The following is a 57,671-nucleotide window of genomic DNA, read 5'->3' as shown; positions in this document are numbered from 1 at the left end:
ATTTTGCCATAATGGAAACACTAAGTTATCAGGACTTAAGCCTTGTAATAAAGTTTGGTGTCCAGTTTGGTTTATGGGGAATGAGTGTAATGTTCCTGGGTACAGAAAAGCACCACGCAAAATATCTGCCTCAAATAGGGTCATTGGAGTTGCCAGGGTGTTTTGCAATGAGCGAAACGCACCATGGCAGTAACGTAAAGGGACTGCAAACCACTGCAACTTACAATCACGCTAACCGGACTTTTACCATAAACACAGCGCAAAAATACGATCGTAAAGAATACATAGGCAACGCCGCTGTGCATGGTGAAGCTGCAACGGTTTTTGCTAAGCTTGTTATAAACGGAACTGACTACGGTGTAAATGCGTTTATTGTACCGATAAGAGATAAACAAAAGCAGACTTTACCAGGAATAACTATAGAAGATTGCGGGCATAAAATGGGCTTAAACGGTGTAGATAATGGTATTATAACTTTTAATAACGTTGTAATACCGTACGACAACATGCTCGACAAATTTGCATCGGTAAACGAGAACGGAGAATTTGAAAGCCCAATTCCGAGTGATAACAGAAGATTTTTTACCATGCTGGGAACGCTGGTTGGCGGACGGATAGGTATCCCCAGGTCTGCGCTTGCTGCAGCAAAGGCCGGACTTACCACTACAATTAAATACAGCGACAACCGCAGGCAATTTGGCCCCGATAGCGGACAGGAAGTGCCTATATTAAACTACAGGATGCATCAACTGCGCCTAATGCCCTATTTAGCAAAGTCTTACGCGCTCACGTTTGCATTGCAGTATTTAACTAAACGTTTTATAAACCGTACTGAGGCTGATATGCAGGAAATAGAAGCCCTTGCTGCCGGGCTGAAAGCGTACACTACATGGAATGTACGCGATACGCTGCAGGAATGCCGCGAAGCTACAGGAGGTAAAGGCTATTTAAGTGAAAACCGGATTGACGATCTTAAAAATGACACCGAAATATATACAACTTTTGAAGGTGACAACACAGTATTGATGCAGCTTACCGCCAAAAACAGATTAGGTGAGTACCGAAAAGAATTTGGCGAGATTAGCGTAGGCACTATTTTTAACTATGTTGTTGAGCAGGCAAAAACCGGAATCACTGAAAAAAATCCTTTTGCTACCCGTAATACAGACGAAAGTCACTTAAAAGATGCCAATTTTCATCTGCAAGCCTTTAAATACCGGGAGAGGGAATTGGTTTCATCTGCCGCCAGGAGGTTTAAAAAACTTATAGATGACGGGCTTGAACCCTTTGACGCGGCAAATATAATGCATCCTCATATGCTACAAATTGCCGACTCTTACCTGGACAGGGTTGTACTGGAGCAATTTTTAGCGAAGCTGGAAACAGTAAAAGATCCTGCAATTAAAGACACGCTTACAAACCTTTACTACCTTTTTGCGCTCCACAAACTAGATGAACACAAGGCTTGGTATTTAGAGCAAGGCTATATGGAAGGAGTTAAAACGAAAGCCATCCGTAAGCTGGTAAGCCAACTTTGCTGGGAAATACGCCAGGATGCGGTGCCACTAACCGAAGCATTTGATATACCTGAAAACTGTCTGGGTGCCATAGCAACATTTAAAGCAGCACAGGCATAGAGATTATGTATTTATATATTTAAATTTTTTAATGTAATTTTGTACTGTCATATTTAAGATTACATTTAATGAAAGATATAAAAATAAGCGTACTGGATCAGTCTCAGGTAGGTAGAAACAGTACAGCAGCAAAAGCCCTGGAAGATTCGGGAAAACTGGTTGCACTTGCCGATACACTGGGCTTTGAAAGGTATTGGGTAAGTGAACACCATAACTTTAAGCTGGTAGCCGGTACTTCGCCAGAGGTGCTTATACCCTATTTAGCATCAAAGTCTAAAAATATACGTATAGGCAGCGGAGGTATTATGCTGCCAAACCATAGCGCCTTAAAAGTGAGTGAAAACTTTGGTTTACTCAGTACCCTCTACCCCGGGCGTATAGATTTAGGCATTGGGCGCGCGCCGGGTGGAGACAGGCTTTCGGCACAACTGCTTAATCCCTCAAACAGTTTTAGCGAAAAAGAGCTGTACGAGCAGTTAACAGATGTACGGGCCTGGCTAAGGGGAGAAGAAATGCCGGACACCCTACACGATAAAGTTAAAGCCTACCCTATTCCGGAAATTATGCCTGAGCTATGGATGTTAACCAGTAGCGGCGGAAGCGCACAGTTTGCGGCTCACTTTGGTATGGCGCTCTCCTTTGCCCACTTTATTAACCCGGTTGGAGGGCCGGAAGTTGTTGCAGTGTATAGGGATAGCTTTAGGCCAAGTAAGGAATGGGCAGAGCCAAAAGCCATAGTAAGTATTTTTGCTTTTTGTAATGAAGACGAGCAAAAAGTAGCCGACTGGGTAACTGAATTTGATTATAGGATGTTACACATAGAAATGGGTGCTACTGGGGATTTGCCTTCGTTTGAAGAAATAAAAGCCATGGATTACAGTGTACATCAGCGGTCTCGCATCGCCTGGAACAGAAACCGCTTCATTGCAGGTACGCCGGATGTGGTAAAAGAAAAAATAGCCAAACTGGCAGCAGACTATGCGGTAGATGAAATCATGATAGCAACCTGGGCCGAAAACTTTGAAGACAGAAAACATTCTTATGAGCTTATAGCTGATATGTTTTAAATAGAAAATCCCTCGGAATGTAAATTCTGAGGGATTTTTCTTTATATAAATTTAAAACTTTGTTCTTAGTTCTTCAATTTCTTCTTCCGTGGCATCCTGGTAAAGGTAAAACACACGTGTAATTTGTGTACCAAGCCTGTTCTTATAATCGTCTACCAGCCACTCGCGGTAATTTTTTGTAGTCTTACTAAGGAGTTTTGCATACTGCTTAACACGGTATTCAATATCCGGTTCTAGCTCGCGCGCCAGTTTGCGGGCCTCGCTAATTGTCTCTGCATTTTCAACACACATAAACGCGTGTTGGCGTATTGATTTATCTATTACTACCTTAGGTTTTTCCTTGCGCTCCATAGAAAGCTTAAACTCAGCATCTACATCAAAAGCTATATCTTTAGATTTTGCAAAACGTACTCTTACATCCTCAGGCATAGCATACACATGATAGCTTTCTATCTCCTCATCTGTACGGATATTATCTAAAAACTGCTCCGGATTTTTAAATATATACTGCCAGTCTACAGGATCGCTCCATAAACCAAAACGTTGGGCATTATTACCAAGGTCTATAACGGTAAATGTATCTTTCCCGGGAAGGCTACGACTACCGCGGCCTATCATCTGGAAATATAATGTTAAGGAACGTGTAGCCCTGTTCAGAATAATTGTTTCTACAGTAGGCTCATCAAAACCGGTAGTAAGAATAGATACAGAGGTTAAAATAGCATCAGGTGTAGTTTTAAACCAGTGTAATATATCGCGTCGCTCCTGCTCCGGTGTGCGGTTATCCAAATGCCTTATGGGTAATCCCGCAGCCCTGAACGTTTCATACACGTATAACGAAGTATTAATACCGTTATTAAAAATCAGGGTCTTTTTTCCTTGCGAACGTTGCAAATACGCCTGTAAAAGCATATCCTGCATTATCCCACGCGAATATAACTCGTCAGAAGATGCTACAGTATAATCTCCGTTAATACCCAGTTTAAGCGAAGTCAACTCTACGTCGTATCCGTACATTACGGCACGAGCAAGATACCCTTTGTTTATTAACGATTGTATGGGCTCTCCCACTATCAGCTCGTTATAGGTTTCATACATGGGTAGCTCAATGTTAGAGCTTAACGGTGTTGCGGTAACACCTAAGAACAGTGAATTCTTAAAATAGGTAAATAACTTCCTGAAGCTGTTATAATGCGCTTCGTCTACAATAACAAGCCCCACATAATCCATGTGGAACTTTTTATCCTTAAGGCGGTTATTAAGCGTTTCTACCATGGCTACGTAACACGAAAACTCATTGTCTTCGGGTAACTCTTTTACGCCACTGTCTATTACGGTATTTTTAACCCCAAAACTGTTCAGCATCATAGATGTTTGCTTACTTAGCTCTATGCGGTGTGTAAGCACAAGTACTTTACGATTGTATTTTTCAATAAATCTTCGTGCTATTTCCGAAAAAATTACCGTTTTACCACCGCCGGTAGGCAGCTGGTAGAGCAAATGATAATCGTTTGGTTTGCCATCAAACTTTTCAAAAATGGCATCAATATCACGCTCCTGGTAATTATATAGTTGTTTTTTTTCCTCTTCCTGGCTGGTTTGCATGCTCCTGTTTAATAAACCGCAAAAGTAGGCATTTAAACACATTATTTCGTTTAGTAAATCCTAAAAAAAATAATTATTTATTTTACCTGTGTTGTTCGTACTTATTACCCGTCCAAATAGCCGCTATGGCACTTCTTTTTTTCTCTGTAAGCGGCGAAAGGCTGCCTGCATCTATCATCTCGTCCAGTTGCAGCGAGGTACGTACCCCCACCACTGCCGTAGTAACTGCGGGATGATCTGCTACATATCTTATGGCAGTTTCTGCCGGAGTCTTCCCTACAGGAGCTAACTTTATAACCTTACGTTGTATATTTCTTACTTCTGTTTCTTTTAAGCTAAGATATGACGCAGCAGGTTTGCCTGCCAAAAGTCCAGACGCCAGCGTACCCCTGGCTAAAACGCCAATTTTATGATCCTCTAAAAGTTGAAGTACCTCTTCTTCAGGCCTACGGTCCAGCAAACTATACTGCGTCATTACCGAAACTATGTTAGAATACGAAACATAGCTTCTTATAACATTTGGCCTGATGGATGAAATACCATAATCCCTTATCTTACCCATATGTTTAAGGCGTTCAAAAGCCTCTATTATTTCGTCCTGCGGGTCGTCCAGCGTACCTCCATGAAGTTGATAAAGATCTATGTAATCGGTATTTAAACGTCTAAGGCTGTGGTCTACTGCTTCCAGAATGTACTCCTTAGTAGGAATCCAGTCCCAGCCAGATCCGTCTGTGCGCCACCTGTTTCCTACTTTTGTAGCCAATAGTATATTCTTCCTGTTGTTGCCCAGTGCCTTACCCAGTAGTATTTCATTCCCTCCCTTGTTATATAAATCCGCTGTATCAAACAAGGTTACTCCTTTGTCTATAGCACTGCCTATAAGATAATCGTTCTCTATTCCGTATTCCTCCAAAGACATACACCCGAACGAAGTAACGCTTACCTTAAATCCATTTTTTAAAAACTTATATTGCATGATTGTGTGTTGTTTTGCAAAAATAAGCTTCCTAAAAGGATTGAGAATACCTAGAAAAGGTTAAAAAAAGTCAATTTAACCATTAGTATAATTATTTCACATTTATCGTTAACACACTGCAGCGTTTTAATATTAAATCCTTAAGGATACCAAAACATTAACACGACAATTTACTAAGGAAAAAAATAAAATATTTACTCTCAATTTTTATTTTTCATTCAGTAATGCTTCGAGCTTATTTCTCTCCGCATCGTTTAAAGAAGGTGCAATACTAATAATCAACTCCTTATATCCGGGCTTCTTTATAAGTTTTCTTAAGTTGTCTTTTGCAAACTTTACAAATTGCCATTTATGGTGCGTTAGTGCATTAGCCAGATCCTGCCACACTATAGGATCAGCTTTACCGATATAAAGAAGGTTAGCAAGCGCATTTTGCCTGATATCGCTATCAAACTTCGGAGATGCGTAGTGAATAAGTTCTCCGTAAAAATCGTCTTTTTTTTCAGGATGGTAGTCCTTGCAGGAATAGGCAAGAGTAAGCCACAACAACCTCAAATTCATATCATTGAATCCGTACCATTTTTTAGTTTCATCCAACAGGGCAACCTGGTTTTTCGGAAACTTTTTAAAGAGCACATTTAGGGCTATTTCGCGGGTTATGTAAGATTCATCGCTTAAAAGGCTATGATAGCTTTCATAAAAACTCTCCGGCATTGTGGTAACTGTACGCGCCACACTTTGTCTTACTCTAATATTATTGCTTGCCAATGCCAGTTTTATTAATTCTTCTTTTTCCGCAAATGGCACTTTAACAATCTGAAACAGTATCTCCTCCTTTAAAGGATAGTACGCCTCCTCTGACTGCATTATTTGTAAAAAACGTTCTTTTTTTTTAGCAAACGGCTTATCTGCCATTGCACCAAGCTCAAGATACTCGTTAATGAATGCATTTTTAGATAAAATACCCATAACCTCCTGAATGGGAAACACAGCACTTTCTAACCAACGCTGTTTAAATGCATCGGTATCGCATTGTGGCGCCGCCAATTTAATTTCTGCTAAGAATTGGTCTGTATTTACATTTTTAAAAGCATATTTTTCAAGATATGATTTTATTGCAGCTTTAAAAGCCTCCTCTCCTATTTCCTGAGATAAGGCATGCAGCGCCCATGCACCCTTTTGATAAAACGTGAGGGTGCTCGCTTTTTCATTTAATACCGGTATGGTATCTGTTTTAGACGCTTGCTGAAGCCTTTCTGCCATTTGATACAACTCGTTATTGAAATAATTGTAACCAAATAATCTGCGCTCTACAAGCATAGCGTAATAGGTGGCAAAACCTTCCTGCAGCCAGTGGTGTTTACCGCTTTCTTCGGTAATAAGATCGCCAAACCACTGGTGGGCAAGCTCATGTGCATTAACGTTAAGATAAGTACGGTCGTTAAAACCAATTTCATCTACAACGTAATCCTGGGCAAAAATAGTTGCTGTAGTGTTCTCCATACCCGCATATAAAAAATCTACAGCAGGTACCTGTTTGTAAACACCCCAAGGGTACGGCACGCCAGTCTCTTTTTCTAAAAACTCAAAAGCGTCACTGGTATAACGGTAGGTAGGTAGAAACTTAGCCGTGTCCTTTTCTCTAAGATATAGCTCAATAGGTGTTCCGCCGAAAGACTGCATATTCCATCTGTGGAATTTGCCTATAGACAACATTGCCAAGTAGCTGCTCATAGGTTTATCCATTTTGTAGCTCCAGGTTTTTAAGTTTCCGTTTGTTATAGTGTCAGCTAATGCCCCGTTAGATAAAATCGTGTACGCTTTATCGTATGTTGCAGTTATATTAAACACTAACTTTTCATTAACGTCATCAAAACTGGGCAACCAATGACTGGTGTACTTACCCTGTCCTTGTGTCCATATCTGTTGGTCGTCGCCATCCTGAACAAAATAGAGGGTTTGTCTCGGATTGGCGTTATATGTTATTTCCAGTTTATTCTTTCCTCTTTTAAATCCTTTATAAATTTTTAGAAGTTTGGGTGTAGCCACCCATCCGGTCTTCTTTTTGCCGTTTACCCTTACTGTCTCAAAATTTATATTTTGTGCATCTATGTATATAGTATCGGGCTTATGCCCTTCAACTTCAAAAGTGTAGTGAACCGAGCCACTGATACCCTTTTTATCATAATCAAAGTTAAGGCGGGCATTTAGTGATTTAAAGTCGACGTTTTTTGGATTTTGGGCAAAAGCTGAAAAAGAAAGCCCCAGGTAAAGGGCGTATATAAAGGTTTTCATTGTCCATGTTTTTTACAAAGCTACACAAATATGCTATAATAAAAGCCTAAATGTTTTTGCGAACATAACGTTAAAACAAGCGCTTTAAGTATTGTAAATTTGTACTTTTAATAGCCAAAACCGCACAGGAATTTCATGAAGCAGACACATACAAAACTACGATATATAAAATGGCTGTATACCGCTGTACTACTGCTGTCTATGCAGGCTGCGTTACAAGCCCAGTTGTTACCATCTGCCGGAGGAACCGAAGCAGATAAGGCAACTACCGAAAATCCCGTTTATCCGCCTGATTCATTAAACCGCAGAGACCCCCGGGGTACCGTTAATGGCTTTATTCAGGCTGTTGCCGACCAAAATTACATACGAGCAAGCCGCTATCTTAATCTTAAAAGAAATTGGCGCAGTAACAGACAGCGAACCAGGATTGTAACCAAATTCCAGAAATTGCTGGACCAGGGTGGCGACATGATTCCGTCATCGCTTATAAGCGATAAAAACGAAGGACGCGCTGACGATGAACTGGCTGCAGGACAGGATCTTGTGGGCACCGTCACTGCAAATGGAAAAGAAATCAAACTATATGTGGAAAATCGTGGCGGAGATACCGAAGAAAATCCACCATTATGGCAATTTTCTGCGGAAACCGTTGCTGCTATTTCTGCAACCGGCACAGACGAATCCTCGTTATTGGATATTGTACTTTCAGATAATTTAAAAGAGCGCACTCTTGGAGGTGTACCGCTTGGGCACTGGCTGGCCATGGTAGTACTTATTGTGCTGTCTTACATAGCATCCTGGTTATTAGTAGCATTAATGGGGCTTGTAATGCGTGGGATTTGGAAGAAAGCACGTAACCCTGAAAAGTGGCTGATAATTCAGGCTCTGGGCTTACCGCTTAGATTGTATATCTCCGTATTACTATTTGTTGAAGCCTCACAACAGGTAGGGATTTCCATAATTATACGTCAGCGTTTTAGCACCATAACCGTTACCATAGGCATAGCAGCAATACTAATCCTACTGTGGCGCCTTACCGATATTGTGAGCGATTTCACTAAAAACCGCATGACCATACGCAAGCGTATATCAGCTATTTCGGTGATTTTGTTTATACGCCGTATGGCTAAAATAGCCATTATCGTAATCGGTATAATAGCACTACTAGGTGCAATAGGATTTGATGTTACAACATGGATAGCGGCACTGGGTATAGGCGGTTTGGCCTTAGCACTGGGTGCGCAAAAAACAATGGAAAACTTTGTAGGCAGTGTAAGCCTTATTGCTGACCAAACCATTCGTGTAGGTGATTTTTGCCGCGTAGGCGATATCAAAGGTACTGTTGAATCCATCGGTATGCGAAGCACAAGGCTGCGTACACCCCAGCGTACTGTGGTAACGATACCAAACGGACAATTTGCCAGTACTAATGTAGAAAACTATGCGCACCGAGACCGCTACCTGTTTAATCCTACGCTGGAACTTCGTATGGAAACAACACCGGATCAGTTACGCTACCTTTTGGTTGAGATCAGGAGTATGCTGTATGCACACCCAAGTGTAAATAACGATCCTGCAAAAGTAAGATTTGTAGGCATGAGTGCCAGCGGTCACAAAATTGAAATCTTCGCATACTTAGAGGCTATAAGCTTCGATGCTTCTCAGGAAGTACAGGAAGATGTACTACTGAGAATACTAGATATTGTTGCTAAAAGCGGTAGCGACTTTGCCTACCCAAGCCAAACACTGTATATGGCGCAGGATAAAGGTGTAGACCAAGAAAAAACGGATAAGGCGAAGGAAACCGTAAAAAAATGGCGCGAAGCTAGCGAGTTGAAACTACCATTTTTCAGACAGGAGCACATCGACGAACTGGACGGGACAATTAATTACCCGCCGGAAGGCAGTGTGGGAAAGCAAAATGATGAAACTAAAACAGACGGATAGTTGCCGTAAATAATAACTAATTTTACTTAAATTATATAACGTGTTCGGACTTTTTAAAAAGGCAAAAAATAACATTAGTGTAAACAGTATTACCGTTCCTAACTTGGGCTGGCACCTAGCCGATCAACGTAGCAGCATAGTTGTTTATTTAAACGAAACCGAATCTGCTTCGTTATCTGTGAACTATTTTGCCAAGCAACCGGATTTACCCACTGCAAAAGACATTGAGTTTTTAAAATCCTATTACCGGGAACTTATATATCCAAATAACGGTGGACTTATAGAAACTGATTGTGTAACCTTAAATGGGATTACTGCGGTTAAAGCAATTTTCAAAATCAGACAGCCCGCAGGCATGGCCTATGTAGCATCTGTTACCATCCCCTTTCGGGATTTTAGCTTTGTTGTAAAACTACAGGCTATTGAAACTGGTGTAACCGGTATACGTGATGCGGTTGTAGCGGAAAAACTACTGCAAAGAAATGAAATATCTATTGGAGAACATGGATTCCTAAACTGGTTTTCAGATCCATATGACAAAAACATAACAAACGGCGTACTCATGAACCAATCAGAACAACAGCAATACGACGCCGAATTCCCCAGTCATCCGCTTACTATTATAAGGCAGGGAATCAATAAAATAGTGAGTGAAATACAATTTACCAGCGAAGTATTAAACAGCGCGCCTTTTCAGAAGTAAGAGCTGCTTTAGTAAAAAAATAAAACGGGACAGTATTTTTACTGTCCCGTTTTTATGGTATGACCTTAGTAAATAGTCTTTACTATTAACCAAGGATTTCTTTAACTTTTTTACCGATTTCAGCAGGCGAATCAACAACGTGGATTCCGTTTTCCCTCATGATGCGTTTTTTAGCCTCAGCTGTATCATCAGCACCACCTACAATAGCACCAGCGTGACCCATTGTACGTCCTTTAGGAGCAGTTTCACCAGCTATAAAACCAATTACCGGCTTACGGTTACCATCAGCTTTAATCCAGCGCGCTGCATCAGCTTCAAGTTGTCCACCGATTTCACCTATCATAATGATAGCTTCAGTTTCGGGGTCGTTCATAAGAAGTTCTACAGCTTCTTTAGTTGTGGTACCAATAATTGGGTCACCACCAATACCAATAGCTGTAGTAATACCAAGACCTTGTTTAACAACCTGGTCAGCAGCTTCATAAGTAAGTGTACCTGATTTAGAAACAATACCCACTTTACCTTTCTTAAACACGAAGCCTGGCATAATACCTACTTTAGCCTCGCCCGGGGTAATTACGCCCGGACAGTTAGGGCCTATCAGGCGGCAGTCTTTTCCTTTAATGTAATCATAAGCCTTAATCATATCTGCAACAGGAATACCTTCAGTAATTGCTATGATTACCTTAATACCCGCTTCAGCAGCTTCCATAATTGCATCAGCAGCAAAGGCCGGCGGAACGAATATGATAGTGGTATCTGCACCTGCCACGTCTACTGCATCTTTAACGGTATTAAAAACAGGTTTGTCAAGATGGGTTGTACCACCTTTACCTGGTGTAACACCACCTACAACGTTAGTACCATATTCAATCATTTGGGTAGCGTGGAAAGTACCCTCGCTTCCTGTAAAGCCCTGTACAATTATTTTGGAATCTTTGTTAACTAGAACACTCATGATATAATGATTATTGTTTTTTCTTAATTTGCGATACAAAAATAGCTTTTTAACTAATACGCTTCACGCTTTTTTTCTATTTTATATATCAATTTTGCAAGAATTTATTGTAACACCCGCGGTTTGAAAAGATCAGCTGATTTGGTTCGTAATTATATAACCGCGATACAACTTATTATCTTTTAGTTCCCAAATTGAAATACCGTGAGAAACCTCTTTTTCAATATTTAGATCATCTGCAGATTCCAGATAGTTTATATATTTAGCAGCAACCTTGTTTTCGCCTTCAGCTACTAAATGAGTAACCCGAAATCTTAAGGTAGTATTATTCCTGCTAACCACTTCCATAAACTTTACTATTTCAGCAGTATCCATCTCTACATAACCTCTTTGACTGTGCCATTCAATAATGGCCTGAGGATGCAGAAAATTTTTAAGATTTTCCGGAGTAAGCAGGTTTTCGTAGTAGTCTTTTATAAATTGTTTTACATCCATTCTGAGGGGAAAGTAATTTTACTTATTCAATTTTTCTAATATTTCAGGGATACGTTTTACGTAAGCCATCTGCTTCAGCTTTTCGCGCGATTCTTCCGCTGGCGAACCAAAGTATACCTTACCACCTTCCAGGGATTTGCCCACACCGGTTTGAGCCTGTATAACAGCTTTTGCGCCTATGGTAATAGCACTGGTAACACCTACCTGGCCCCACATGGTTACCTCGTCTTCCACAACTACACAACCGGCAATACCGGTTTGCGAAGCTATCAAGCATTTTTTACCAATAATAGTGTCGTGCCCTATGTGTACCTGGTTATCAATTTTAGTCCCGGCACCAATAGTAGTATCGCCGGTAACGCCCTTATCTATGGTGCAAAGCGCGCCTATGCCCACATTATCTTCAATTACAACACGGCCACAAGAAATAAGCTGGTCGAACCCTTCAGGGCGCTTTTTATAGTAAAATGCATCGCCACCAAGTACGGTACCAGCATGTATAATAACATTGTCGCCGATTACCGTGTTGTCATAAATAGCTACATTACTGTGGATAAGACAATTTTTTCCTATTGATACATTATTTCCCACAAAAGTATTAGGCTGAATAACTGTGCCTTCGCCTACTGTTGCCGATGACGAAATAGTAGCCGTTGCAGGCTGAAATGGCCTAAAATGCATGCTCAACTTATTAAAATCCCTAAATGGGTCGTCTGAAATAAGTAACGCTTTACCTTCCGGGCAGTCTACTTTTTTATTTATAAGCACAATGGTGGCGGCAGACTGTAACGCTTTATCATAATACTTAGGGTGGTCTACAAAAACAATGTCACCTGGTTCCACAACATGAATTTCATTCATTCCGTGAACCGGGAAATTATCGTCACCTACGTACTCGCTGCCTATTATTGCTGCAATGCTTTTTAAAGCCTGAACATTTGGAAATTTCATACTATTAAAGGAAAAAACCCTTACGGGCTGATTGATGATATATGAAAGGAAAAAAAGAGCCGGTGTAAACCCGGCTCTTAGTATGTAAATTATTCTTTTACACGCTCCACGTAAGCACCTGTAGCTGTATCGATTTTAATTTTATCACCTTCGTTAATAAAAAGCGGTACGTTAACACTTGCACCAGTTTCTACTTTAGCAGGTTTAGTAGCGTTTGTAGCTGTATTACCTTTTACTCCCGGCTCTGCATAAGTAACTTCAAGTACTACAGACGCAGGCATATCTACAGATAGTGGCGCTTCAGTCTCTGCATTGATGATTACCATAACATTTTCGCCCTCTTTAAGAAGACCCGGAGCATCAAGAATGTCTTTATTAAGTGTAATTTGCTCGTACGATTCAGCGTTCATAAAGTGAAAATCATCACCCTCTGCATACAGGAACTGAAACTTGTGTGTTTCCACCCTTACGTCGTCTATTTTATGACCTGCAGAAAAAGTGTTATCAAGTACTTTACCAGTAGTAAGGCTTTTGAGTTTTGTACGAACAAAAGCTGGTCCTTTACCCGGTTTTACGTGAAGGAATTCTATGATTTTGTAAATGTCGTGGTTAAATTTAATACATAGACCGTTACGTATATCTGATGTAGTTGCCATTTCTTAAGTGTTATATTTGTTTATTAATGCATTTGTTGTTAACCGCTACAGGCTACCAGTATAGCCTTTCATAATACCACGCGAAGAATTACGTACAGCCATAATAATTTCGTCGCGCTCCGGAGTAGCCTCCATCTCTGCTTCTATCATTTCTATAGCCTGAGTGGTATTGTAGTTTTTTTGGTACAGGAAACGGTAAATATTCTGTATTTCAGTGATTTTTTCAGGAGTAAACCCTCGCCTTCTTAAACCTACAGAGTTAATACCCACATACGAAAGCGGCTCGCGTGCAGCTTTTACATAAGGAGGCACATCTTTACGAACTAACGATCCGCCTGTTACAAAGGCGTGATTGCCAATGGTGCAAAACTGGTGTACGGCGGTAAGACCGGCAAGTACCACGTAATCGCCTACCGTAATGTGTCCGGCAAGGTTAGTATTATTACTAAATATGCAGTAGTTACCCACCATACAGTCGTGGGCAATGTGCGAATAGGCCATGATAAGGCAGTTGTTACCTACAACGGTTTTCATCCTGTCAGATGTGCCGCGGTTTATGGTTACACACTCACGTATGGTAGTGTTATCTCCAATTTCGGCTGTGGTGTCTTCACCCTGATATTTTAAATCCTGAGGAGGCGCAGAAATTACAGCTCCGGGAAATATGTTACAGTTCTTACCTATGCGGGCGCCTTCCATTATGGTAACGTTAGAGCCTATCCAGGTACCCTCGCCAATAACCACGTTATTATGAATGGTTGTAAAAGGTTCTATAACCACATTTTTGGCTATTTTGGCACCCGGGTGCACGTATGCTAAAGGTTGATTCATACCTTGTTATTCGTTAGTTTGATGATGATGATTTAGCTATCTGTGCCATAAGCTCTGCTTCGGCAACAAGTTTACCGTTAGCATAAGCATTAGCCTGCATGTGGCATATACCGCGGCGTATAGGCGATAAAAGATCGCACTTAAACACAAGGGTATCACCCGGAAGTACTTTTTGTTTAAATCTTACATTATCAATTTTCATAAAGTAAGTAAGATAATTTTCAGGATCAGGTACAGTACTTAAAATAAGGATACCACCTGTTTGCGCCATAGCTTCTACAATTAGTACACCAGGCATTACCGGTGCTCCCGGGAAATGTCCTACGAAGAAATTTTCATTCATAGTAACATTCTTAAGCCCCACCACATGGGTATCACTCATCTCTATGATTTTATCTACCAAAAGAAACGGCGGACGGTGAGGTAGCATAGCCATAATCTTATGGATATCCATAAGTGGCTCTTTGTTAAGATCGTACACAGGCACTTGATTGCGCTGCTCTATCTTAATAATCTTTGAAAGTTTCTTTGCAAACTGTGTGTTTACAAAATGCCCTGGTTTATTGGCTATGATTTTACCTTTAATCCTTGTACCGGTTAGGGCAAGATCGCCAATAACATCCAGCAGTTTATGGCGTGCAGCCTCATTTGGGTAATGAAGGGTAAGGTTATCTAAAATACCATTTGGCTTTACAGCTATACTGTCTTTACCAAAAGCCACCTTAAGGCGCTCCATGGTTTCTTCAGAAATTTCTTTATCTACATAAACAATCGCGTTGTTAAGATCGCCGCCTTTAATAAGGCCGTGCTCTAATAACGTTTCAAGTTCATGCAGGAAACTAAATGTACGGGCATCAGCTATTTCAGCTTTAAAATCGCTCATGCTTTTAAGCGTGGCATTTTGTGTACCCAGTACCTTAGTACCAAAGTCTACCATGGTTGTTACCTGATAGTCATCGGCAGGCATAACTATAATTTCGCTGCCTGTATTTTCATCGGTATAAGAAATAACTTCCTTTACCACATATATTTTACGCTCGGCATCCTGCTCTACCACACCTACGGTTTCTATGGCTTCTACAAAAAACTTAGAAGACCCATCCATAATAGGCGGCTCACTGGCGTCTAGCTCTATAATTACGTTGTCTACATCACAACCCACAAACGCTGCAAGTACGTGTTCAGAGGTTTGTATTTTTACCCCTTTCTTTTCAAGGTTGGTACCGCGCTGGGTATTTACTACATAACTGGCATCAGCTTCTATTACAGGCTGGCCTTCTAAATCTACCCTTACAAAAGTGTACCCATTGTTAATGGGGGCAGGTTTAAAGGTCATGGTAACTTCTTTACCTGTATGCAGGCCCACTCCCTTTAATGAAATCTCACTTTTGATTGTGGTTTGTTTAACCATTATATATCGTTTTTAGTTTACTCTTTGATTGTTTTTTTCAGGTCGTTAATCTCGCCAACAATTTTTGGAAGATTACGGAAATGCACGTAAGACTTATTAAAATCAGTGTATCCCATGGCAGGAGAGCCTTGTATAGCCTCGCCGTCAGGTATATTTCGCCCTACACCACTCTGTGCCTGTATGCGTACACCATTACCTATAGTTAAATGACCCACTATACCTACCTGCCCGCCAATAATACAGTTTTTACCTATTTTGGTAGACCCTGCAATACCGGTTTGAGAAGCTATAACAGTGTTTTCGCCAATAACTACATTGTGTGCTATTTGTATCTGGTTGTCTAGCTTTACACCTTTTTTAATAACAGTACTACCAAGAGTAGCCCTGTCTATGGTTGTGCAAGCCCCTACATCTACATTATCTTCCAGGATAACGTTTCCTATCTGTGGCACTTTACTGTACACACCTTCTTCATTAGGTGCATAACCAAAACCATCTGACCCTATTATAGAACCTGAGTGAATGGTACAGCCATTGCCTATTTGTGTTTCGCTATATACACGCACACCGGCAAACAGTATACTGTTATCGCCTATGGTTACGTTATCGCCTACAAATGTATTAGGGTATATTTTAACGTTGTTACCTATTTTTACATTTTTACCAATGTAGCAAAATGCTCCCAGGTAAAGGTTTTCTCCGTATGTAACGTTGTCAGATATAAACGAAGGCTGTTCTATACCGCTCTTCATTAATTTTACCTGATTATAATATTCTAAAAGTTTAGAAAATGATTTATACGCGTCGTCTACCTTTATAAGCGTGGTAGTTATAGGCGCATCGGGCTCAAAGCTCCTGTTTACGATGGTAATCGAAGCCTGAGTGGTATATATATAAGGTGTATATTTAGGATTAGCCAAAAATGTAATGGATCCTTCGGTACCTTCTTCTATCTTGGCAAGGGTATGCACTTCTGCCTGTGGGTTTCCCACCACGTCTCCTTCGAGCACCCCTGCTATTTGTTCCGCTGTAAATTTCATCCCGACAAAAATAAAAAATTTAATTAAATAGAAGCTTCATCTAATAGCTGTTTTGGGAAACAGACATAATACTTGGTTACCGGCTTAGATAATGCCTTTAAATTCAGTTGGTCACTGGCTTCAATAACATCTTCTACAGTACGGTCTTTATGTAATATATGTATAGGCTCTCCCTCTTTATTGTAGGCCTGATTTTTTACCTTACCTTCAAAAACAAAATATTTTGCTTCTTTATCAGATATTCCAAGCATTCTTGTAGCGCGCTCCCTTAAGGCGTTTACCTCTTCCCTACTCGCTTTTTCAGACTGTAGTCTTATCTTTGGCAAATCGCGGTTTATAATCATTTTACAGAGTTCCCTTAGCACAAAATCATCATGAAACTGCCATGCCTTTATGGCACCCACAACATCAAAATCGTCCAGATAAGAAAACTTTTTTAAAACGTCCGGAGTAAAATCCTCTTTATTTATAGTATTCTTAATAAAAAACAACAGCGGTTCGCTGGCAGACAACACTACTCCGCTATGGGTAAGCTCCCTGGCGCGTTTTAGTATCTTGGTTAATATGAGCTCTGCAGCCACACTGGTTTTATGCAAATAGGCCTGCCAATACATAAGCCGGCGCGCCACAATAAACTTTTCTACACTGTAAATACCTTTTTCCTCTATAACCAGTTTATCGTTTTCTACGTTAAACATTTGTATAAGGCGCTCACTATTAATATTTCCTTCGGCTACACCACTGTAAAAGCTATCACGTTTAAGATAGTCCATACGATCCATATCCAGCTGGCTGGAAATGAGTTGCAGCATAAACTTACGGTGGTATTCTCCTCTGAATATTTTAATAGCAAGCGTAAGTTTACCATTAAAAGCCTCATTAAGGCTATCCATAAACATTATAGAAATATCTTCATGGCTTACACCTTCTACAATACTGTGCTCCATGGCATGGCTAAACGGCCCATGCCCTATATCGTGAAGCAAAATAGCAATGCAAAGCGCGTTTTCTTCATCGTCGCTTATCTCTACCCCTTTAAAACGCAGCACGCCTACGGTACGCTGCATTAAGTGCATACAGCCTAAGGCATGATGAAAACGTGTATGGTGTGCACCGGGGTATACAAGGTACGAAAGACCCATTTGAGAAATACGCCTTAACCTCTGAAAATAAGGATGCTGTATAAGGTCGTATAACAAAGGATTGGTTATAGAGATAAATCCGTAAATAGGATCGTTAAGTATCTTTAGCTTATTGATTTTGCTCACGCAGATAAAAAATTTTAACAAAGATATTAAACTGTTGTCTATCTGCCAACTTTCGGGTTTGTTTAACAGCTCCGTAAGATATTTAACTTCAATTATTAATACCCGTTAAACACAAGTTAAGCCAACAGCATCTACAAATAAATCAATATTTTTTCGTAACTTTAGTAAATAAATCATTTTTGCTTATGAAAGCAAACCTTTACATATCAGTCTGTTTGCTTTTGGGTGTAGCAGCGTATGCCCAAAATGACAACGTTATAGAGCGGGCAGATAACACCCCTCCTGCAGTTACGATAGCAGATGTTGAACAAAACGCGAAGGAAGCGGCGGAAAAAAACAACGATTACTATAATCCTGCCCCGACCGCAAAATCCGAAAAGCAATCAGCATCCGTACAAAAAAGTGAAAAAGAAAAAAATGCAACTACCGTGGTGGTAACCAACACTACAGTTAACGCTTCAACGAAGCCTGAAAAACAATAATAACGTTATTTTTTGTTACTTAGGTTATTGAAGGAAAGGTCTGTGAAAAGTAATTTTTGCAGGCCTTTTGTTTTAAAGAGCGTATAAATATTGGAATGACTGGTTTACGGAAACTCTTGAAAAAGGGAGATTTTATAAAAAATTTAATACAAAAACCGGCAAATAAAAGTAACTTGCATACGTTATATATTCGAACGAAAATTCTTTCATACTTATGAATGAGATAAACATACTATGGGTCGATGACGAGATTGACATGCTGAAACCCCATATCCTTTTTCTGGAAAAAAAGAACTATAAAGTAACCACTGCGAACAACGGCCAGGATGCGCTGGAACTGTTTGATGAGCAGAATTTTGATATTGTTTTCCTTGATGAAAACATGCCTGGCCTTAGCGGGCTGGAGGTACTTGCCGAAATGAAAGAAAAAAAATCATCTACCCCGGTAATTATGATTACAAAAAGCGAGGAAGAGATGATTATGGAGGAAGCGATTGGTTCTAAAATTGCCGACTACCTAATTAAGCCCGTAAATCCAAACCAAATACTGTTATCATTAAAAAAGAACCTTGATAACTCCCGACTGGTTTCCAGCAAAACAACACTGGATTACCAAAAGGAATTCAGGAAGATAGCTATGGATATGGCTATGGTACGCACCTATGAAGACTGGGTGGATATGTACAAAAGGCTTATTTTTTGGGAAATGGAGCTGGAAAACATAGAAGACCAAAGTATGGTGGAAATTTTGGAGTCTCAAAAGGTGGAAGCCAACTCTCAATTCGGGAAGTTTATAGAAAGAAATTACGAAGATTGGTTTGATCCGAAAGCAGAAAAACCGGTACTGAGCCACAACCTGTTCCGTGAACTTGTAATACCCGAAATAAAGAAAAAACAGCCAATACTATTTGTTGTTATAGATAACCTTAGGTACGACCAATGGAGGGCTTTTGAGAGCGTGGTAGGTAACCATTACAAGCTTGAAAAAGAATCCGCTTATTTTTCTATACTTCCTACGGCTACACAGTATGCGCGTAACGCTATCTTCAGCGGGCTTACCCCGCTTGAGATGGAAAAAAAATACCCGCAATACTGGAAAAACGACGTAGACGACGGAGGAAAAAATCTATATGAAGCAGAGTTCCTTACAGAGCAGCTTCGTCGCCTTGGGCTTAGCGCACTTAAACAGGAATATTATAAGATTACAAACTACAGGGACGGTAAAAAGCTGGCAGATAATTTTAAAACTTTAAAAGATAATGACATTACTACCGTAGTGTACAATTTTGTAGATATGCTTAGCCACGCCAAAACTGAAATGGACGTGGTAAAAGAACTTGCCAGTAACGATAAAGCATACAGATCGCTTACACTGAGCTGGTTTAAAAATTCGCCACTCCTGGAAATGATACAGCAAGCGCAGTCTATGGGTATGCGCCTTATCATTACCACAGACCACGGCACTATTAACGTTAAGAACCCGAGCAAGGTTATTGGCGACCGTAACACGAGCCTTAACCTACGCTATAAAACAGGGCGTAGCCTTACCTTTGAAGAGCGTGACGTTTACCATGTGAAAGACCCGAAATCAATTCAGCTTCCAGCTATAAACATGAGCAGTTCTTTTATATTTGCAAAAAATGATTTGTTCCTGGCTTACGTAAACAATTACAACCATTATGTAAGCTACTATAGAAATACTTACCAGCACGGAGGTATTTCGCTGGAAGAAATGATAGTGCCATTTTTAGTATTAAACCCTAGGTAAACAGAACTATAGACGTATGGAGATTATATTTTCGCTTGAGGAAATAGAAAACGCTGCAAAACAATTAATGGCAATGCCACCAAAAAACATACTGTTATTTCACGGCCAAATGGGAGCCGGTAAAACAACTCTTATAAAAGCACTGGCTAAACAATTAGGGGTTACCGATATAACCGGTAGCCCCACGTTTTCATTAGTAAATGAATATAGCACAATCGACGGTAAAACGGTATACCATTTTGATCTTTACCGCCTTAACAGTGAAGAAGAAGCATATGATATGGGCATAGATGAATACTTTTACAGCGGGAATGTATGTTTTATAGAATGGCCGGAAAAAACGCCAAACCTTATTCCGCTGGAACATACTGCTGTAACTATAAAAACAATGAACGATGGCAGAAGACAACTGCTTGTAAAATAATTGTAAGCCGTTTTTTTATTTTTTGTACATTGTATCAGTTTTTTTAAAACATCATGCCGATAACACCATTTACCAGACAACAGCTGCTACCCCAGGAAGAGACACTTGAAGTAATGAAACAGCGTGGGGAGCTCTTCATAGGATTACCAAAAGAAACCTCTTTTCAGGAACGCAGGATATGCCTTACGCCAGATGCAGTATCTTCACTTGTGGCGCACGGGCATCGTGTGCTTATGGAAAGTGGCGCAGGGCAAACCGCTTCATACTCTGATAAAGAATATAGCGACGCAGGAGCTGAAATCACTCATGATCCCAAAAAAGTTTTCGGTTGCCCTATTATTCTTAAAGTAGAACCACCTACAGTTAAGGAGATAGAAATGATGAATCCGGAAACATTGCTTATATCTGCCTTACAGTTAAAAACTCAAAAAGCAGAATATTTCCACGCGTTGCAGTCTAAAAAAATAACGGCACTGGCATTTGAATTCATTAAAGACATTGATGGGTCTTACCCCGCGGTAAAATCGCTAAGCGAAATAGCCGGTACTGCATCAGTACTTATAGCTGCAGAATTAATGATTAGCCAAAAACTAGGCAAAGGACTTTTGTTTGGAAACATTACAGGTGTTCCTCCTACAGAAGTGGTTATCATAGGCGCCGGTACTGCTGCCGAATTTGCTGCAAAAACCGCAATAGGTTTGGGTGCAAGTGTAAAGGTGTTTGACAATTCTATTAATAAACTACGCAGGCTACAAAACAATCTTAACCAGCGTATATTTACCAGTACCATACAGGAAAAAGCGCTATTAAAATCGTTAATGCGCTGCGATGTGGCCATAGGTGCCATGCGCGGTAAAGACCGCAGCCCGGTTATAGTAACCGAAACTATGGTAGAACGCATGAAGCGTGGCGCTGTAGTTATAGATATTTCTATAGACACCGGCGGATGTTTTGAAACCAGCGAGATTACTACCCACGAAAAGCCTACGTTTGTTAAACATAACGTTACCCATTATTGTGTGCCAAATATCCCTTCGCGTTACAGTAAAACAGCTTCACTATCCATTAGTAATATTATAAGCCCATTTTTACTACAAATGGCAGAAGACGGCGGTATTGAAAGCGCTATGCGTTGCGATGCTGGCTTAAAAAATGGTGTGTATATGTATCATGGCCGCCTTACAAATCGTGGTGTAGGCGAATGGTTTGATATTGACAGTACCGATATCAATTTGATTATGTTTTAACAATATTTTTCCCTCACTACAGTAATGTATCTAAATTTTAGATAATTTAGCCCTGAATAACCTACCAAGATTATGCAGGATGAATATTTATGGGCTGAAAACCAGGCAGAAAGGCTTACAAGTGCCAATTCAAATTTTATAGACCGTCATTACAGTGCGTTCAGTAAATTAACGCAATTACTGATTCCTGAATACTGTGATAAGCTCAATAACATAGCATACTCAGGCCTTAAGCTTATATCAAATAAAAGCTTTGGGGACCTATCTGCTAACCATGTATCACTTTTTAAAATTATCCTGAATTTTGATGGTTCACTTCCATCCTATCCTGTTCTAAACGGAGTACCATATACTGCCGTTTTTGAAGATTCTCCTGCAAAGACACTTACTGACTCTCGCGCTGAAAGTTTAAAAACAGCCATAAAAGCTACGGGTAAAATCACAGTTTTCGACAAAATTGTTGGTACCGGGTTTTTAGTGGCACCACATATGGTTATGACTAACAGACATGTAGCGCAGCTTTTAGCACAAGAAACTAAACTAGGTTGGAATTTTATTTCAGATAGCTTTATAGATTTTGAAGGCGAAACTGATAATACAATAACCAAACTTTGCAAAATCACAAAAATACTTTACGCTCCTCCTGCAAGAATAAACAGCCAAAAGATAGACCATAACAAATTAGATGTAGCCTTTTTGCAACTACAAACTGTTGATAACATGCCCGATCCGGTTAATTTTAATACATCTTGCGGCTTAGATAATGAGGACGATATATTTGCAATCGGGTTTCCGGTGCAACAGTTAAAATCACAAGATGGAGCCGACTTCATGCAGAAGTTTTTCGATCGATATCTCGGCTCAAAAAAAGTAGCACCCGGCAAAATAATAAATTGCGACTGCAACTATCCCGGTCGAAAATGCCACAGTGCCAGCACGCTTGCCGGTAACTCCGGCTCACTGATTGTAAAATCAAACTCAGAATCTATAGCGACGGCAATACACTACGGCGGCTGTATGCAACCGGTAAAAGAAAACTGGTGCCATGATATCGCCTATTTTCTAAATGATGCTACTAACGCAGAAATGCATAAGATAATAGCTGGCGCTGGTTGTAAAATCCTGTCACTTTAAATTTCTATCATACTGCCCTTATATGATTTGTATGTAATCATAAAAAAAATTGTTTTATAAATTACTTTTGGTATATTTGACCATAAGTAATTTATAGAAATGAGTTTTCTGTAACCAAACCTTACATATATTATCATGAAGTTATTTAAACCGGTAAAAAAATATCATTATTTAAAAAAAATAATGATTACTACTACATTCGCACTATCTATCTTTTTTCAGGCGGAAGCGCAGGAAAAGGCTACACGTAACATCAATATAGACTATTCTAAAACCAAAGGAACATTAAATACTCAGTTTAAAGAGTGTATTGGTGCCGGAAGAGCATATGAAGGCTTGCGTGCCGACTGGCAGGAACAGCTGGCTTACGTAACAAAAGAATGTGGCTTTAAGTATATCCGTATGCACGGCCTTCTAATAGACGACATGGCTGTGTACCGTGAGGATAAAAACGGTAATCCTGAATACAATTACCAGTATATTGACGCACTTTATGATGCGTTACTTAAAACCGGTATAAAACCGTTTGTGGAGTTGGGCTTTATGCCTTCTCCACTAGCAAGTGGCAATAAAACAATTTTTTGGTGGAAAGGAAACGTTACGCCGCCAAAAGACTATGACAAATGGGCAGGGCTTATTAAAAATCTTGTTCAGCACTTTACAGAGCGTTACGGCGAATCTGAAGTTATGAGTTGGTACTTTGAAGTGTGGAACGAGCCAAACCTTGACGGATTTTGGGCAGGTAGCCAGGAAGAATATTTTAAACTGTATAAGTATACCGCACAGGCCATAAAGAGTGTAAATCCTGCTTTTAAGGTGGGTGGGCCTGCTACCGCGGGCGCAGCTTGGATCCCGGAAATGCTGGCATATTGCAAAAAAAATAATGTGCCCATTGATTTTGCCAGCACACATTCTTACGGAGTAAAACAAGGATTTCTAGATGAATTTGGCAACTCTGGTACCGTACTGAGTAAAGACCCAATGGCCGTAAGTGGAGACATAATAAACTCGCGAAAGCAAATAAAGGCGTCTGCTTTTCCTGACATTGAACTTCATTATACAGAATGGAGTGCGTCTTACACCCCAGCAGATCCTATACATGACAGTTACCATGAAGCGGCTTACATACTCGAAAAAATAAAACAATCCGGAGATGCCGCTAATTCTATGAGCTACTGGGTATTTACAGATATATTTGAAGAAGCCGGCCCCAGGTTTAAGCCGTTCCACGGCGGTTTTGGTCTGCTTAACACCCAAGGGATAAACAAAGCGGCATTTCACTCATATAGATTACTGAATAAACTTAGCACTACAGAACTCGTAAATAAAGATACTGAATCCTGGGCCACAAAAGATAGTAACGGTGGTTTACAAATACTGTTTTGGGACTTTACAAATACCCACCCCGGCGATGCTGTAAATAACCAGGTGTATTACACAAAAGATTTACCTGCAAAAAATAAGGGGAATGCCAATGTGGTTGTGAAAAATCTTCAGGAGGGATCTTACGTTTTAGAGTTGTATAAGGTAGGCTACCGGGTAAACGACCCCTACTCTACTTACCTGGAAATGGGTGAGCCGGCTAACCTTACAAAAGCACAAACAGAGACGTTAAAAAAACTTGGAGACGGTACGCCTGTAAGTACTGAAACAGTTTTAATAGGTAAAGACGGTGTGTTTAAAAAACAGCTTTCCTTACGTGAAAATGACGTTTATCTTATAAACCTAATAAAACAGTAATACATAAGCCTCCTGTCGGAGGCTTATTTACTATGAAATATTTTCAAAAATGCGGTCTACGATTTCCTGAGTTCTATCCGGATACTGTACTGGTATTACTTTTCCGTTTACCAGCCAGTTACTCATTACGTCAGTATATTTAGGATTAAGACTTTTTATAACCGGAACGCCCATCTTTTTAAGAGCCGCCGCATTTAGCTGCTGCTCGTACTGGTTTTTCATGGGCACTACCAGCAGTTTTTTACCTAAAAATAATGCTTCTGCAGGGGTTTCAAAACCGGCACCGCACAATACCCCGGAACCCGATGCCATACTGGCTGTAAAGCCTTCATTGTCTATAGGTTGTATGGTAATGTTATTGAGTACTTTTTTCTTTTTGCAGTGTTTACTGTATACGTCCCATTTTACAGCCGGAAACGCTGAGAGCCTGTTAATAAGGGTTTTGTCATCGTATGCTGGTAAGTACACGGTGTAATGACCTTTATCTGTTACCTTTCTGTTTCTTACATGGGCACGTATAACCGGGGTAAAAATGTTATCGCCCACGGAGTAAAAATGAAACCCGTAAAATAAATCAGCGGGTGCATAATTTTTAAGGATGAGCTTCCCTTTTCTGTCTTCTTCATCGGGTAGCGGAAAGTGCTTATCTAACACTGCGCTTTGGTGGCTAAGGCCAATGCAGGTCTTATGTTTAAAATAACACGCCCAGGCACTTACAGGTTCAAAATCATTAATTACTATATCATAACCCTCTACAGGTAGCTTCCGTATACTCTTAATTAATTTTGGCAGATTTGATTTTAGTACCGTTTTAAACAAATCTACGCCGCCCTTTTTACCAAATATAAAGCTGAGGCCTGTAAGCTTATACTTAACTTTAAATGGCAGCTCAAGGTCGCCTTGGATTCCGCTAACCAAAATATCTACTTCGCCATGCTTTTGCAGGCACGGAATCACGTCCATAGCCCGGCTAAGATGTCCGTTCCCGGTACCCTGTACCGCGTATAATATCTTTAATTTATTTTCAGATTGCATAAAATCATTGGTTAGTTGTCTTGTAAAAACTCCGCAAACCATTCTCCACTGTGCTTTACGATACGTTGTTGTGTTTCAAAATCAACATAAATCAGTCCGAAACGTGTATGATACCCCTCAGCCCATTCAAAATTGTCGGTTAAGCTCCACACAAAGTACCCATCTACGCGTGCGCCTTCCTGCTTTGCTTTTAAGAGTTGGCGCAAATGGCTTTGCAAATAGTGTTTACGTTGTAAATCATACACCTTTCCATCAATTACCCTATCCGGAAAAGCAGCACCATTTTCAGTAACCAGTATCTTTTTTATTTGAGGATAGGAATTAAAATGGTTAATCATATGATATATGGATGGTGGATGTACCTCCCAACCCATGTCTGTGGTAGGTACCCTGCGCTTTTCGGCCTTTACTAATGACGCGCCCACATACGGCGTAAAAACAGACGCCTTCACCACCTCACGGGTGTAGCACTGTATGCCAATAAAATCAAAATCAAATCCCATTTTTTCAATGTCGCCCGGCTGAATGTACGGCTCCATTTTGCGAATTACCGGTAAGTCAGTGGCATCTGGGTATCCCATACCTAAAATGGGTTCTATAAAGGCGCGATTTAATAGAGTATGTACACGGTTTGCAGCAGCGATGTCTTTTTCGCGTTGTGTGTAGGGCTCTATTTGGGTACAGGAAAAAGTAGTACCTATATTAGCCTGTGGTATCGTGGCACGAAGTATACCCGCACCCGCTGCAGTGCTTAAGGTAACATGGTGTACCGCTTTAAGGTAATTAGCTAACCCGCGCCTGCCCGGTGCATGTATTCCTAAAAAGTATCCCGCTCCTGTAAATACCGATGGTTCATTCATAACCATCCAGTTTTTTACCCGATTGCCAAAGTGCTTGGCACATAACGTAACATAATCAGTAAACCAGCTAATGCTGTCGCGGTTTGTCCATCCTCCGTTAAGGTCGAGCGCATGAGGCATATCCCAGTGATAAAGCGTAACCCAGGGTTCTATGCCGTTTTCAAGCAAATGATCTATGAGTTTATTATAGTAATCAATGCCGCTTTGAGAGATTTCTCCGACACCATTTGGTAAAATCCTTGACCAACTAATAGAAAACCTGAAATTAGGGATGTTAAGTTGCTTCATCAGCGCCACATCAACATGGTAGGTATTATAAAAATCACAAGCTGTACGGGCATGATGATTCCCTTTAATACGTCCTTTCTTTTCGGTAAAAACATCCCAGATAGATGGGCCTTTGCCATCGGCGTCGTGTGCACCCTCAATTTGGAAAGCAGCGGTAGCTACACCCCACAAAAAATCTTCACCGAATTGTTCTTTAAACAATTCGGGCTCTATACGTCGTTTACTCATCAATGAAAATCTCTTGTATTAATGAATGAAAAACGACTGCATAGCCCTTAAGAATAAACGTTCTCTTAGGAATGAGATTATATTAAAAGGAAAAAGTTTCATACAAAAACAGTTTTACCAAATATAACCACAGATGTGTTACAACAACTTAAATAACAGATTAACAAAATGTTATTGAAAGTTTATAAAATAAAAAAACAGTCGCCGGAAAATAACCGGCAACTGTTTTTATACTTTTAGCGATAGCAAAAATAATAATTATATCCCTGCCACTACTTTTATTTCATCTATAACACGAATAGCAAGCGCATCTGCCTTTTCCTGCGTTTGCGCCTCGGTATAAATACGGATAATGGGCTCAGTATTACTTTTGCGCAAATGTACCCACTCGTTAGCCAAGTCAATTTTTACACCGTCTACGGTAGAGATATCTTCACTTGCGTATTTATCGGCCATAGCTACCAATATGGCATCCACATCAATTTGTGGAGTAAGTTCTATCTTATTCTTGCTCATAAAATATTGCGGATAAGAAGCCCTTAGCGCAGCCACATCTGTAATATTATTTTCAGCCAGGTACGTTAAAAACAACGCCACACCTACAAGAGCATCGCGCCCGTAGTGTGATTCCGGATAGATGATTCCCCCGTTACCTTCACCACCTATTATAGCGTGGTTGCTTTTCATTAGCTCTACAACATTTACTTCGCCTACAGCACTCGCCTCATAAGTACCATTGTGCTTTTGGGTAATATCGCGCAGCGCCCTGCTAGACGACATATTACTCACCGTATTACCGGGAGTTTTGCTCAATACATAATCGGCTACTGCAACAAGAGTGTATTCTTCTCCAAACATTTCACCATCATTACTTATAAAGGCCAGCCTGTCCACATCTGGGTCTACCACAATACCAAAATCTGCTTCTTCCTCCACAACCAGTTTACAAATATCGCCAAGGTGTTCCTTTAAAGGCTCCGGGTTGTGCGGAAAATGACCATCAGGCGTGCAGTACAAGCGTACCACTTCCACTCCCATTTGCTCCAGTAATTTAGGTATTATAATTCCTCCTGATGAATTAACACCATCTACAACTACCTTAAATTTCTTTTCTTTAACCAACTCGGCATTTACTAGTTCCAAATCCAATACTTCATCAATATGGATATCCATGTAGGCATCGTTGTGGGTAACTTCACCCAGGTTATCTACATCTGCAAAAGTAAATGCTTCAGCTTCGGCTATCTCAAGGATTTTCGCCCCATCGGCGCCGCTAAGAAACTCACCTTTTTCATTAAGTAACTTTAGTGCGTTCCATTGTTTAGGATTGTGGCTCGCTGTAAGTATAATACCGCCATCAGCTTTTTCAAGCGGAACGGCTATTTCTACGGTCGGCGTAGTACTAAGCCCAAGGTCTATAACATTAATTCCTAAACCTACAAGTGTATTTACTACAAGATTGTGTATCAAGGGGCCCGAAATACGTGCATCCCTGCCTATAACAACGGTTAATTTATCTTTATCTGAATTATTTTTTAAGAATGTACCGTAAGCAGAAGCAAATTTTACGGCATCAACAGGGGTTAAATTATCTCCGGTATTTCCGCCTATAGTACCGCGAATACCTGATATTGATTTAATTAGCGTCATTTCTGTTTTTACATTTTAAGGATAGCAAATATAAGTATTTCGAACCTTAGATTACAGAATTCAGTCAGATAAACTTTACTACAGCAACTACAAAGCTGGAACAAATTATTTATCTTCACCGCATGAATTTCCTCGCACACATATATCTTTCGGGTAACAACGACTTTATTAAAATAGGTAATTTTATTGCTGATGGCATTCATGGGCACCCGCAAGGTTTTCATCCTGAAATCATTAAAGGCATTATCATACACCGGGAAATCGACACGTTTACAGATGCCCACCCACTTTTTAGGTTAGGTACAAAACGGCTGCATGCACGCTACCATCATTACGCAGGTGTTATAATGGACATATTTTATGATCATTTCCTGGCAAAAAACTGGGATACATATTGCAACATTCCGCTAAACGTTTTTGCCCAGGATTTTTACGCCTTGCTGAATGATCAATACGAGATACTACCTGAACGCAATAAAGATATGGTTCCTCACATGACGCGCTATAACTGGTTAGTATCCTACGCTTCTTTAGAAGGTATAGACCGTACACTAAAACAAATGGATAGCCGGACAAAAATGCGTTCTGGGATGGGTAGCGCAGTAGATGAACTAAAACAATATTACAATGAATACGAAGAGGAATTTAAAGCCTTTTTCAATGAAATACAGCACCATATTAAGTTTAAACTAAACGATTTTTAATGAGTTTCACTACACAGCTTATAAGCAGTTTTACTGCAAATGCAAATGTAGAAAATGCCAAACCTATGGCGGCTTACATGAAAGATAACTTTGATTTTTTAGGCATAAAAGCCCAAGATAGAAAAGAACTTTTCAAACAAGCCTTGCAATTGAACAAAACTGAGGTGAAGGAAGACTTTAGGTCAATAGCAAAAGCGCTATACGACATGCCTGAGCGCGAATATCAGTACTGCGCGGTAGATATGCTGGTAAAGCAATGGCCGAAACACTTTGTTCAGCAGGATATTGAATTAATAGAATATTTTATCGTTACGAAGTCATGGTGGGACAGCGTGGACCCATTGGCAAAATATGTATTAGGTGGCTACCTGAAACAATTCCCGGATGAAACCGATCACGTTGTTCAGCGATTTGCCAAATCAGAAAATATGTGGATGAATCGCAGCGCCATACTATTTCAGTTAGGTTACAAAAAAGAAACAGATGCCGCCCTTTTATTCTCGCTATGCGATAACTTCAGTTATTCAAAAGAGTTCTTTATACAGAAAGCCATCGGCTGGGCGCTAAGGGAATACGCAAAAACAAATGCAAACACTGTAAGAGAATTCGTTAACACGGCAAACCTTAAACCACTTAGCGTAAGAGAAGCCTTAAAAAACATATAAAAGCCGCTTTGGTTTGTACAAATTGCAGTAAATTTGTGATTTATTACAAATCCCGAAATTCCATATTTTATAATGCAGCAAAGCTTCTCTTCTAAAGCAGGCCTGGCTATTAGGCGTAACCTGGCCCGCCTGGAAGGTTTTTTCTTTATCATGAAAAGCCTTTTATCTGAAAGGCACTTTATCTATATATCTGCTGCACTCGTGGGGCTTTCTACAGCATTTGCCGTAATTATCTTAAAGAGCTTTGCACACAACGTATTCAGGCTGGCTACGTACGTAAACGGTTACTTAAAGCTACCCTACATAAATAGTATTTTACCCATAGTAGGTATTTTACTTACCGTTTGGGTCATTAAAAAAGTTTTAAACAACCAAATAGAAAAAGGCAGTTCGCGAATTTTAGTGGCGGTGGCAAAAAAGGGAGGCATAATGCCCCGCAAACAAATGTACTCTCAGATTATAACCAGTTCCCTTACCGTAGGGCTTGGTGGTTCGGCAGGTTTAGAGTCGCCTATAACCATCACCGGGGCGGCATTCGGATCTAATTTTGCCAGAAAATACAAGCTGCATAAAAAAGACCGTATACTTATGCTGGCGTGTGGGGTTGCTGCGGGGATTGGTGCGGCGTTTAACGCTCCTATTGCAGGCGTTCTTTTTGCTATAGAAGTAGTGTTAGCCGACGTGTCTATTACCGCATTCATCCCTATAATGATAGCTGCGGCCACGGGTGCGCTTACCTCTACCATTATCCTGGATGAAGAGATATTACTTACATTTCGTCAGCGCCAGGAATTCGACTACCATAATATCATCTACTATATTATACTGGGCGTACTTGCAGGTTTTGTTTCATTATATCATGCTAAAATGTTTCAAAAAGTAGAAGGACACTTTAGCAGGCTAAAAATAGGTGGATACCGCAAAGCACTGTATGGTGCTATACCCCTGGCAGTTCTGATTTTTCTTTTCCCAACACTTTTTGGTGAAGGTTATGAGAGTATACGCATACTGAGCAGTACCAATCCTGAATCATTACTGGATAATACATTACTGGAAAATGTGAAATCAAAGGAATGGATTCTACTACTGTTTATATCCCTAACCATGCTTATAAAAGCGATAGCAACCGGCCTTACCCTTGCCAGCGGCGGAAATGGGGGAAACTTTGCACCATCGTTATTTGTAGGATCATACCTCGGATTTATTGTTGCTAAATTTTTTAACCTCATTGGCATAAGTCACCTGCCTATAGCCAATTTTACGTTAGTAGGTATGGCAGGTATACTGAGTGGGCTGTTTCATGCGCCCCTTACAGCCATATTCCTGATAGCAGAGATAACCGGGGGCTATAATCTTATGGTGCCGCTTATGTTAGTATCATCTATAAGTTTTGCCGTTTCAAAGCAGTTTGAAACCTACTCCATGGATGTAAAACACCTGGCAAATAAAGGTGACGTTTTTACTTCAGATAAAGACCGTAACGTACTAAGCAGTATAGATGTTATGGAAGTTGTTATTACAGATATCCCTACGGTTTCACCACTTGCAAAAGCAGATGATATTGTACAGCTGCTGGCTAATTCTAAATATGACCATTTTGCTGTTACTGACGATCGTAACCGGCTATTGGGAATCATTGACTTTAACATAATACGGGGGATTGTATTTAACCCATTTAAGGTAAAGTACAGCACCATGGACGAGCTTATGTCGCCAGCATCAGTAATTGCTTCAGTTGAAGATTCTGTAGCAATGATAATGGATAAATTTGAGGAAGCGCAAACCAACTATCTGCCCATACTTAAAGACGACAGGTATTATGGGTTTATTTATAAAGAGAAAGTGTTAGAAGCTTACCGCGAAAAACACAGAGAAATTGTAATAGAATAAACACCTTTAAATAAAATAGAAAGCCGCATATAGTAAACTATATGCGGCTTTTTTATATCTAAATAACGTCTTAATCCAGGCTTAAAGTTATTTGACCATCGTCTTCAAGGCTTACATGCGGCTCTGAATCGTCACCCTCTGTTATTAAAGTCTGCGGTTCCTCCTCTTCTGGCTCTTCATACGGAAGTGGGTCTAGCGTGTTTATTTCTTTAACTTTCTCTGCGGTAAGCTGGTTACCCTGAGCTTTTATACCTTTAACAGTTATAAAACTCTCAATATCTACCGTAAGAGGATCTTTTTGCACACCTTTTACCTTAGCAAAAATAACCTCGGCAACAGGCCTCCACTCAGTACTTACAAGTTCCAGTCGTGACTCGGGGTGGTCTGATATAAAGAGTTCTTCTTTATTTTCGTTCTCCACTAAGAACCGCTTTATATAATAACGCTGCTTATCTCCATCATAGTAAATAGCCGAAACAGGTTTATTAGGATTCCACTTTTCCAGTACAATCATACCGTCTTCAAAGTGCGTTGTAAGCTCAGGCACTATGGTTTTTAGTTTGCCGTTATCTGTAATTACCAGCAGGCGATCATTTGGTTTAAACTCACCCAGCAGTTCACCACGGGCATCTACATTAAGGCGCTGAACGGTATCATCAAACCAAATTCTTCTCGGCTTTAACGTACTGATCCCCTTTTCTTTGAGCTCAATCTTCTTAATAGGATATTTAGTTACTGTGTTACCCCGTGAAGCACGCCCTTTGATAGCCAAAGTGGCAAAATCAAGGTCTATTTTCAGCTTTTTAATACTACCTACCTGCCTAAGCAGTACAGTAACTACTTCAGCCTCCCCGTTAGGGTTTCCGCTAAAATAAAGCACCTGGCTTCCTGCATTACCTTGGGTAAGATCGTACACTTTATCTCTTGTAATACCCGTAACGGTAAAACGCTTTACGTAACTCGGGCCGTTTTTACCATCACGGTAAATCATGTTGTAGACCGTACGCTTGTCATTTTTGTCGAAAACAGCCACGTATATAATATCTTTACCAATAAACGTTTTTACGTCTACCTTAGAAATAATCATGCTGCCATCGCGAAGGAACACAATAACATCATCTATATCACTACAATCTGCAACGTACTCATCCTTTTTAAGTCCGGTACCCACAAAACCTTCCTCGCGGTTTACGTATAGTTTGGTATTTCGCAGAACAACTTTTGTAGCTTCAATGTTATCAAAATTCCTTATTTCAGTTTTGCGTTCGCGTCCTTTACCATATTTATCTTTAAGGTTTTGGAAATATTTTACCGCAAAATCTATAATATGTTCAAGGTTATATTTAACCTGCTCTATTTCTCCCTCTAAAGCTTCAAGTTTTTCCTGGGCTTTATCTATATCGAATTTAGAAATACGTTTAATGCGGATTTCTGTAAGCCTAACAATATCCTCCTCGGTAACGGCGCGTCGGAGGTGTTTTGTAAAAGGTTTTAACCCTTCATCAATCGCCTTTATTACACCTTCCCATGTTTCCTCCTCTTCAATAAGGCGGTAAATACGGTTTTCTATAAATATGCGCTCTAACGACAAAAAGTGCCACTGTTCCTCTAACTCCCCAAGTTCTATCTCCAGTTCACGCTTAAGAAGTTCTACGGTGCGATGCGTAGAAATACGAAGCATTTCGCTTACACCCACAAAAAAAGGTTTATGGTTCTCTATAACGCAGCCAAGTGGCGCTATAGAGGTTTCGCAGGCGGTAAACGCATATAACGCGTCTATAGTTTTATCTGGTGAAACTCCCGGTGGCAAATGGATAAGAATCTCAACGTCTGCAGCGGTGTTATCCTCTATTTTCTTAACCTTTATTTTACCCTTTTCATTTGCCTTAAGAATACTGTCTATAAGCGTGCTGGTATTAGTACTAAACGGTATTTGTGTAATAACGAGCGTACTTTTATCCAGCTGGGAAATCTTAGCACGTACACGTACACGTCCGCCACGCATACCATCATTATAGTTGGTCATGTCTGCAATACCGGCAGTAGGGAAATCAGGATATAATGTAAAAGGCTTATTTTTAAGAACCTTGATAGACGCATCTATAAGCTCAATAAAATTATGCGGCAATACCTTTGTAGATAAACCTACAGCGATACCTTCCGCACCCTGAGCCAACAATAAAGGGAACTTTACAGGCAGGTTTACAGGCTCATTCTTACGCCCGTCATAGCTTAGCTGCCACGTAGTAATCTTTGGGCTATACAACACCTCTAGGCCAAATTTACTCAGCCTTGCCTCTATGTACCTGGAAGCCGCAGCTCCATCACCGGTAAGTATGTTACCCCAGTTACCCTGTGTGTCAATCAGCAAGTCCTTCTGCCCTATCTGTACTATAGCGTCACCTATACTGGCATCGCCGTGTGGGTGGTACTGCATGGTGTGCCCCACCACGTTAGCCACTTTGTTGTAGCGGCCGTCATCCAGCTCCTTGAGCGAGTGCATAATACGACGCTGTACGGGCTTAAAACCATCTTCAATAGCAGGCACGGCCCGCTCCAAAATTACGTATGATGCGTAATCCAGGAACCAGTCCTTATACATACCGGTTACCTTGGTTATGGTATCGCCGGTTTCGGGTTCATGTTCTCCGGGGTTGTAATGGGCTTCGCCTCGTTCTAAAGGCTCAAGATGTTCTTCGTCCATGTATTCCTCCTGTGTTTATTTAGGTCGAAAATCTTAGTGTTTATACTATAAAACTCGATTTCTACAAATATAATAATTATGGCTTTAAATAAGAAACAGAGACAGGTACTGTTTAGTAAAAAACAAAAAAAATCCCGTAAGAAACCTTACGGGATTTATATTTAAATTGCTTCCTTCGTCACCAATGACGGAAAGTGTATGCAATAATAATTCTTAGCTAAAATAATTCTTAGCTAAGTGCAGCTTGTACCTGGTCTGCAGCTTCCTGGAAAGCAACAGCAGATAGTATAGGCATACCAGAGTTATCTATAAGCTCTTTTGCCACCTCAGCGTTAGTACCTTGTAAACGTACAATGATAGGCACTTTAATATCGTCGCCCATGTTTTGGTAAGCATCTACAACACCCTGAGCAACACGGTCGCAACGTACAATACCACCAAATATGTTAATAAGGATAGCTTTTACGTTAGGGTCTTTAAGAATGATACGGAAAGCCGTTTCTACACGCTTAGCATCTGCAGTACCACCTACGTCAAGGAAGTTAGCCGGCTCAAACCCTGCATATTTAATAAGGTCCATTGTAGCCATTGCAAGACCTGCACCGTTTACCATACAACCTACAGTACCGTCAAGATCCACGTAGTTAAGGCCAGCTTCTTTAGCTTCTACCTCAATCGGGTTTTCTTCACGAACGTCACGCATGTCAGCGTATGCTTTTTGGCGATAAAGGGCATTGTCATCAAGTACCACTTTAGCGTCTACTGCAAGTATTTTGTTGTCTGAAGTTTTAAGTACAGGGTTAATCTCAAACATTGAGGCATCACTATCTGTATATGCTTTGTAAAGTGCAGCTACAAACGCTACCATTTCTTTAAAAGCATTACCGCTTAGCCCAAGGTTAAAGGCTATTCTCCTTGCCTGGAAGCCCTGAAGGCCTACAGATGGGTCTATCTCTTCTGTAAAGATAGCATCCGGAGTATGCTCAGCAACTTCTTCAATATCCATACCTCCTTCGGTAGAATACATAATCATGTTACGTCCGTTTGCCCTGTTAAGAAGTACAGACATATAGAATTCTGAAGTTTCACTTTCACCAGGGTAGTATACATCTTCAGCAACAAGTACTTTGTGAACCCTTTTACCAGTAGGAGGCGTTTGCGGGGTAATAAGATCCATACCTATTATTTGTCCTGCAATTTCCTGTACCTGGTCAAGGTTTTTGGCAAGTTTTACACCGCCACCTTTACCGCGTCCACCAGCGTGTATCTGTGCTTTAATAACGTACCAGCCTGTACCGGTCTGTGCAGTAAGTTCCTTAGCGGCTGCTACGGCCTCAGCGGGATTGTTAGCTACAATACCGCGCTGCACACGTACACCGTGGCTTGCCAGTATTTCTTTTCCCTGATATTCGTGTAAATTCATGATATATGCGTTTATCGTATTAAAAGTGCAACAAAAATAATAAATACAATCAAATTGCCGAAAGTATTTTAAACTTTTTCCTGCTAAAAAGGTATAGATTTTTATTACCTCATCAATTCAACACAGCTAAAGGTAAGCTACGTTTAAGTAATCGTAAATTTAACTGCATAAACTACTACATGGCTTAATTATAACGAAGTAGTTAAAGCTGAAGGCATTCACACTGAGTTAATTTATAGCCAAATTGGTTAAATGTGTTTTAAAACCATTAGCTTTAACAGTCCTTTTCTTTATTTTTGTGGGTGTAATTTAACCAATACAAATGAAAAAAATTTTACTATCCGCAGCACTGCTTGCAGGCTGTTTTACTGCCAGCGCTCAATTTGGGATAAAAGGAGGGTTTAACTTTTCTAATTTCAGAGGAAACGGTGACAAAGGGTTTAACGTTCTTACGAGTTACCATATAGGGGCAAGTTATGAAAGCTATATAGCCAAGTCTAAATACTTTGCTATACAGCCCGAACTTATTTACTCCAGACAAGGAGCCAAAACAGATACACAGAAATTTGAACTTGGGTATTTTAATGTGCCTATAATGCTTAAAATCTATCCTACTGATGGATTTAATATACATTTTGGCCCACAATTTGGCATGCTGATAAACGAGAGCAGGAATTTTAAAGCCTATGATAGCCAGACTTTTGATTTCAGCCTGGCAGCCGGACTTGAAATTTTTGCTACAGATAATATATTTCTGCAGGCACGATACGTAAGCGGTACAAAAAATGTTTCGGGAGTTACCGAAATAAAAAATACTGTGGTACAGGCGTCTGTAGGGGTACAGTTTTAAAAGAATTTTTATAACCAATATGTATTTGTACTAACTATGAAAAAACTATTTATTGCAGTTATAACGGTGCTAGGCGCCTATGCTGCGCAGGCACAAGGGGTAGACTTTGGTATTAAGGGTGGCGCTAACTTTGCAAACCTTAACGGAGCCGATGGCGTAAACACTAAATCAGTAACAAGCTGGCATGCAGGTGCTGTTTTAGAACTAAACATTACACCTTCATTTTCTGTACAGGGTGAAGCTATTTACTCATCTCAGGGAGCAAAGGTTAACGAAGCAAGTGACATTAAACTTGACTACGTAAACGTACCGGTACTGGCTAAATTTTACATCTTACCGGAAAAGGTAAGTTTAGTTGCAGGTCCTCAATTCTCATTCCTTACAAAAGATACTAAAGACTTTAAAGCCAAAAGCACAGACTTAGGTCTTGCCGGTGGTATAGAAGCAAAGCTTATAGCTGGACTTTTTGTACAGGCAAGATATGTGGCAGGTCTTACAAATATTAACGACAATGAGGCATATAAAGCCGATATTAAAAATGGTGTATTCCAGCTTTCTGTGGGGTACAACTTCTTCTAAGAAAAAGCAAAATGTATAAAAAAACCGGCAGGGCTTAACTACCTTGCCGGTTTTTTATTTTTTTTAACTGTTAATATTTTCACTTTATATACCTTCAGAAAACTAGTGTTAATTATTTTTACTAATACTTACAAACACAAATTTTACGATGAAAAAAATTATAATTATTAATGGCCCAAACCTTAACTTACTAGGCAAACGCGAACCGGAAGTATACGGCCATCTTACCTTTGAAGAATACCTTAGCCTTATACAGCAAAAATATCCTCAAGCCGAATTAGAGTACTACCAAAGCAATATAGAAGGCGAACTGATAACTAAAATACAGGAAACAGGATTTGATTACGATGGCATTATACTTAATGCAGGTGCTTATACGCACACGTCTGTAGGTATAGCCGATGCTGTAAAAGCCATTACTACTCCCGTAATTGAAGTACACATAAGCAATACGTTTTCGCGTGAGAGCTTTCGTCACCAGTCATATTTGTCGCCGGTATCATCGGGCGTTATCATAGGCTTTGGTTTAAAGAGCTACGAACTGGCATTACTATCTTTTTTAACCTAAATATATATGAAACATATCGCTATTGCCCTGCTTACGCTTTGCTGTTTTGCAATTCACGCTCAAATTAGAGGCGTTGTTAAAAGTACCGACGGAAAACCTATTGTGTTTGTTACTATTTATTCCGGTGAATCAGACAATAGCGTTGTAAGCAATGACAATGGCGAGTTTATATGCCCTTTTGGTACGGTAAAAAAGGATATTTTTTTTAAGGCTAATGGATACAAAACCAAAAAATTAACCCTATCTGCCAAAGATATAAACCATTCAACAACGGTTTATTTAGAAAAGACTGATGCTGCCCGAACAACAGGAATGTTCTCAGCAGACAGCATTGTAAGCATAGCCATACAAAACCGCCGCACTAATGCTAAGAAACAATCTCAGTTTGAAGTAGATTACTATTCCAGGGGAACGCTACGCCTGGAAAATATACCTACAAAAATACTGGGACAGCAAATAGGCGACCTTGGAGCTTCTGTAGATACAACGGGTAATGGTATTATTTACCTCAGCGAAACGGTGAGCAAACTCAGGTATAAACAACCTGGTAAGATACATGAAACCGTTTTGGCTAGCCGCAGCAGTGGAGACGACAGCGGTATTAGCTATAACAATGCAGATGCAACGTGGTATGATTTCTACAGGAATTATCTGCCGTTTGAAGTTAACGTGATTTCCCCTATTGCAGATAACGCTTTTGAATACTACAGATATGAAAGCGCCGGATCGTTTTCCTCAGAAGAAGGAAAAATATACGCTATAAAAGTTGTTAGTAAATCAGCAACCTCCCCTACCTTCAATGGGTACATATATCTTACTTCCGGTGACGGAGAATTATACGCTACAGACCTTACTGTAAAAGGCAGCACCATACGCCAACCTTTGTTAAATACGCTTACCATAAAACAGCAGTATTTATATAATAATAACAAGAAGCTGTGGAGTAAAAGTAATCAGGCAATATTGTTTAATGTAAGCTTGCTGAATGTAAAGGCTAACGGTACTTTTGTTCAAACCTATAGCAACTACAATTATGATTTTAAGGCAGATGAGTTTGACTTCAGGCCCGAAATTCAGCGTTACGAAGCGGAAAGCACCAGTAAAAAGGTAGCCTACTGGGAGCAGTCGCGTACGGTTCCACTGGCTATTGACGAACGCAACGACTACATTAAAAAAAACAGGCTAGAAACCGAGCGAAATAACCCTGTTTACAGCGACAGCCTTGATAAAGAGCTAAATAGATTTAAATGGACATCGATACCCATAGGGTATACATACCACAATACCAATGAAAAATGGAAAATTAGCTACACCGGTATTATCAGAAGACTTGCGTTTAATACCGTGCAGGCCTACTGGCTAGGGCCCGGATTTCAATTCACTAAGTTTGGCAACAATAATAGCCTTACAAACATTGGTACAGATTTAAATTACGGATTTGCAGAACAACGCTTCAGGGCCACAGGGTTTATCGAAAGGCGTTTTAATAACACCACAAAACGTACAGTAAGGCTAAGTGGCGGTAGCAGTATAGAACAATATAATCCAGACCGCCCCATTAACAAAATAGTAAATAGTATAAGCACATTATTTTTTAGGGATAACTACATGAAATTGTACGATAACAATTTTATAAGAGTTAATTACGAAGAAGAAGTGGTTAATGGTGTTAAGCTGTATCTAAGCAGCGAATACACCAGAAGACACGCATTGAGGAACAACACTGATTTTAGTACGCTAAAAGACATTTACCATCCGTATACTTCAAACAATCCGCTACTGCCATGGGATTTTACCACGCCTGCCTTTGAAAAACACAACATGGTTAAAGCAAGCGTAACTACGCGTATTAATTTTGGACAGACCTACAGGACAAAACCTGATGGCAGGGAAGTAATTACAAGCCCTGAGTATCCACAGCTTTGGCTTAAATATGAAAAAGGATTTGCGTCGTCTGTAAAAGACTATAACTTTAACCACCTTTCGGGAAGAGTGCTTTACGATTTAACAATAGCAAACGTTGGCGAACTGGGGATGGCTGCACGCTCTGGAATATTCTTTAACAGTGGAAATGTAGCTTTCCCTGACTGGAAACACTTTAACGGTAACCAAACGCATGTGGGAAAAAGCGAACGTTATTTAAATGTATTTAACCTACTGCCCTACTATGACTATAGTACCAATAGCCGCTATTTTGAGGGGCACCTGGAACATCATTTTAAGGGATACATAACAGATAATATTCCGCTTTTTAATAAATTACAATATTACCTCGTTGCCGGTTACCACGTGTTATCTACACCAGAGCGCAGTCCTTATATGGAATTTACATTGGGGCTAGATAATGTAGGTATAGGTAAATTCCGCTTACTACGGCTCGACTACATAAGGTCTTATGAAGGCGGTTTTAAAGGAGATGGTGTAGTATTCGGGCTTACGTTCATAGATTTCTTAGAATAAACACAAAAATTGTATTTTTGCCGCCGTTGAAATCAAATGCACATGCACCATCACTACATTTTATATAAGCCGTGGGGTTACCTAAGCCAGTTTACCTATAATCTTAAAAGAAACAAGAAACTGTTAGGCGAATTATTTGATTTTGACCCCAGCACAATGGCTATAGGACGCCTTGACGAAGACAGCGAGGGGCTGCTGCTGCTTACTACAGATGGCATGATGAGCGAAGTTGTAAGGAGTAAAAAAGTAGAAAAAGAGTACTACGCCCAAGTTGACGGACTCATAACGGATGAAGCTGTTGTGCAATTAGCAAACGGAGTGCAAATAGGTGTTCACGGACAAAAATACACCACGCTGCCGTGTGCAGCAGCGCGCCTGACCGAAATACCCAACCTCCCCCAACGCGCAAGAAAAATACGGGATGAACGCCACGGCCCTACCAGCTGGGTAAGCATAACAGTTACCGAAGGTAAATTTAGGCAAGTGCGCAAAATGACCTCTGCTGTCGGGTTTCCCACACTAAGGCTGGTAAGAGTAAGAGTCGGCAATATACATCTGGGCGACCTACAACCTGGAGAAGCAAGAGAAATCTCAGCATTTAACCTTTAAACACCGGAAACCGCACTACTACCGTTGTACCCTCATTCTTCTTACTGTTTATATTAAGTAATATACCTAAAATATCACAGTAACGTTTTACTATGGCAAGCCCTAAGCCTGTGCCTTTAATTTCGGTATGCTCCTCGGCCTCAGAACGATAAAACTGATCAAAAATACTACTGAGGTCGGCTTGTGCTATACCAATACCACTATCGGTAATAACACAGTTTATATATTCCCCGGATGCAGAAAGCGACACCTGTACAATACCGCTTTCATTAGAATATTTAATGGCGTTACCTATAAGGTTGTCTATTATAACACCCGTCATAAAAACATCTGACTGCACGTAAAAGTGATCTTCAAACTTAAAATCTACCTTTAGGCTACGTTTTTCAATCTCGGGAGAATGGCGTTCAAGTGTTTCTAAAATTAGCTCATCAATAGCAAGCTGCCGTAAATTAACCACTTCTTTACTGCTCTCAAAACGGGTTAATGTAAGCAGTTGATCTGCTATTGTGGTAAGGCGGTTAACCTCGTTTACGCAATACCGTATTTTATCTTCATACTCCTGAGCCGTACGAGGTTTACGTATTAAAACCTCAAGCGTACCTTTAATTACTGCAAGCGGTGTACGTAGCTCATGAGACGCGTGCGATGTAAATTGTTTTTCGCGTTCTACAACACTTTCAACACGGCCAAGTAAATCGTTTATAGCGGTGGCAAGAGTGTACAGTTCATCTTTATTTTCAGGAAGCGTTATACGTGTACTAAGATTGTTATCTGTAATTTGCTTGGTAGATGATATTATACTGAACACCGGTTCCATGCTCTTACCAGCTATAAAACGAGTCAGGAAAAACAACAATATTAATACCGCCGGATAAGCCAGTAATAACACCAGCCTCAGGCTTTCCATAACGCTGTAATGGTCTGTAATAGACATACCTATAACTACATACCCTTTTAAAACACCATTGTTCACTAAGGGAGCCTGCATCTGACGGATATCAATTTTCCCTATCTTGGCATCAACGTAGTGGGCAGTATCTTTTTTATGATGCAGTACCAGATTGCGGTTCTTTAAGTTGGCCGACTTTTGGAGGACCTTTCCATCAGCATCAAAAATTTCAACAAACACAGGATTTCCTTTGTCCCTGTTATGCTCAATTTCTTTCCATTCGCCATCCTCAGACATTTTTTCAAAATGCACCTGGCTGGCTACAAACCCCGTATGCCTGTTTATTTCTTCCTGCAGATCGTGATTTACGTCATACACCACTCCTACCCATACTATACGATAGATTACCACAAACACAAGCAGTACCAGTGCAGCAGCGCCAAACAGGTTGTAATAGGCAATACGGTTTTTTATAGAAGGTTTATTCATTATACAGCTTCATCATTGGCAAGATAGCCAATACCTCTAATCGTTTTTATATAGTTGTCTTCGCGTGCAAAGCCCAGTTTCTTTCTTATACCGTTAATAAACACATCTATTACCCCTGTATCATAATCAAAATGAATGTTCCATACATCCTTAATAATATCTATCCGGTTGCACACAGCACCCTTATTTTTCATAAGGTACTCCAGCAGGGCAAACTCTTTTTGTGTAAGCACTACCTCTTTATCTCCGGCAAATACCTGATGGGTCTCGGTTTTTAGTGTTACCGGGCCTAGAGTAAACACAGGCCTTTCTTCTGTAGCCGACCGGAACTGAACCTTAATACGCTCTAACAATTCCTCAAAACTAAACGGTTTTTTAATATAGTCGTTAGCACCGCTTTGTAAACCGGTAATAGTATCTTGTACAGTATCTTTAGCCGTAAGGAAAATAATGGGGGTAGTTTTATTAGACTTTCTAACGGCAGTACACACCTCTAGCCCAGACATTTTAGGCAACATCCAGTCCAGCAGCATAAGATCGAACTTTCGCTGCTGTGCCAGCATAAGCCCCTTGTCTCCGCTGGAAGCTACGGTAATAGCATAGCCCTCCTCTTCAAGCCCCTGCTTTAGGAAATTAGAAATTCCCTCCTGGTCTTCAACTATTAATATTTCTTTTCCCATACTGTGTAAAATCCCCTTGGTTTTGATTGTATTATTCTTTTAGAAGCTTATTGGCAAACAGGTAATCTGCTGTTTGATACCACGATATAGCTTCTTCCAGAAATGTATTATCTATTTTCTTAGCCTTAAGGCTATTATCGGTTTTGTCGTACGAATAAAAATTCTGTTTCCTCTGGTCGCCCAGTATCATTACGTCGTTACCCTTCATTAGTGTCAGCTTTCGATAGGTACCCAGTAAAGCTCGTTGTTTAAAGCTGTCTTTCAGCACATTTTGTCCGAAAAATCCTGAAGTATAATCCCAGTTTAACAACCCGAACAGTGTAGGCATAAGGTCTATCTGAGAGCAAAGGCTCTGTACTTTTTGAGGCGCCACACCTTGCGCATTATAAATATAAGCAGGTATATGGTAGTTAGCCACATCAATTTCATCTTTACCTGCACTACTTGCACAGTGGTCTGCTACAATCACAAACACGGTATTCTTAAACCAAGGCTTAGCCTTAGCTTCTTTAATCATTTTGCCAAGCGCGTAGTCTGCGTACTTAACGGCGCCATCCCTACCACTACCCGACGGAATATCTATGCGGCCCGATGGATACGTATAAGGCCTGTGATTACTGGTTGTCATTACAAAATTAAAAAAAGGCTCGCCTTTTTTATACTTTTCATCGGCTACAGACAACATTTTTTTATAAATATCCTCGTCGCAAATACCCCATGCATTTTCAAACGTTACCTCATTATCTTCAATATGATTGCGGGTAACCTTAATATCGTCGGCAAGTATGCTGCCATGCCCCCTGTCGTAAATAGTAAAACCATTGCCACCATAGTAGCTGTTCATATTATCAAAATACCCATCACCCCCGTAAAAGAAGCTACTTTGGTAACCTTTTTCTTTAAACACAGTATTTATAGTATATAGTCCGTGATTATCCGGGCGCTTTACAATGCTTTGCCCCGGTGTAGGCGGAATGCATAACGTTACTGCTTCCATGCCCCTAACGGTACGTGTACCGGTTGCATAAAGGTTACTGAAGAAAACACTTTCTTGCGCCAACGCATCCATAGCGGGAGTAATATTTTTGTCATTGCCAAATTCTTTCATAAAAGAACCGCTCATACTCTCCATCAAAATGAATACCACATTTGGTTTTGCGGCATTAGGACTTCCGGTTACTTTCCTTTTTACAGAAGTTCCTTGAGAGATAAATGTTTCCCCTTCTTCTTTAACAGCGGCCCTTATCATTTCAAAAGCCTTTTTATTATCTATAGTAGTATAAAAATCAGCGTAATCCATGCGGTTATTCCTAAACTCAGCAAAGAACGAATAAATCCCGGCTTTAGAAATTTCGTTGTTATAGCGGTTATTACTCCACTCTGCATCATTGTTTCTTACAAACGCAATAAACACAGTAACTACTGCAATTGCGCCGGCAAACACTGCCGAAGAAACCGGAAAGGTAATCTTATGTGTAAACGTATTTTTAAACACACCCCAATTAACAAACAGCCATATTTCGGCCACAGTAGTAGTGGCCACAATACCAATTAATAATGGCAGCGGATAAGATTGCTGAATATTACTTACCACCTCATGCGTATAGATGAGGTAGTCTACTGCAATAAAGTTGAACCTGGCGTGAAACTCTTCCCAAAATGTAACCTCTGCCAGGAATGTAAACATTAGTATGAAAACCGTAAGGGAAAAGAAAAAATAAGTGAGTATTTTATCTGCAATACTTCCCACGAATTTATTTGGCCAAACCAAAACATATAGTAACGATGGAATGGTAATAAACATACAAACTCCTAAATCGTAAAAGGCTCCGGTTAGCAGAGTCCTAACAATACTGAAAGGATTCCACGATACCTCACCGTATTGCCAAAATAACAATCCGAGCCTTAAGATGAGAGATAAAAACATGAAGGCAAATATGAAGTGTATCCACAACGAAAGGCGACTCTTTGAAGCATTCTTAAAAACAGTTGACTTATTTTTCATTTATATACTATTATCCTAGTACAAAATAACATCTTTTTCACAAGGTTAATATTATGTTAAGAAATGCTTTAAGTAAATCTTAAGCAACACTGCTAACTGAAAGGGAAAAGTGTTAAAAACGCCAAGTTGCAAACTCAACATTTTGTAGGTTTTTTATGAAAACCTTATCAACTAAAAACATAGAGATTGTTTATTTTAGGCGTAATGAATGACACTGCAAAAAAACCATCTAAGCCTGCCAGGTATTTTAAAAAAATACTTAAAATATTTCTTTGGATTTTCGGATCTATTGTCGCCTTATTTCTTTTGATAGTAGGACTACTGCAAATCCCCTATTTCCAGAACATCGCTAAAGACCAACTTGTTAGCTATCTTGAAAACAAGATAGGAACTCCTGTATCTATTGGCTACGTGGAAATTGGGCTTCCAAAAAAAGTAATACTTAAAGATGTGTATTTTCAATCTCAACAACATGACACTTTACTTGCAGGAAAAGAGCTGGCGGTAGATATAAGCCTTACGAAATTGCTTAGCAATGAGGTAGAAATTAACAGTGTAAATCTTAAAGGAATTACTGCCAAAGTAAACCGTAACAAACAAGGTGTATTTAATTTTGATTATATCATTAAAGCCTTTAACAGCGGGAAACCCAAAGATACTACATCTGCACCAATGAAGTTTTCGATAGAAAAAGTAAACCTTGACAATATTGCAGTAAAATATGACGATGATGTAACAGGTAATTACCTCACCGCAAACATTACTCATTTTGATACGCGTTTTAAAGAGTTTAATCTTAACACACTTGCCTTTAATATACCTGCAGTAACGCTGCACGGAGCCAAAGTGCGGTTTAAACAAAGTATGGTAGATGAAATTGTGTCGTCTACACAAAAAGTTGCCGAAGAAGCCAGTAAGAAACCAAATCTTTCTTTAGTTTTAAATGAAATAAACTTAGAGAATATTGATATAGGTTATGATAACCAGGGAAGCAAATTAGATACCGGGCTTAAGCTTGTAAAACTACAAACCAAGGTTAATGAAGTTAATCTTCAAAAACAACTTATAGACTTACAGTCGCTTACCATAAAAGACCTGAACGGTAATCTAGCTATGGGCACCCCTGAAAAAACAGCGGCTAAAACATTGCCTGCAAAGTCTGTAGCGGTAGAAAAGGCATCGTGGAAATTTAAACTCGGCAAAACAGCTATTAGTAACGTCAACTTTAAATATGACGACCTTTCGGCGGTTGCTGTAAAGAAAGGAATTGATTACAAACACCTTAAAGTTACCAACCTTAACTTAAAAGCAAATAATTTCTCGTATAAGGAGAACGACATTTCCGGAGATATACAGCAATTTTCGGTAAAGGAAAAAAGTGGTCTCCACGTAAAACAATTACAAACCAATTTTAGTTACACAGCGCGCGGCGCTAAATTGCTGAACTTATATTTGGAAACGCCGGATACTAAAGTTTCAAACCGTATTGCCGTAAGCTATCCTTCTTTGGCTAACATAAACAAGAATATAGGCAAAATAGGTGTTAATGCTAATTTTACAGAAAGCCATGTAGGTTTTAAAGATGTTTTATTGTTTGCGCCTAACCTAATCAACACAGCCCCTTTTAAAGAAAATCCAGATGGTCAGCTGTACATTGACGGTACAGTTATCGGACTGGTTTCGGACCTGAAAATAAACGGGCTAAAAATTTACGGGATAGGAAATACCACACTTGCCGCAAGCGGACGCATAAAAGGGCTACCCGACGCTAAAAAAGCTTATTTTGATTTAGACATACAAGAGCTAAACACTACCGCTAAAGACATCAAAACTTTTGTACCCGAAGGTGCTTTGCCGGGCACTATTAGCATCCCGGAACGTATTGCTTTAAAAGGAACGTTTAAAGGCACCTTAAACAAGCTAAATACAAACCTTAACCTAAACAGCAGTTATGGCAGCGCTGCTGTAAGGGGAACTTTTGACCAGTCTGTAAAGAACAGGGAAAAATATGATGCTACGGTAAACTTAGGCAACTTTGATTTGGGTAGGCTGATAAAAAATGACTCTTTAGGAAAAATTAGCCTTAACGCACATATAAAGGGAACGGGATTAAATCCTGAAAAGGCAAATGCTGCGGTAAAAGGTACCGTTACAAAGGCTGAGTATAATGGCTACACCTACAGAAATCTCTCTGTAAATGGCAAAATAAACAACGGTAAATTCGATGCAAAAGCGGGTATGAAAGACCCGAATATTGACTTTGCGCTAGATGCCGCAGGTGGATTTAAAGGTAAGTTTCCGTATGGTAAAGTTCACCTTAATATAGATATAATAGATCTTGAAAAGTTACGACTTCACGCCGGCCCATTAAAACTTCGAGGTAATGTTGATGCTGATATAAGCGATGCTAACCCCGATAACCTAAACGGAAAGGTGGCAATACACCATTTTATTTTTGCGAATGAAAAAGAACAGTTTGCCATGGATTCGGTAAAGATTGCTGCTATATCCACTGCAGATACTACGGCAATAAAAATTGATTCTCAGTTTTTAAAGGCTAATGCCACCGGTAAGTATAAAGTTACTGCGCTGCCAGCCGCTATACAAAGGACTGTAGCTAAATTTTATAATACCGGTAAAGTTCAAAAATTGGATAAGCCTGAGAACCCGCAGCAAATAACTTTTTCAATTAAAGTAGACAATGACCCTATATTATCAAAGATACTTCCGGAGTTAAAAAGATTTGAGCCCATAGATATTGCAGGTTATTACAGCAGTAAAAATGACAGCCTTATTATAAATGCCAACATACCGAGGATTGTATATGGTAATAACACTGTAAATGGTGTTACCGCAAATATAGCTACCAAAGACACTGCTATGGTTTATGCCATTAAGATAGACGCTTTGGAAAATAGTTCTTTCCGATTAGGAAACACAACCCTCCAGGGCGATATAAAGGATAACGTAGTTAACTACAAGCTTGAAATAGACGATCAGGCCAAAAAACAGCAGTATATGCTTGCGGGTAAACTGGAAGCCAAAGAACAACAAAACCAAATTAGCCTTAACCCTGACGGGCTGATGCTTAATTACGAGGAATGGACAGTTGCCCAGGACAACCTGCTTCGTTTTGGTAAAGATGGTTTTTTCGCAAGGAACTTCGAAATCAGTAATAATGGCGGGGCACTAAAACTTAACAGCGAATCAGAACAGCCAAACAGTCCACTTAATGTATCGTTAGAAAACTTTACCATAGAAACCCTTACAAACGCGGTGCAAAAAGAGGAAACCAAATTTAAGGGAACTATAAATGGAACAGCTCGGGTTACAGACATTACAACAAAGCCGGTATTTGAATCTCAGCTAGATATTACCGATTTTGCAGTGGCAAAAGACACTGTGGGTAACATTAAAATAAACGTAAACAATAAGGTGGCAAACACGTTTACGGCAGATGTTGCAGTAACTGGAAATGGCAACCAGCTAAACCTAAATGGAGATTACAACACCAGTACATCGGGCTTTAAAATGATGCTTAATATCGAAAAGTTTAATATGACCAGTGTGCAGGCACTGAGTTTTGGTAGCCTTAAAGACAGTGAGGGTTACCTGTCTGGCCGGTTTAATATAGCCGGTACCGCTAAAGACCCTGATATTGTGGGTGATTTAAAGTTTAACGAAGTTAGCTTTAGGGTTACACAGTTAAATGCCTTGTACAAGGGCATAAACAAAAACATAAGTTTTACCAAAGATGGTATAGCCATGAACAACTTTACCATTGAAGATGAAAATAATAACCTCCTAACCCTAAACGGAAATATTGCTACAACCGATTATAGGAAGTTTGGCTTTAACCTTACCGTCGATGCCGAAAATTTCCGGGCCATAAACAGCAAAGCGAAAGACAATGATTTTTACTATGGCGACTTATACCTTGACGCTAACCTAAAACTAAAAGGCACCTTAGAAAACCCTGTAGTTAACGGAAGCATAAATATAAATGAAGATACAAACTTTACGGTTGTACTTCCCCAGCAAGACCCACGCATTGCAGACAGAGAGGGTGTTGTAGAATTTGTAGATGAAGATAACCAGGAAGCATTACAACGATTAAAAATTGAGCAAACTGTTAATAAGTCGGCGCTGGAAGGTTTAGATGTATCTCTTAATATAGGTATTGACAAAGAGGCTACCATGAACCTCATTGTAGATAAAGGAAATGGCGACTATCTGGAACTAAAAGGCGAAGCACAACTTACCGGAGGTATAGACCCATCCGGAAAAACCACGCTTACCGGGCGCTACGAGTTTAATGAAGGGGCTTATCAAATGAGCTTCAATTTTATAAAGCGTAAGTTTGATATACAAAAAGGAAGTTACATTTTATGGACAGGCGAACCTACCGCTGCTAACCTAAACATCACAGCAGTGTATCAAACCGAAACCTCTCCTATAGATCTTGTACTGAATCAGATTTCGGGAAAAACACAGTCGGAGATTAATACGTACAAACAAAAGATTCCGGTAAATACGCTGCTTAAAATAAACGGTGAACTATTAAAACCTGAACTTTCATTTGATATACAAATCCCTGATGGTAACTACAATGTTTCTACAGACATTATTGAAACTACAAATACCAAGCTAGAGGAAATCAGGCAGCAACCCTCGGAATTGAACAAACAGGTTTTGGCGCTATTGCTGTTAAACCGCTTTATAGGCGAAAATCCTTTTTCCAGCGAAGCCGGCGGAACCAGTGCTGAAGCTTTAGCTAGGCAAAGTGTGAGTAAGATACTTTCCCAGCAGCTTAACAACCTGGCATCTGACCTGATAAAAGGAGTACAACTTAACTTTGACCTGGAGTCTACCGAAGATTACACAACCGGCGAGCAGGCTTCCAGGACAGACCTGAACGTAGGCGTTTCTAAAACATTGTTTGACGATCGCTTAAAAGTTACCGTAGGAAGTAGTTTCGGGCTTGAAGGCCCTCAGCAGCCAAATCAGCAAACCACCAATATAGCCGGTGATGTTTCGGTAGATTACCGCCTTACTCAGGACGGAAGGTATCTGGTTAGGGCTTTCCGTAAAAATGAATATCAGGTCGCATTACAAGGACAGGTTATAGAAACGGGAGTATCGTTTGTAATTACAATGAGTTACGATAAATTCCGCGAACTTTTTCACAGAACACCTGAAGAGCGAGAAATGCTACAACGCGAACGTGAGCGCCGCGCGAGGGAAAAAGAGGAGAAAAACCGCGAGAAAACACAGGAAGAACAGAAAAAAGCAGCCGAGAAAAATTTACCGCCAAACAGCACTAATAATGAAGATAATTAAAATACTATATATACTGTTTTTTATACTATTTGTAGCAGGTTGCAGTAATACAAAGCACTTGCCAAAAGGCGACTTGCTATACACAGGTGGAAAAGTAACCATCAACGATAGCCTTATGCCTAAAAAAGAAAAAAAGGCACTTACAAAAGAACTCGAAGAGCTGCTTAGGCCGAAACCCAACAGTAATTTCTTTGGGCTCAGGTTTAAATTATACTTCTATAACCTCGCCGGAGAACCAAAAAAAGAAAAAGGCTTTAGAAACTGGCTGCGCAATAAAGTGGGCGAACCGCCGGTGCTATTTAGCCAGGTAGACCTTGATTACAATGCAGATATTTTGCAAAACTATATGGAAAACCGAGGCTATTTTAAAACACGGACCTCGGCAGATTCTATTTCAAAAAACAAACGGGCAAAGGCACTATATACTGTAACTACTAAAAAACAATTTAAAATAAGGAATGTTTCCTTTCCGTCAGACAGCACGGCTGGCCAGCTGGAAAAAGATATCTCAAGGCTTAAAAGGCGTACGCTTTTAAAAAGTGGCAATCCTTATGACCTTGATGTGATTAAAGCAGAGCGCGAACGTATAGACCAGCGTTTAAAAAATCGTGGATATTACTACTTTAACCCTGATTATATATTGGTTAAAGTAGACAGTACCGTAGGCAACTACCAGGTAGATTTGCGCTTGGTTATAAAGGATAAAACTCCCGATGAGGCCAAGCAGGTATACAAAATAGATAAGATAATTGTTTACCCTAATTATTCTCTTACAAACAATCAGGACAGTATAAAGGCGGCTCCGGCAGCGGTAGAACACTATAAAGACTTTACCATTATAGATTCTGCCCATACATTTAAACCTAAAATTTATGACCGTACACTATTTTTCCACCGTGGAGATACCTACAGCCGTAGAGACCATAACCTTTCACTGAATCGTTTAATTAATTTAGGAACATTTAAGTTTGTAAAAAATGAGTTTAAACCATCAGATTCGTTAAAAAATACGCTAGATGTATACTATTACCTCACTCCGCAGCGTAAAAAGTCCATTAACCAGACGACTACAGCAAAGACAAATTCGGCTAATTATAACGGTGCCGAGATAAGTATAAGCTGGAGTAACCGTAATACATTCCGCGCGGCTGAGGTATTATCGGTATCGGCATTCGGGGGAATGGAAATTCAGGTAGCAGGTCAAAACAAAGGTTATAATGTGTACAGAATTGGTGGTGAAACCAGCCTGGTTTGGCCACGTTTTATTACACCTATTCATATAAAAGACAGTAGCGCTTATGTACCTAAAACCAAAGCGTCGTTAAGCTATGAATTTCAGAAAAGGATAAAGCTGTATGCGCTAAATAACTTTAGAGCTCAATTCGGCTACTTATGGAAAAACAACGTACATACGGAACAACAACTGTATGTTACAGATATAAATTATGTAAGCCCGGCAAGCATCACCCAGGAATATTATGACAGGATAGATGCTGCAGACACCACACAAAAAGCAGCGCTAAGGAAAGTGATACAGAAACAGCTCATCTTTGGCCCTACCTATTCGTTCATGTACACCAATACAGACCTTAAAAGGAAACGAAATACATTTTATTACAAGGGTACTATAGAACTTGCCGGCACCATTACCGGACTGGCTACCGGCGCAAAAGCCAGTGACCCGGTTACAATACTTAATGTTCCGTTTAGCCAATTTGCTAAAACAGAGCAGGATTTTAGATATTACTTAAAGTTAAATGAAAAGTCGCAAATAGCCACAAGGGTCATCGCAGGTATTGGTTATCCGTATGGTAACTCTACATCTTTACCCTATGTAAGGCAGTTTTTTATAGGTGGCGTAAATAGTATTCGTGCCTTTAGGGCGCGTTCTATAGGCCCTGGTGGCTATATAGACCCTAACCAGAATAGCAATAGTTTCCTGCCGGACCAAAGTGGCGATATTAAACTGGAAATGAATGCAGAATACAGGGCACAACTATACCGCATTTTTCACGGGGCAGTATTTGTAGATGCAGGTAATATATGGCTTTGGAACAAAGACCCTAACAGGCCCGGAGCAGAGTTTAGCAACAAATTTACTAATCAGCTCGCTGTAGGAACCGGCTTAGGATTGCGTTTGGATTTATCTTTCCTGGTAGTGAGGGCAGATTTGGCATTCCCGCTACGCAGGCCGGCTGTTACCGAAGGTAGCCCATGGGTAATAAATCAGATAGATGTAGGAAGCCGTAGCTGGAGGAAAGAAAACCTTGTACTTAATATAGGTATAGGGTACCCGTTCTAGAGTTCAGTATTATATAAATAAAAAAAGGCTGCACATAGGCAGCCTTTTGTATTTGAACAAGTAAAAAATTATTGCTCAAGTTTCTTTAAGGCTTGCCTCTCTTTTACCAGCTCCACAGTAGCGCCGCCTACCCAGTAGAATACGAAGCTAACAAGGAACATCATAAGCCAGAAGCCTATGGTTGCAATGGTAAGGAACAGAAGGAAACCTAGATACTGTTGAAATTCAAACATGTTTTCCGGAAATTTTGAATTATGGCTCAAATGTAAGATAAATGTTGGGTTAAAACAACTAAAACACTGAGAAAAATTCAGTAAAAATTAATTACGAAATCATTTTCTTAACGAATCTTTATTGCGTAATTTTGGCTGGCTTTATTCCTCCCGCACAGCGTCAGGCACTTAAAATAGCCGTTAACCTAAATTTATTTTACAACCATAAACATTTTTCAAAATGGAATACAGGATTGAAAAAGACACCATGGGTGAAGTGAAAGTCCCTGCAGACAAATATTGGGGCGCACAAACCGAGCGTTCGCGTAACAACTTTAAAATTGGCCCTTCCGGCTCTATGCCAAAGGAAATCATTGAAGGTTTTGCCTACTTAAAAAAAGCTGCTGCTTACGCTAACCATGACCTTGGTGTTCTTAGTGCTGAAAAACGTGATGCCATTGGCCAGGTTTGCGACGAAATTCTTGAAGGAAAACTAGATAGTGAGTTTCCTCTTGTAATATGGCAAACAGGTTCTGGTACACAGAGCAACATGAATGTAAATGAGGTAGTTGCAAACAGGGCACAGGTACTTGCCGGTGGCAAAATAGGCGAAGGCGAACCTGTACTTAAAGCAAATGACGATGTAAATAAATCACAATCAAGTAACGACACCTACCCTACTGGTATGCACATTGCCGCTTACAAGGCAGTTGTAGAGGTTACACTACCGGGTGTAGAAAAACTTCGTGACACGCTGAAAGCAAAGTCTGAAGAATACATGAATGTGGTTAAAATAGGCCGTACGCACCTTATGGATGCTACGCCATTAACCCTGGGGCAGGAACTAAGCGGCTATGTAGCACAACTTAATTATGGCATCAAGGCGGTAAAAAACACACTAGCACACCTTAGCGAGCTTGCTCTTGGTGGTACCGCTGTGGGTACTGGTCTTAATACCCCTGCCGGATATGATGTAAAGGTGGCAGAATACATTGCTAAGTTTACAGGCCATCCGTTTGTTACGGCGCCTAATAAATTTGAGGCACTTGCAAGCCATGATGCACTTGTAGAAACACACGGAGCACTTAAACAATTGGCTGTAGCACTTAATAAAATAGCTAACGATATCCGTATGTTGGCCTCTGGCCCTCGCTCAGGTATTGGCGAAATACTTATCCCTGAAAATGAACCGGGATCGTCTATCATGCCGGGGAAAGTTAACCCTACCCAGTGTGAAGCACTTACTATGGTTTGCGCACAGGTTATGGGTAACGATGTTGCTATTACTATAGGTGGTACACAAGGCCACTATGAGCTTAACGTGTTTAAACCACTAATGGCAGCCAATTTCCTTCAGTCTGCACGTTTACTGGGCGATGCATGCGTATCTTTTGACGAGCATTGTGCACAAGGTATTGAGCCAAACTATACACGCATTAAGGAGTTGGTAGACAATTCACTTATGCTTGTAACAGCACTTAATACTAAAATTGGCTATTACAAAGCTGCCGAAATTGCGCAGACCGCACACAAAAACGGAACTACTCTTAAAGAAGAAGCGGTACGTTTAGGCTACGTTACCCCTGAAGATTTTGACGCATGGGTTAAACCTGAAGATATGGTAGGTTCCCTAAAATAGATTTCCTTATTTAATAAATACTAAAGCAGCTCTAACGGGCTGCTTTTTTATTGCCTAGATAAATAAGCCACTATTACACTTATTACAAATGGGCAAAAAAAAAGCTAACCTTATGGGCTAGCTTTTAAAAAAGATACTTTATAAATATTTTTTAGTACTCAAAAGTTCCGAACTCACTTTTTATAGTAAGTTTTTTAGTTTGGCTTTCCTCTACCCTGCCTACAATACGCGCTTCTATATTAAACGACTCGCTGATAGAAATAATGTCTTGTGCAAGATGCTCAGGTACATACAACTCCATCCTGTGTCCGCAGTTAAATACCTGGTACATTTCTTTCCACTCTGTATTGCTTTGCTGTTGTATTAACTTAAACAATGGCGGTACAGGAAAAAGATTATCTTTTATAACATGTACATTATCTACAAAATGTAGCACTTTGGTTTGGGCTCCTCCGCTACAGTGCACCATACCATGTATGTCTGCAGGGGTATATGTATCAAGAATTTTCCTGATTACAGGTGCATATGTCCTTGTTGGCGAAAGTACCAGCTTTCCTGCATCCAGCGGACTATCTTCTACAGCATCTGTAAGCTGTGTTTGGCCTGAGTAAACAAGCTCTTGGGGTACGGAATTATCAAAACTTTCGGGGTATTTAGCAGCAAGATACTTATTAAAAACATCATGCCTTGCCGAAGTAAGGCCGTTACTGCCCATGCCTCCGTTGTATTCTTTTTCGTAAGATGCCTGCCCGTATGAAGCAAGCCCTACAATTACATCTCCCGCTTTAATATTAGAATTATCTATAACACTGCTTCGTTTAACACGTGCCGTAACGGTACTGTCTACAATAATGGTGCGTACTAGGTCGCCCACGTCTGCGGTTTCGCCTCCGGTAGAATGTATCGTAACACCAAAACTTTTAAGCTCTTCAATAAGTTCCTCGGTTCCGTTTATAATAGCCGAAATAACTTCGCCCGGAATCAGGTTTTTATTCCTCCCAATGGTGGAAGACAGCATAATGTTAGTAGTAGCCCCTACACAAAGTAAATCATCTACATTCATAATAAGTGCATCCTGGGCAATACCCTTCCATACGCTTATGTCTCCGGTTTCCTTCCAATACATGTATGCCAGCGATGACTTGGTGCCCGCGCCATCGGCATGCATTATTAAACAATAGTCTTCATCTCCGGTAAGGTAATCAGGAACAATTTTACAAAATGCTTTAGGGAATAACCCCTTATCTATGTTTTTTATCGCATTATGTACATCTTCTTTAGATGCAGATACGCCACGTAGACTGTAACGTTTGCTGTTTTCTGAGCTCATTAAACTGTAGTTAGTGTTGTTTGGCAAAGATAAGTTTTAATTAACAATACTAAAATCCAAAAATGGTTTTTGTAGCAAAAACAAATGCTTTAGATATTAAGTAAAAGACCTAAAACTGCTACATTTACGAAACAAAATCAATATGTATGCCCGTAGCAGTACCAGAAAAGAGACCAAAATTAAACCGGGAACAACTGATGCAACTTATAGCGCCGCTACAATTTGATGCATCTGTGTACCCTTTGTTTATTGTTGGGATTCGTGGGTATTACCGAAATACATTAGGTAAACCAAGGGTAAATGACCGTGGTATTTATGACGACGCTATTTTTCTGGTTTCGCCGCGTGTTTTTAAATCGTTCAATGCGAACACTGATCCATCTGTTTATCGTGTTCAAACCAACAGCAAAAAAGGCATAGCTACCCTTATGCCCGGTGTTTACTACTGTTACAGGTTTTCAATCCATAAAGGAAAAACGGCCTACCCGGCAATTTGCCAGCGCATGGGTCCTGTAAATATTACCAGAGACGGTTTAAATAAAGTGTTTAAAGGTGACTTCGGTATAAATATCCATAAAGGCGGGTACAATTCTACTTCTAGCGAAGGGTGCCAAACGATATTTCCGGCTCAATGGGACGAATTTTATAACCTGGCTAAAAGCGAGGCTGAAAATTTATATGCCGGTAAGTGGAAAACAAAGATTATTCCTTACATCCTAATACAAAACACAGGGCAAATATAAGCATTTGATGTTTTCACAAAATGTTAACCCTAATGCATAATGGTTTTGAGTACATTTAAAGTACAAAAATAAACAGCATGAATACGGATAAACAAATTTCTGCGGACGATAATATGAATAATCAGGCGCATTACAGCAAAAACGGAACTGTAACACGAGAAGATGATTGCGATAAAAACAAGCCGGACGAAGACTGGGATGCCGAAAAAAGCAGAACCGGCCGCCACAAATAGCTATCTAATACATTTGGGACAAAGTGTAGCAAATAGACTCCCACGATGCGTTGCCTTCGTCTTTGCCCAACCGCACTATAATAACATTGTCTTTAGGAGCTACGTAAATGAATTGGCCCAATATACCTGTAGCGGTATAGTTTCCGCCTGGCTCTAACCACCACTGGTATTTATAGTACGACACACCGCCATTTGCAGTATCTGGCGTGGTAGACAATTCTACCCACTCTTTGCTAACTATTTGCTTACCATTCCAGTTGCCTTTGTTAAGATATAAACGGCCGATTTTAGCAAAATCCCTTGCCCGTGCGTTAATACAACAAAATGTTTTTTCGAGACCGTCTTTTCTATCGAGGCTCCAGGTAGCATCATACTCCATACCTAAAGGTTTCCATAGTTTCTCCTCCAAATATTCAGTTACGCTTCTACCCTTTAGCGCTCTTTCTAATACTAAACCAAGCATTTGAGTATCACCACTGCTGTAACTAAAAACGGTGCCGGGTTTGTGTACCAACTTACGTTTATAAATTGCTTTCTTTAAATTACGTCCATAATAATAATTTGCAGCATCGCCAAACGGGTTTACATAACTCTCATTGTAGGCTATACCGCTAGTCATTTGCAATAAATGCTTTATAGTCACCTTATCCATACCTTC

General features: G+C 40.0%; 45 protein-coding genes (2 of these 45 cut by a window edge). 23 read left to right on the top strand and 22 right to left on the bottom strand.

Translation table 11 applies throughout. The annotated features are described in order from the left end of the window. Both ACLI08_RS09485 and ACLI08_RS09480 read left to right on the top strand, forming a co-directional pair. Positions 1–1,637: the 3' portion of an acyl-CoA dehydrogenase gene (locus tag ACLI08_RS09485; RefSeq protein ID WP_411428247.1), read on the top strand. 667 nt of this gene lie to the left of the window's left edge; the window shows 1,637 of its 2,304 coding nt (coding positions 668–2,304); the start codon falls outside the window, past its left edge; the stop codon is at positions 1,635–1,637. 68 nt (positions 1,638–1,705) lie between these two features. Further along, entirely contained in the window at positions 1,706–2,704 is a 999-nt protein-coding gene (locus tag ACLI08_RS09480) for an LLM class flavin-dependent oxidoreductase (RefSeq protein WP_411428246.1), read from the top strand. A 51-nt stretch (positions 2,705–2,755) separates the two neighbouring features. On the opposite strand, the gene ACLI08_RS09475 is transcribed toward ACLI08_RS09480, so the two are convergent. The 3 genes from ACLI08_RS09475 to ACLI08_RS09465 all read right to left on the bottom strand — a co-directional run bounded on the left by ACLI08_RS09475 (position 2,756) and on the right by ACLI08_RS09465 (position 7,580). After that, entirely contained in the window at positions 2,756–4,309 is a 1,554-nt protein-coding gene (locus ACLI08_RS09475; protein WP_411428245.1) for a DEAD/DEAH box helicase, read from the bottom strand. 82 nt (positions 4,310–4,391) lie between these two features. After that, the gene (locus tag ACLI08_RS09470; RefSeq protein WP_411428244.1) at positions 4,392–5,285 is read right to left on the bottom strand and encodes an aldo/keto reductase; all 894 of its coding nucleotides are present in this window, start codon (positions 5,283–5,285) and stop codon (positions 4,392–4,394) included. Positions 5,286–5,492: 207 nt separating this feature from the next. Further along, positions 5,493–7,580, bottom strand: a complete 2,088-nt coding sequence (locus ACLI08_RS09465; RefSeq protein ID WP_411428243.1) for a M1 family metallopeptidase — start codon at positions 7,578–7,580, stop codon at positions 5,493–5,495. Positions 7,581–7,715: 135 nt separating this feature from the next. Here ACLI08_RS09465 and ACLI08_RS09460 point away from each other — a divergent pair, with 135 nt between their 5' ends. Beyond that, positions 7,716–9,527 carry a mechanosensitive ion channel family protein gene (locus ACLI08_RS09460; RefSeq protein ID WP_411428242.1) on the top strand — a complete coding sequence of 604 codons (1,812 nt, stop codon included), beginning with the start codon at positions 7,716–7,718 and terminating at the stop codon, positions 9,525–9,527. 40 nt (positions 9,528–9,567) lie between these two features. Continuing rightward, the gene (locus tag ACLI08_RS09455; protein ID WP_411428241.1) at positions 9,568–10,230 is read left to right on the top strand and encodes a hypothetical protein; all 663 of its coding nucleotides are present in this window, start codon (positions 9,568–9,570) and stop codon (positions 10,228–10,230) included. A gap of 85 nt (positions 10,231–10,315) precedes the next feature. On the opposite strand, the gene sucD is transcribed toward ACLI08_RS09455, so the two are convergent. The 8 genes from sucD to ACLI08_RS09415 all read right to left on the bottom strand — a co-directional run bounded on the left by sucD (position 10,316) and on the right by ACLI08_RS09415 (position 17,840). Next, the gene (gene sucD, locus ACLI08_RS09450) at positions 10,316–11,188 is read right to left on the bottom strand and encodes a succinate--CoA ligase subunit alpha (RefSeq protein ID WP_411428240.1); all 873 of its coding nucleotides are present in this window, start codon (positions 11,186–11,188) and stop codon (positions 10,316–10,318) included. 132 nt (positions 11,189–11,320) lie between these two features. After that, positions 11,321–11,683, bottom strand: a complete 363-nt coding sequence (locus tag ACLI08_RS09445) for a hypothetical protein (RefSeq protein WP_411428239.1) — start codon at positions 11,681–11,683, stop codon at positions 11,321–11,323. 18 nt (positions 11,684–11,701) lie between these two features. After that, on the bottom strand, positions 11,702–12,634 hold the full coding sequence (locus ACLI08_RS09440) for a UDP-3-O-(3-hydroxymyristoyl)glucosamine N-acyltransferase (RefSeq protein ID WP_411428238.1): 933 nt from the start codon (positions 12,632–12,634) through the stop codon (positions 11,702–11,704). A gap of 89 nt (positions 12,635–12,723) precedes the next feature. Beyond that, positions 12,724–13,290 carry an elongation factor P gene (efp, locus tag ACLI08_RS09435; RefSeq protein WP_411428237.1) on the bottom strand — a complete coding sequence of 189 codons (567 nt, stop codon included), beginning with the start codon at positions 13,288–13,290 and terminating at the stop codon, positions 12,724–12,726. Between the two features lie 45 nt (positions 13,291–13,335). Beyond that, the gene (gene lpxA / locus ACLI08_RS09430) at positions 13,336–14,121 is read right to left on the bottom strand and encodes an acyl-ACP--UDP-N-acetylglucosamine O-acyltransferase (protein WP_411428236.1); all 786 of its coding nucleotides are present in this window, start codon (positions 14,119–14,121) and stop codon (positions 13,336–13,338) included. Between the two features lie 13 nt (positions 14,122–14,134). Then, entirely contained in the window at positions 14,135–15,532 is a 1,398-nt protein-coding gene (locus tag ACLI08_RS09425) for a bifunctional UDP-3-O-[3-hydroxymyristoyl] N-acetylglucosamine deacetylase/3-hydroxyacyl-ACP dehydratase (protein WP_411428235.1), read from the bottom strand. A gap of 17 nt (positions 15,533–15,549) precedes the next feature. Next, positions 15,550–16,572: a UDP-3-O-(3-hydroxymyristoyl)glucosamine N-acyltransferase gene (gene lpxD, locus ACLI08_RS09420; protein ID WP_411428234.1), complete on the bottom strand. Its 1,023-nt coding sequence runs from the start codon at positions 16,570–16,572 to the stop codon at positions 15,550–15,552. Positions 16,573–16,595: 23 nt separating this feature from the next. Next, positions 16,596–17,840, bottom strand: coding sequence for an HD domain-containing protein (locus ACLI08_RS09415; protein ID WP_411428233.1), 1,245 nt, complete (start codon positions 17,838–17,840; stop codon positions 16,596–16,598). Between the two features lie 185 nt (positions 17,841–18,025). Here ACLI08_RS09415 and ACLI08_RS09410 point away from each other — a divergent pair, with 185 nt between their 5' ends. The 6 genes from ACLI08_RS09410 to ACLI08_RS09385 all read left to right on the top strand — a co-directional run bounded on the left by ACLI08_RS09410 (position 18,026) and on the right by ACLI08_RS09385 (position 24,635). Further along, positions 18,026–18,322: a hypothetical protein gene (locus tag ACLI08_RS09410; protein WP_411428232.1), complete on the top strand. Its 297-nt coding sequence runs from the start codon at positions 18,026–18,028 to the stop codon at positions 18,320–18,322. A 214-nt stretch (positions 18,323–18,536) separates the two neighbouring features. Continuing rightward, complete coding sequence (locus ACLI08_RS09405; protein WP_411428231.1) at positions 18,537–20,090, top strand: response regulator; 1,554 nt, start codon at positions 18,537–18,539, stop codon at positions 20,088–20,090. A 16-nt stretch (positions 20,091–20,106) separates the two neighbouring features. Continuing rightward, a complete protein-coding gene (gene tsaE, locus ACLI08_RS09400) occupies positions 20,107–20,514 on the top strand; it encodes a tRNA (adenosine(37)-N6)-threonylcarbamoyltransferase complex ATPase subunit type 1 TsaE (RefSeq protein WP_411428230.1) in 408 nt (135 codons plus the stop codon). Positions 20,515–20,567: 53 nt separating this feature from the next. Beyond that, positions 20,568–21,761, top strand: coding sequence for an alanine dehydrogenase (locus ACLI08_RS09395; protein ID WP_411428229.1), 1,194 nt, complete (start codon positions 20,568–20,570; stop codon positions 21,759–21,761). A gap of 72 nt (positions 21,762–21,833) precedes the next feature. Next, entirely contained in the window at positions 21,834–22,895 is a 1,062-nt protein-coding gene (locus ACLI08_RS09390; RefSeq protein ID WP_411428228.1) for a serine protease, read from the top strand. 135 nt (positions 22,896–23,030) lie between these two features. Further along, positions 23,031–24,635: a GH39 family glycosyl hydrolase gene (locus tag ACLI08_RS09385; protein ID WP_411428227.1), complete on the top strand. Its 1,605-nt coding sequence runs from the start codon at positions 23,031–23,033 to the stop codon at positions 24,633–24,635. Between the two features lie 30 nt (positions 24,636–24,665). Here the strand turns inward: ACLI08_RS09385 and ACLI08_RS09380 are convergent, their stop codons facing one another. The 3 genes from ACLI08_RS09380 to glmM form a co-directional block, all read right to left on the bottom strand. Then, complete coding sequence (locus ACLI08_RS09380; protein WP_411428226.1) at positions 24,666–25,670, bottom strand: glycosyltransferase family protein; 1,005 nt, start codon at positions 25,668–25,670, stop codon at positions 24,666–24,668. Between the two features lie 11 nt (positions 25,671–25,681). Then, positions 25,682–27,046, bottom strand: a complete 1,365-nt coding sequence (locus ACLI08_RS09375) for a GH1 family beta-glucosidase (RefSeq protein ID WP_411428225.1) — start codon at positions 27,044–27,046, stop codon at positions 25,682–25,684. Between the two features lie 258 nt (positions 27,047–27,304). Next, on the bottom strand, positions 27,305–28,696 hold the full coding sequence (gene glmM / locus ACLI08_RS09370; RefSeq protein WP_411428224.1) for a phosphoglucosamine mutase: 1,392 nt from the start codon (positions 28,694–28,696) through the stop codon (positions 27,305–27,307). 122 nt (positions 28,697–28,818) lie between these two features. Here glmM and ACLI08_RS09365 point away from each other — a divergent pair, with 122 nt between their 5' ends. The 3 genes from ACLI08_RS09365 (at position 28,819) to ACLI08_RS09355 (ending at position 31,955) form a co-directional block, all read left to right on the top strand. Further along, positions 28,819–29,400 (top strand): ACP phosphodiesterase, encoded by a 582-nt coding sequence (locus ACLI08_RS09365; protein WP_411428223.1) that lies wholly within the window; start codon positions 28,819–28,821, stop codon positions 29,398–29,400. Then, complete coding sequence (locus ACLI08_RS09360; RefSeq protein ID WP_411428222.1) at positions 29,400–30,065, top strand: DNA alkylation repair protein; 666 nt, start codon at positions 29,400–29,402, stop codon at positions 30,063–30,065. The genes ACLI08_RS09365 and ACLI08_RS09360 overlap by 1 nt, the downstream gene beginning before the upstream one ends. 72 nt (positions 30,066–30,137) lie before the next feature. Beyond that, on the top strand, positions 30,138–31,955 hold the full coding sequence (locus ACLI08_RS09355; protein ID WP_411428221.1) for a chloride channel protein: 1,818 nt from the start codon (positions 30,138–30,140) through the stop codon (positions 31,953–31,955). Positions 31,956–32,025: 70 nt separating this feature from the next. Here the strand turns inward: ACLI08_RS09355 and ACLI08_RS09350 are convergent, their stop codons facing one another. After that, the gene (locus ACLI08_RS09350; RefSeq protein ID WP_411428220.1) at positions 32,026–34,659 is read right to left on the bottom strand and encodes a DNA gyrase/topoisomerase IV subunit A; all 2,634 of its coding nucleotides are present in this window, start codon (positions 34,657–34,659) and stop codon (positions 32,026–32,028) included. 229 nt (positions 34,660–34,888) lie between these two features. After that, positions 34,889–36,082 (bottom strand): ADP-forming succinate--CoA ligase subunit beta, encoded by a 1,194-nt coding sequence (gene sucC / locus ACLI08_RS09345; RefSeq protein ID WP_411428219.1) that lies wholly within the window; start codon positions 36,080–36,082, stop codon positions 34,889–34,891. A 322-nt stretch (positions 36,083–36,404) separates the two neighbouring features. On the opposite strand from sucC, the gene ACLI08_RS09340 reads away from it, so the two are divergent. The 5 genes from ACLI08_RS09340 (at position 36,405) to ACLI08_RS09320 (ending at position 41,148) form a co-directional block, all read left to right on the top strand. Beyond that, positions 36,405–36,932, top strand: coding sequence for a porin family protein (locus tag ACLI08_RS09340; protein WP_411428218.1), 528 nt, complete (start codon positions 36,405–36,407; stop codon positions 36,930–36,932). Between the two features lie 36 nt (positions 36,933–36,968). Continuing rightward, positions 36,969–37,511: a porin family protein gene (locus ACLI08_RS09335; protein WP_411428217.1), complete on the top strand. Its 543-nt coding sequence runs from the start codon at positions 36,969–36,971 to the stop codon at positions 37,509–37,511. A 148-nt stretch (positions 37,512–37,659) separates the two neighbouring features. Beyond that, complete coding sequence (aroQ, locus tag ACLI08_RS09330) at positions 37,660–38,079, top strand: type II 3-dehydroquinate dehydratase (RefSeq protein ID WP_411428216.1); 420 nt, start codon at positions 37,660–37,662, stop codon at positions 38,077–38,079. A 6-nt stretch (positions 38,080–38,085) separates the two neighbouring features. Beyond that, complete coding sequence (locus tag ACLI08_RS09325; RefSeq protein WP_411428215.1) at positions 38,086–40,539, top strand: DUF5686 family protein; 2,454 nt, start codon at positions 38,086–38,088, stop codon at positions 40,537–40,539. A 42-nt stretch (positions 40,540–40,581) separates the two neighbouring features. Continuing rightward, positions 40,582–41,148: a pseudouridine synthase gene (locus ACLI08_RS09320; protein ID WP_411428214.1), complete on the top strand. Its 567-nt coding sequence runs from the start codon at positions 40,582–40,584 to the stop codon at positions 41,146–41,148. On the opposite strand, the gene ACLI08_RS09315 is transcribed toward ACLI08_RS09320, so the two are convergent. From ACLI08_RS09315 to ACLI08_RS09305, 3 genes are read right to left on the bottom strand one after another with little or no spacing between them, the layout of a single operon-like run. Continuing rightward, positions 41,138–42,529 carry an ATP-binding protein gene (locus ACLI08_RS09315; protein ID WP_411428213.1) on the bottom strand — a complete coding sequence of 464 codons (1,392 nt, stop codon included), beginning with the start codon at positions 42,527–42,529 and terminating at the stop codon, positions 41,138–41,140. The genes ACLI08_RS09320 and ACLI08_RS09315 overlap by 11 nt on opposite strands. Continuing rightward, positions 42,529–43,209 carry a response regulator transcription factor gene (locus ACLI08_RS09310; RefSeq protein WP_411428212.1) on the bottom strand — a complete coding sequence of 227 codons (681 nt, stop codon included), beginning with the start codon at positions 43,207–43,209 and terminating at the stop codon, positions 42,529–42,531. Before ACLI08_RS09310 ends, ACLI08_RS09315 begins: the two co-directional genes overlap by 1 nt. Before the next feature lie 31 nt (positions 43,210–43,240). After that, the gene (locus tag ACLI08_RS09305) at positions 43,241–44,896 is read right to left on the bottom strand and encodes an LTA synthase family protein (RefSeq protein WP_411428211.1); all 1,656 of its coding nucleotides are present in this window, start codon (positions 44,894–44,896) and stop codon (positions 43,241–43,243) included. A gap of 522 nt (positions 44,897–45,418) precedes the next feature. Between ACLI08_RS09305 and ACLI08_RS09300 the strand changes: the two genes are divergently transcribed. Together ACLI08_RS09300 and ACLI08_RS09295 are read left to right on the top strand one after the other, a co-directional pair. Then, on the top strand, positions 45,419–50,554 hold the full coding sequence (locus tag ACLI08_RS09300; protein WP_411428210.1) for a translocation/assembly module TamB domain-containing protein: 5,136 nt from the start codon (positions 45,419–45,421) through the stop codon (positions 50,552–50,554). Next, positions 50,541–52,856: a BamA/TamA family outer membrane protein gene (locus tag ACLI08_RS09295; RefSeq protein WP_411428209.1), complete on the top strand. Its 2,316-nt coding sequence runs from the start codon at positions 50,541–50,543 to the stop codon at positions 52,854–52,856. The genes ACLI08_RS09300 and ACLI08_RS09295 overlap by 14 nt, the downstream gene beginning before the upstream one ends. Before the next feature lie 68 nt (positions 52,857–52,924). Here ACLI08_RS09295 and ACLI08_RS09290 read toward each other — a convergent pair whose 3' ends face one another. Then, a complete protein-coding gene (locus ACLI08_RS09290) occupies positions 52,925–53,089 on the bottom strand; it encodes a hypothetical protein (protein WP_411428208.1) in 165 nt (54 codons plus the stop codon). 220 nt (positions 53,090–53,309) lie between these two features. On the opposite strand from ACLI08_RS09290, the gene fumC reads away from it, so the two are divergent. Beyond that, entirely contained in the window at positions 53,310–54,707 is a 1,398-nt protein-coding gene (gene fumC / locus ACLI08_RS09285) for a class II fumarate hydratase (RefSeq protein ID WP_411428207.1), read from the top strand. Positions 54,708–54,858: 151 nt separating this feature from the next. On the opposite strand, the gene ACLI08_RS09280 is transcribed toward fumC, so the two are convergent. Then, entirely contained in the window at positions 54,859–56,037 is a 1,179-nt protein-coding gene (locus ACLI08_RS09280) for an AIR synthase related protein (RefSeq protein WP_411428206.1), read from the bottom strand. 146 nt (positions 56,038–56,183) lie between these two features. Here ACLI08_RS09280 and ACLI08_RS09275 point away from each other — a divergent pair, with 146 nt between their 5' ends. Together ACLI08_RS09275 and ACLI08_RS09270 are read left to right on the top strand one after the other, a co-directional pair. Next, positions 56,184–56,780, top strand: a complete 597-nt coding sequence (locus tag ACLI08_RS09275; RefSeq protein WP_411428205.1) for a hypothetical protein — start codon at positions 56,184–56,186, stop codon at positions 56,778–56,780. A 77-nt stretch (positions 56,781–56,857) separates the two neighbouring features. Beyond that, complete coding sequence (locus ACLI08_RS09270; protein WP_411428204.1) at positions 56,858–57,013, top strand: hypothetical protein; 156 nt, start codon at positions 56,858–56,860, stop codon at positions 57,011–57,013. Between the two features lie 4 nt (positions 57,014–57,017). Here ACLI08_RS09270 and ACLI08_RS09265 read toward each other — a convergent pair whose 3' ends face one another. Continuing rightward, positions 57,018–57,671, bottom strand: the 3' portion of a protein-coding gene (locus tag ACLI08_RS09265) for a serine hydrolase domain-containing protein (RefSeq protein WP_411428203.1). It continues 450 nt past the right edge of the window; only the last 654 of its 1,104 coding nucleotides appear in the window; its start codon lies off the right edge, out of view; the stop codon is at positions 57,018–57,020.

Origin of the sequence: Flavobacterium sp. RNTU_13 (genome assembly GCF_046614455.1) — a bacterium.
Lineage (GTDB): Bacteria > Bacteroidota > Bacteroidia > Flavobacteriales > Flavobacteriaceae > Flavobacterium.
Note: the sequence above shows the minus strand (reverse complement) of the source record. Positions and strands in the feature narration are given on the sequence as shown.

Coding starts and splice junctions, on each gene's coding strand:
- ACLI08_RS09295 (WP_411428209.1), top strand. CDS start 50,541: ATGAAGATAATTAAAATACTATATATACTGTTTTTTATACTATTTGTA.
- ACLI08_RS09405 (WP_411428231.1), top strand. CDS start 18,537: ATGAATGAGATAAACATACTATGGGTCGATGACGAGATTGACATGCTG.
- ACLI08_RS09275 (WP_411428205.1), top strand. CDS start 56,184: ATGCCCGTAGCAGTACCAGAAAAGAGACCAAAATTAAACCGGGAACAA.
- ACLI08_RS09375 (WP_411428225.1), bottom strand. CDS start 27,046: ATGAGTAAACGACGTATAGAGCCCGAATTGTTTAAAGAACAATTCGGT.
- ACLI08_RS09445 (WP_411428239.1), bottom strand. CDS start 11,683: ATGGATGTAAAACAATTTATAAAAGACTACTACGAAAACCTGCTTACT.
- ACLI08_RS09460 (WP_411428242.1), top strand. CDS start 7,716: ATGAAGCAGACACATACAAAACTACGATATATAAAATGGCTGTATACC.
- glmM (WP_411428224.1), bottom strand. CDS start 28,696: ATGACGCTAATTAAATCAATATCAGGTATTCGCGGTACTATAGGCGGA.
- ACLI08_RS09440 (WP_411428238.1), bottom strand. CDS start 12,634: ATGAAATTTCCAAATGTTCAGGCTTTAAAAAGCATTGCAGCAATAATA.
- ACLI08_RS09365 (WP_411428223.1), top strand. CDS start 28,819: ATGAATTTCCTCGCACACATATATCTTTCGGGTAACAACGACTTTATT.
- ACLI08_RS09335 (WP_411428217.1), top strand. CDS start 36,969: ATGAAAAAACTATTTATTGCAGTTATAACGGTGCTAGGCGCCTATGCT.
- ACLI08_RS09465 (WP_411428243.1), bottom strand. CDS start 7,580: ATGAAAACCTTTATATACGCCCTTTACCTGGGGCTTTCTTTTTCAGCT.
- sucC (WP_411428219.1), bottom strand. CDS start 36,082: ATGAATTTACACGAATATCAGGGAAAAGAAATACTGGCAAGCCACGGT.
- ACLI08_RS09355 (WP_411428221.1), top strand. CDS start 30,138: ATGCAGCAAAGCTTCTCTTCTAAAGCAGGCCTGGCTATTAGGCGTAAC.
- ACLI08_RS09280 (WP_411428206.1), bottom strand. CDS start 56,037: ATGAGCTCAGAAAACAGCAAACGTTACAGTCTACGTGGCGTATCTGCA.
- aroQ (WP_411428216.1), top strand. CDS start 37,660: ATGAAAAAAATTATAATTATTAATGGCCCAAACCTTAACTTACTAGGC.
- ACLI08_RS09300 (WP_411428210.1), top strand. CDS start 45,419: ATGAATGACACTGCAAAAAAACCATCTAAGCCTGCCAGGTATTTTAAA.
- ACLI08_RS09390 (WP_411428228.1), top strand. CDS start 21,834: ATGCAGGATGAATATTTATGGGCTGAAAACCAGGCAGAAAGGCTTACA.
- ACLI08_RS09350 (WP_411428220.1), bottom strand. CDS start 34,659: ATGGACGAAGAACATCTTGAGCCTTTAGAACGAGGCGAAGCCCATTAC.
- fumC (WP_411428207.1), top strand. CDS start 53,310: ATGGAATACAGGATTGAAAAAGACACCATGGGTGAAGTGAAAGTCCCT.
- ACLI08_RS09320 (WP_411428214.1), top strand. CDS start 40,582: ATGCACCATCACTACATTTTATATAAGCCGTGGGGTTACCTAAGCCAG.
- ACLI08_RS09270 (WP_411428204.1), top strand. CDS start 56,858: ATGAATACGGATAAACAAATTTCTGCGGACGATAATATGAATAATCAG.
- ACLI08_RS09315 (WP_411428213.1), bottom strand. CDS start 42,529: ATGAATAAACCTTCTATAAAAAACCGTATTGCCTATTACAACCTGTTT.
- ACLI08_RS09470 (WP_411428244.1), bottom strand. CDS start 5,285: ATGCAATATAAGTTTTTAAAAAATGGATTTAAGGTAAGCGTTACTTCG.
- ACLI08_RS09410 (WP_411428232.1), top strand. CDS start 18,026: ATGAAAGCAAACCTTTACATATCAGTCTGTTTGCTTTTGGGTGTAGCA.
- ACLI08_RS09395 (WP_411428229.1), top strand. CDS start 20,568: ATGCCGATAACACCATTTACCAGACAACAGCTGCTACCCCAGGAAGAG.
- lpxD (WP_411428234.1), bottom strand. CDS start 16,572: ATGAAATTTACAGCGGAACAAATAGCAGGGGTGCTCGAAGGAGACGTG.
- ACLI08_RS09325 (WP_411428215.1), top strand. CDS start 38,086: ATGAAACATATCGCTATTGCCCTGCTTACGCTTTGCTGTTTTGCAATT.
- ACLI08_RS09310 (WP_411428212.1), bottom strand. CDS start 43,209: ATGGGAAAAGAAATATTAATAGTTGAAGACCAGGAGGGAATTTCTAAT.
- ACLI08_RS09380 (WP_411428226.1), bottom strand. CDS start 25,670: ATGCAATCTGAAAATAAATTAAAGATATTATACGCGGTACAGGGTACC.
- efp (WP_411428237.1), bottom strand. CDS start 13,290: ATGGCAACTACATCAGATATACGTAACGGTCTATGTATTAAATTTAAC.
- tsaE (WP_411428230.1), top strand. CDS start 20,107: ATGGAGATTATATTTTCGCTTGAGGAAATAGAAAACGCTGCAAAACAA.
- lpxA (WP_411428236.1), bottom strand. CDS start 14,121: ATGAATCAACCTTTAGCATACGTGCACCCGGGTGCCAAAATAGCCAAA.
- sucD (WP_411428240.1), bottom strand. CDS start 11,188: ATGAGTGTTCTAGTTAACAAAGATTCCAAAATAATTGTACAGGGCTTT.
- ACLI08_RS09340 (WP_411428218.1), top strand. CDS start 36,405: ATGAAAAAAATTTTACTATCCGCAGCACTGCTTGCAGGCTGTTTTACT.
- ACLI08_RS09475 (WP_411428245.1), bottom strand. CDS start 4,309: ATGCAAACCAGCCAGGAAGAGGAAAAAAAACAACTATATAATTACCAG.
- ACLI08_RS09305 (WP_411428211.1), bottom strand. CDS start 44,896: ATGTTTACATTCCTGGCAGAGGTTACATTTTGGGAAGAGTTTCACGCC.
- ACLI08_RS09480 (WP_411428246.1), top strand. CDS start 1,706: ATGAAAGATATAAAAATAAGCGTACTGGATCAGTCTCAGGTAGGTAGA.
- ACLI08_RS09425 (WP_411428235.1), bottom strand. CDS start 15,532: ATGGTTAAACAAACCACAATCAAAAGTGAGATTTCATTAAAGGGAGTG.
- ACLI08_RS09360 (WP_411428222.1), top strand. CDS start 29,400: ATGAGTTTCACTACACAGCTTATAAGCAGTTTTACTGCAAATGCAAAT.
- ACLI08_RS09385 (WP_411428227.1), top strand. CDS start 23,031: ATGAAGTTATTTAAACCGGTAAAAAAATATCATTATTTAAAAAAAATA.
- ACLI08_RS09290 (WP_411428208.1), bottom strand. CDS start 53,089: ATGTTTGAATTTCAACAGTATCTAGGTTTCCTTCTGTTCCTTACCATT.